Source organism: Paraplanobispora takensis, assembly GCF_016863195.1.
In the GTDB taxonomy this organism is placed as follows: Bacteria; Actinomycetota; Actinomycetes; order Streptosporangiales; family Streptosporangiaceae; genus Planobispora; species Planobispora takensis.
In genome coordinates, this window is sequence record NZ_BOOK01000071.1 from 1 (window position 1) to 42,103 (window position 42,103).

At 71.5% G+C, this 42,103-nt stretch carries 32 protein-coding genes and 2 pseudogenes; 13 read left to right on the top strand and 21 right to left on the bottom strand.

What is annotated here, in order from left to right; all coding sequences use genetic code 11:
• Positions 1–78 precede the first annotated feature (78 nt).
• The 6 genes and pseudogenes from Pta02_RS37380 to Pta02_RS37400 form a co-directional block, all read right to left on the bottom strand.
• Complete coding sequence (locus tag Pta02_RS37380; protein ID WP_203879757.1) at positions 79–336, bottom strand: dsRBD fold-containing protein; 258 nt, start codon at positions 334–336, stop codon at positions 79–81.
• A 45-nt stretch (positions 337–381) separates the two neighbouring features.
• The gene (locus tag Pta02_RS37385; RefSeq protein ID WP_203879758.1) at positions 382–1,236 is read right to left on the bottom strand and encodes an alpha/beta fold hydrolase; all 855 of its coding nucleotides are present in this window, start codon (positions 1,234–1,236) and stop codon (positions 382–384) included.
• Positions 1,233–1,817: a WS/DGAT domain-containing protein gene (locus tag Pta02_RS42110; RefSeq protein ID WP_275423651.1), complete on the bottom strand. Its 585-nt coding sequence runs from the start codon at positions 1,815–1,817 to the stop codon at positions 1,233–1,235. The genes Pta02_RS37385 and Pta02_RS42110 overlap by 4 nt, the downstream gene beginning before the upstream one ends.
• Positions 1,818–2,387: pseudogene (locus tag Pta02_RS42115) on the bottom strand (wax ester/triacylglycerol synthase domain-containing protein); the annotation flags it as partial.
• A 22-nt stretch (positions 2,388–2,409) separates the two neighbouring features.
• Positions 2,410–3,972, bottom strand: coding sequence for a serine hydrolase domain-containing protein (locus Pta02_RS37395; RefSeq protein WP_203879760.1), 1,563 nt, complete (start codon positions 3,970–3,972; stop codon positions 2,410–2,412).
• 227 nt (positions 3,973–4,199) lie between these two features.
• Positions 4,200–4,349, bottom strand: coding sequence for a magnesium transporter (locus tag Pta02_RS37400; protein WP_203879761.1), 150 nt, complete (start codon positions 4,347–4,349; stop codon positions 4,200–4,202).
• A 274-nt stretch (positions 4,350–4,623) separates the two neighbouring features.
• Between Pta02_RS37400 and Pta02_RS37405 the strand changes: the two genes are divergently transcribed.
• The 7 genes from Pta02_RS37405 to Pta02_RS37435 all read left to right on the top strand — a co-directional run bounded on the left by Pta02_RS37405 (position 4,624) and on the right by Pta02_RS37435 (position 23,123).
• Positions 4,624–6,273 carry an acyl-CoA dehydrogenase family protein gene (locus Pta02_RS37405; RefSeq protein WP_203879762.1) on the top strand — a complete coding sequence of 550 codons (1,650 nt, stop codon included), beginning with the start codon at positions 4,624–4,626 and terminating at the stop codon, positions 6,271–6,273.
• An 8-nt stretch (positions 6,274–6,281) separates the two neighbouring features.
• Positions 6,282–14,216: a type I polyketide synthase gene (locus Pta02_RS37410; protein ID WP_203879763.1), complete on the top strand. Its 7,935-nt coding sequence runs from the start codon at positions 6,282–6,284 to the stop codon at positions 14,214–14,216.
• A gap of 27 nt (positions 14,217–14,243) precedes the next feature.
• Positions 14,244–19,724, top strand: coding sequence for an ATP-binding protein (locus Pta02_RS37415; protein ID WP_203879764.1), 5,481 nt, complete (start codon positions 14,244–14,246; stop codon positions 19,722–19,724).
• Positions 19,725–19,738: 14 nt separating this feature from the next.
• Positions 19,739–20,476 carry a 4'-phosphopantetheinyl transferase family protein gene (locus tag Pta02_RS37420; protein WP_239131535.1) on the top strand — a complete coding sequence of 246 codons (738 nt, stop codon included), beginning with the start codon at positions 19,739–19,741 and terminating at the stop codon, positions 20,474–20,476.
• Positions 20,477–20,613: 137 nt separating this feature from the next.
• A complete protein-coding gene (locus tag Pta02_RS37425) occupies positions 20,614–21,111 on the top strand; it encodes a nitroreductase family deazaflavin-dependent oxidoreductase (RefSeq protein ID WP_203879766.1) in 498 nt (165 codons plus the stop codon).
• A gap of 22 nt (positions 21,112–21,133) precedes the next feature.
• Positions 21,134–21,865, top strand: coding sequence for a dienelactone hydrolase family protein (locus tag Pta02_RS37430; RefSeq protein ID WP_203879767.1), 732 nt, complete (start codon positions 21,134–21,136; stop codon positions 21,863–21,865).
• Positions 21,866–22,346: 481 nt separating this feature from the next.
• On the top strand, positions 22,347–23,123 hold the full coding sequence (locus tag Pta02_RS37435) for a CPBP family intramembrane glutamic endopeptidase (RefSeq protein WP_203879768.1): 777 nt from the start codon (positions 22,347–22,349) through the stop codon (positions 23,121–23,123).
• 361 nt (positions 23,124–23,484) lie between these two features.
• On the opposite strand, the gene Pta02_RS37440 is transcribed toward Pta02_RS37435, so the two are convergent.
• The 3 genes from Pta02_RS37440 to Pta02_RS37450 all read right to left on the bottom strand — a co-directional run bounded on the left by Pta02_RS37440 (position 23,485) and on the right by Pta02_RS37450 (position 26,923).
• Positions 23,485–24,678 carry a tetratricopeptide repeat protein gene (locus tag Pta02_RS37440; protein ID WP_203879769.1) on the bottom strand — a complete coding sequence of 398 codons (1,194 nt, stop codon included), beginning with the start codon at positions 24,676–24,678 and terminating at the stop codon, positions 23,485–23,487.
• Positions 24,675–26,009, bottom strand: a complete 1,335-nt coding sequence (locus Pta02_RS37445) for an ATP-binding protein (RefSeq protein ID WP_203879770.1) — start codon at positions 26,007–26,009, stop codon at positions 24,675–24,677. The genes Pta02_RS37440 and Pta02_RS37445 overlap by 4 nt, the downstream gene beginning before the upstream one ends.
• 176 nt (positions 26,010–26,185) lie before the next feature.
• Complete coding sequence (locus Pta02_RS37450) at positions 26,186–26,923, bottom strand: SDR family oxidoreductase (RefSeq protein WP_203879787.1); 738 nt, start codon at positions 26,921–26,923, stop codon at positions 26,186–26,188.
• Here Pta02_RS37450 and Pta02_RS37455 point away from each other — a divergent pair.
• The gene (locus Pta02_RS37455) at positions 26,849–27,160 is read left to right on the top strand and encodes a hypothetical protein (RefSeq protein ID WP_203879771.1); all 312 of its coding nucleotides are present in this window, start codon (positions 26,849–26,851) and stop codon (positions 27,158–27,160) included. The two genes, Pta02_RS37450 and Pta02_RS37455, sit on opposite strands and share 75 nt — an antisense overlap.
• An 80-nt stretch (positions 27,161–27,240) precedes the next feature.
• Here the strand turns inward: Pta02_RS37455 and Pta02_RS37460 are convergent, their stop codons facing one another.
• Positions 27,241–28,278 carry a zinc-binding dehydrogenase gene (locus tag Pta02_RS37460; protein WP_203879772.1) on the bottom strand — a complete coding sequence of 346 codons (1,038 nt, stop codon included), beginning with the start codon at positions 28,276–28,278 and terminating at the stop codon, positions 27,241–27,243.
• Between the two features lie 392 nt (positions 28,279–28,670).
• On the bottom strand, positions 28,671–29,558 hold the full coding sequence (locus Pta02_RS37465) for a helix-turn-helix transcriptional regulator (protein WP_203879788.1): 888 nt from the start codon (positions 29,556–29,558) through the stop codon (positions 28,671–28,673).
• Between the two features lie 139 nt (positions 29,559–29,697).
• On the opposite strand from Pta02_RS37465, the gene Pta02_RS37470 reads away from it, so the two are divergent.
• From Pta02_RS37470 to Pta02_RS42120, 3 genes are read left to right on the top strand one after another with little or no spacing between them, the layout of a single operon-like run.
• Entirely contained in the window at positions 29,698–31,167 is a 1,470-nt protein-coding gene (locus Pta02_RS37470) for an MFS transporter (protein ID WP_203879773.1), read from the top strand.
• The gene (locus tag Pta02_RS37475) at positions 31,164–31,877 is read left to right on the top strand and encodes a flavodoxin (RefSeq protein WP_203879774.1); all 714 of its coding nucleotides are present in this window, start codon (positions 31,164–31,166) and stop codon (positions 31,875–31,877) included. The genes Pta02_RS37470 and Pta02_RS37475 overlap by 4 nt, the downstream gene beginning before the upstream one ends.
• 48 nt (positions 31,878–31,925) lie before the next feature.
• Positions 31,926–32,450, top strand: coding sequence for an alcohol dehydrogenase catalytic domain-containing protein (locus tag Pta02_RS42120; protein ID WP_203879775.1), 525 nt, complete (start codon positions 31,926–31,928; stop codon positions 32,448–32,450).
• 251 nt (positions 32,451–32,701) lie between these two features.
• Here Pta02_RS42120 and Pta02_RS42225 read toward each other — a convergent pair.
• Positions 32,702–34,892, bottom strand: a pseudogene (locus Pta02_RS42225) (Tn3 family transposase); the annotation flags it as partial.
• Between the two features lie 7 nt (positions 34,893–34,899).
• Here Pta02_RS42225 and Pta02_RS37490 point away from each other — a divergent pair.
• Complete coding sequence (locus Pta02_RS37490; RefSeq protein ID WP_203879776.1) at positions 34,900–35,046, top strand: hypothetical protein; 147 nt, start codon at positions 34,900–34,902, stop codon at positions 35,044–35,046.
• 522 nt (positions 35,047–35,568) lie between these two features.
• Here Pta02_RS37490 and Pta02_RS37495 read toward each other — a convergent pair.
• The 4 genes from Pta02_RS37495 to Pta02_RS37510 are packed head-to-tail and all read right to left on the bottom strand — an operon-like array spanning position 35,569 to position 38,468.
• On the bottom strand, positions 35,569–35,907 hold the full coding sequence (locus Pta02_RS37495; protein WP_275423650.1) for an STAS domain-containing protein: 339 nt from the start codon (positions 35,905–35,907) through the stop codon (positions 35,569–35,571).
• Positions 35,870–37,252, bottom strand: coding sequence for an ATPase domain-containing protein (locus tag Pta02_RS37500; RefSeq protein WP_203879778.1), 1,383 nt, complete (start codon positions 37,250–37,252; stop codon positions 35,870–35,872). The genes Pta02_RS37495 and Pta02_RS37500 overlap by 38 nt, the downstream gene beginning before the upstream one ends.
• A complete protein-coding gene (locus Pta02_RS37505; RefSeq protein WP_203879779.1) occupies positions 37,245–38,039 on the bottom strand; it encodes an ATP-binding protein in 795 nt (264 codons plus the stop codon). The genes Pta02_RS37500 and Pta02_RS37505 overlap by 8 nt, the downstream gene beginning before the upstream one ends.
• 45 nt (positions 38,040–38,084) lie before the next feature.
• Positions 38,085–38,468, bottom strand: a complete 384-nt coding sequence (locus tag Pta02_RS37510; RefSeq protein WP_203879780.1) for a site-specific integrase — start codon at positions 38,466–38,468, stop codon at positions 38,085–38,087.
• Between the two features lie 38 nt (positions 38,469–38,506).
• Between Pta02_RS37510 and Pta02_RS37515 the strand changes: the two genes are divergently transcribed.
• Positions 38,507–38,695 (top strand): hypothetical protein, encoded by a 189-nt coding sequence (locus tag Pta02_RS37515; protein WP_203879781.1) that lies wholly within the window; start codon positions 38,507–38,509, stop codon positions 38,693–38,695.
• 85 nt (positions 38,696–38,780) lie between these two features.
• On the opposite strand, the gene Pta02_RS37520 is transcribed toward Pta02_RS37515, so the two are convergent.
• The 5 genes from Pta02_RS37520 to Pta02_RS37540 all read right to left on the bottom strand — a co-directional run bounded on the left by Pta02_RS37520 (position 38,781) and on the right by Pta02_RS37540 (position 41,983).
• Positions 38,781–39,536 (bottom strand): DinB family protein, encoded by a 756-nt coding sequence (locus Pta02_RS37520; protein ID WP_203879782.1) that lies wholly within the window; start codon positions 39,534–39,536, stop codon positions 38,781–38,783.
• Between the two features lie 207 nt (positions 39,537–39,743).
• Positions 39,744–40,184 (bottom strand): site-specific integrase, encoded by a 441-nt coding sequence (locus Pta02_RS37525; protein ID WP_203879783.1) that lies wholly within the window; start codon positions 40,182–40,184, stop codon positions 39,744–39,746.
• 208 nt (positions 40,185–40,392) lie between these two features.
• Complete coding sequence (locus tag Pta02_RS37530) at positions 40,393–40,701, bottom strand: TfoX/Sxy family protein (RefSeq protein ID WP_203879784.1); 309 nt, start codon at positions 40,699–40,701, stop codon at positions 40,393–40,395.
• A complete protein-coding gene (locus Pta02_RS37535) occupies positions 40,698–41,327 on the bottom strand; it encodes a TetR/AcrR family transcriptional regulator (RefSeq protein WP_203879785.1) in 630 nt (209 codons plus the stop codon). Before Pta02_RS37535 ends, Pta02_RS37530 begins: the two co-directional genes overlap by 4 nt.
• Complete coding sequence (locus Pta02_RS37540) at positions 41,324–41,983, bottom strand: type 1 glutamine amidotransferase domain-containing protein (RefSeq protein ID WP_203879786.1); 660 nt, start codon at positions 41,981–41,983, stop codon at positions 41,324–41,326. The genes Pta02_RS37535 and Pta02_RS37540 overlap by 4 nt, the downstream gene beginning before the upstream one ends.
• Positions 41,984–42,103 lie beyond the last annotated feature (120 nt).

Sequence of the window (42,103 nt, forward strand, 5' to 3'; positions counted from 1 at the left end):
GGCGCCACGGCCCCGGAAGCGGTGCCCCACCCCGCACCGGGGTGGGGCACCGGCATGCTCATGGTGTGGTGCAAAAAATCACGTTATGACGGATTCTGACCGAGAAGCGCGGCGGGGAAGAGCTCGACGAGGAAGACGAGGCGATTTTTCGGCGAGGTCGGCCAGCGCGCGGGTGACTGCCGGCTCATCACCGATCTCGGACACCGGGAAGCCGGCCGGATTGCGGCGGGCGCGCCCGGCCCCGGCCAGGTGCGTGCCGTCCCTGGTGGTCAGGACCGCCCGGGCGGGACCAACGCCCCATGCCGTCTTCGCAGGCCTGGGCCCGGCACCGTCCACCGGCCGAGGGGTGATCGCAGAACGGGCCGACGGCGTGCATACCGATCACGCATCCACGACCGCGACGTCCGTGGCGATGAACTCCCGGACCATCCGCATGACCTCGTCGGTCCGCTCGTCGTGCGGGTTGTGCCCGGCACGCTCGATGATCTCAAGCCGGGCTCCCGGGATCCCGGCTGCGAGCTGACCTTGATGCTCAGGTGGGAACACGAAGTCGTCCCGTCCGGCGATCACCAGGGTGGGCGTCCTGATCTCACCCAGCCGGTCCATGACCGTCCAGCCCTTCACCAGCCGGCTGAAGCCGAAGATCTCGGCCTGTGGCCGCGCCTTCGAATGACGTTGCGCGAACATCATCCGCATGGCCGCGACGAAGCCCGTGTGCGGGTTGTAGGCGGAGCCGAGCCTCAGGAGCGTCGGGTAGAACTCCCAGGGCGCGGTCTGGCCGTTGAACCAGCGCCGGGCGAGCTCCACTTTCCTGCCCGAGAATCCGCGCCTGGCCAGCAACCGCGGAGCGTTCTCCTGCCCCCAGCGGCTGTCGCCGCCGGTATCGAGCAGCACGAGGTGGGACAGTCTGTCCGGATACCGCAGCGCGTACTCCAGGGCCACGTTGCCGCCGAAGGAGTGGCCGAGCACGGCCCACTTTTCGAAACCCAGCCTCTCGCGCAGCGCGTCGGCGTCGGTGGTCAGGTTCTCCCAGGTCATCGATGTGACGGGAGCGCCGTCGGAGCGTCCGTTGCAGCGGTGGTCGTAGAAGATGAGGGTGAAGCGGTCTTGGAGCTGCCGGAACGGCAGCAGCGTCCAGTGGTCCGCTCCCGGGCCGCCGTGCATGAGCACCAGCGGGTGGCCGCGTCCGACGACCTCGACGAACAGGCGGATGTCACGTACCGGGATCGTTGTCATGGCACTACCTCCGTAAGAGGGGTCGGCACGCCGAGCCTGTCCAGCTCCTGGCACGCGCTGGCGATGAAGACGTCGAGATCCGGATAGGCGTCTCGGTCGGCGACGACGCCGATGGTGAGCGCTCCGGCGTAGGACAGCGCGCCCACGCCGAGGGGTTCGTTCGCGATCAGCGGCAGTACCGGGAACACCTCGAGCACCCGCGCGCCCGCCAGGAACAGCGGCATGGTCGGGCCGGGGATGCTGGCGGTCGCCACGTTGACGCGTTGGCGCATCACCGCGACCAGCATGATCTTTCTCGTGAGCCGGCCGCCGATCAGCGCTGCGAGGGATGTGCGGGCCCGCGATTTCCTCTTGGCGGTCTCGGCGGCGATGCGTCGGAGCTCGTCGCCCGCGCCGGACTCGCGCAGCGCCAGCGGGACGGCCATCTGCGCGATCAGGTTGCCCTGCTGCGGTCCGCTGATCCGCGGTCGCAACGAGACGGGGACGTAGACCCGTACGGTGGTGTCCTCGGTCGGTTCGCCACGGCCGCCCAGTACGGCACGCAGGCCGCTCACCGTGAGGGCGAGCAGGACGTCGTTCACGGTTGCGCCGTGGGCGTGCGCGGTAAGTCTGATCTCGTCAAGGCCGGTTCGGATCACGGCGAGGCTCCGTCCGGGACCTACCATCCGGTCCAGGCTCGTCCGGGTCGCCGGTTGCTCGGCGAGGAGCTCGCGGATCGCGGGCCAGGCCTCGCGGGCGTGCCGCAGCGTCCGGCTCGGCCGCAGGAGCATTGATCCCGCGCGCCCCAGCGGCCGAAGGCGCCTCCAGATGCTGTCGGCGAGGAGGTCACGGTCCGGGGGTGGAAGCGCGGGCGTCCAGGGCGGCGCCGGCGTGATCGGCGTATCCGGGCCGGGATCCAGGAAGGCCGCGAGCGTGGTCATCGCGGCCGTGCCGTCGGCGATCGCATGGTGCAGTTTGACGAACATGGCGACCCGTCCGCCGGGCAGCCCTGGCAGGAGCCACATCCGCCAGAGCGGGCGCGATGGGTCGAACCGTTCGCTTCGCAGTTCCTCGGTCACGGTCAGGAGACCTGCCTCGGCGGTCCCGGGGGGAAGCGCCCGGGTCACGATGTGCTCGCAGACGTCGAAGCGCGGGGCGTCCCCCCAAGCCCGGTGGGCGTTGCCAGGCCGCTCATCACCGCACCTCCTGAGATCGCCGGCGACGCCTCATGACGGATCGCACGGCGGCGGCCTTGCCGCCTTCCACGGGACGCCTGATGAGCGATATCGGCTGCCCTCCGAGATCCACGTGCATGGCCGCCGTGCCGCTCGGGGCGGTGCCGAACACGACGCGGAGGCTCGACGCCCCGGACTCCGGAAGACCCAGCCGGAACACGTAGGGATCGTCCTCCTCGTCGGGGCACAGCGGCAGGCCCCGATACAGGGACGGGATGGGTGTCAGCGCCCGGATCATCAAGCGCCCGCCGCGGACGAACACCTCGACGCCGCCGGGCATCGCCAGGCGCCCCCGCAGGTCCGAGATCCGCGCAGGCAGCCGGTAGCGGCCGCGCAGCTCCGCCCAGATTTCGGGGCGCTGCGGGATGTCGGTGCGGACCACCTCGTCGGGCACGTCGATCAGGCGGCGCAGCAGCCGCTTGAACTCCGTCTCCATCCACCCGAACGCGCCCGGCGAGCCGTTGGTGAGGGCGACGACGCCGACGCCGTCGTCCGGCGCGAGGAACACCGCCGAGTTGAAGCCGGGCAGGATCCCGTCGTGCCCGACCACCCGGTGTCGGCCTGCCCGGCCGCTGAAGAACCCGAGCCCCCACCCCGGAACGCGAGGATCCGGCCGGAAATGGGGCTCGTACATCGTGGCGATCGTGTCCGGCCGGAGGACGGAGCCGTTCTCGCCGGCGCCTTCGCCCAGGAGGGTCGCGGCGAAGCGGGCGATGTCCCGGGTGGTGGAGTAGATTCCACCGGCTCCTGCGCCGATCCAGTCCCGGTCGGGTGTGGCCTGCACGCCGCGGCGTCCCAGTGCGTAACCGGTTGCCAGGCGCGAGGAGACGGCTCCGGAGCGGACGAGGCCGGTGTCCTGCATGCCGAGGGGGTCGAAGATCCGCTCGCGGAAATAGCGCTCCAGGCTTCTCCCGCTCACATCCTCGACGATCTGGCCGAGCGTGGCATAGCCGTGATTGCAGTAGGCGAAGGCCGTACCGGGCTCGGCCACGATCGGCAGACCCCGGCAGTAGTACTCGGCCAGCGATGGCAACGGCCCCCCGGCCCGCACGCTGAGCTGGGGAGGGCGCCCCCCGAACGGCCCGGCCTCGAGATGGAGCAGGTCGCGCAAGTGCTGCACCTCTGCGATCCCGGCGGTGTGGGTCAGGAGATGACGTACCGTCGCCGGCCGGAACCCGGCCTGCGCCGGAACCAGTGCATAAGCGTGCAGATAGTCGCCGGCGGGTGCGTCGAGGTCGATGAGGCCCTGCTCGTGCAGCTGCATCACCGCGATCGCGGTGACGGGCTTGGTGAGAGACCCGATACGGAAGACGGTGTCCTGGGTGACCGGCGTGTTTGCGGCGATGTCCGCCAATCCGTGGCCGTGGAAGAAGCCGGGCGATCCGGTGCGGACCACACCGACGGCCAGGCCGACGCAGGGATGCCGGTTGAGCATCTCCATGACCCACGTGCGCAGCCGGAGAGTGTCGATCGTGGGGAGTCCGCCGGTCTCACGCTGGGGATATGTGGCTTGACGTGCCATTGCTCACCCCTCCTCCGGCGCCGGAAGGGCAACAGGTGACACGCCGCGGCCCTCGGCCGCCACTGCCATCGTCGCCGCCGAGCCCAGGTGCGACCAGGGCCGAAAGCCACCCCGACCAGGGACCTTCTACCACCAGCCTGTTTTTAATCTACAAAGTAAATCCGATTTCATTGTACAAAACAAAAGACCGAAACAAAGAAAAATCGACTAGGAGGACAGCCCTGATATCAGCCGACGATCAGCATCGCGGTGAGCAGATAGACGGTGATGGAGACCAAGTCCTGGATGACCGTGGCCAGCGGACCGGATCCAAAGGCGGGGTCGCGGCCGAGGCGGTTGAGCAGCCACGGCAGCACCATGGCCAGGACGGAGGCCACTGAGCAGCGGCGAACAGGGAGATGGCCGCGGTCGGCGCCACTCGCGCACCACGACGGCCTCGGTCTGGGTACCGACCTGCGTGACCTTCTACGTTAGGTCGACGATACCCGGATCGCGCCTGGCGGGGGGTTCGGGACGAAAGTCCCATCGGCCGGGGTCCTCCGGAGGCTGTTCGCCGGTCCGGGCCGGGCCTACGGTGCGGGGAGAGCTCACGCGGAGAACCGCGCAATCGCCGTCCCGATCCCCGATCGGCAGAGCCAAGGGAGGCGAGCCATGGGTAGTGGCCTCGACCTCGGAACACTCGATCTCATGCTGGAGGCGCTGGGCGACTTCGTCCACGCGGCGCTGCCTGAGGAGCGTCAGCTCGAACTGGACCGCACCGACATCTGCCCGGAGGACACCGTGCGGGCGATGTGCGGCGACGACCTCGGCGTGCAGCTGGCCTTCATCCCGGAGGAGTACGGCGGGCTGGGAGGCGGCGCGTTCGACTCCTACCGCATCTGCGAGCGTCTGGCCCGCCTCGACCTGGGGCTGGCCACCTCGGTGTTCGCCACCTTCCTGGGCGGCGATCCGATCCTGTTCGGCGGCACCTCCGGGCAGAAGGAGCGCTGGCTGGGGCGCATCGCCAAGGAGGGCCTGCTGTTCGCCTACGGCGCCACCGAGCCCGAGGCGGGCAGCGATCTGGGCGCGCTGCGCACCACGGCCAGGCCCGTCGAGGGCGGGTATCGGATCACCGGCCGCAAGCAGTGGATCAGCAACGGCTCCATCGCCGATGTGTGCTGCGTGCTGGCGCTGGCCCCCGGCGGACCCTCCTGGTTCGTGGTCGAGCGCGGCACCGAGGGCTTCTCCTCGGCCGTGCCGGAGGACAAGCACGGCATCCGGCTGTCGAACACCGCGGCGCTCTATCTCGACGAGGTGTTCGTCCCCGCCGAGCACCTGGTCGGCCTGACCGAGGGCAGGGGACTGACCCAGGCCCAGCACGTGTTCGGCTACACGCGGCTCATGGTGGCCGCCTTCGGGCTCGGCGCCGGCTGGGAGGCCGTCGACCGGGCGATCCGTTTCTCCGCCGACCGGGTGCAGGCCGGCACGCCGCTGGCGGCCAAGCAGGGCTACACCCACAAGCTGATCGTGCCGCACGCCGTACGGCTGGAGGCCGCGCGGGCCTTCATCGAGGAGACCGCCACCCGCATCGACGCGGGCGAGGGCGCGCAGGGCGTGCTCAACGCCGAGGGTGCGATCGCCAAGTATCTGGCCAGCGAGGCGGGCAACACGGCCGCCGAGGCCGCGATCCAGGCCCACGGCGGCTACGGCTACACCCGGCCCTACCTGGTGGAGAAGATCAAACGCGATGTGCGCATCACCACGATCTACGAGGGCACCTCGGAGATCCTGGAGATGACCGTCGCCAGGGACCGCTGGCAGCAGCACCTCAAGACGCGCGGCACCCACTACTCCGAAACCGCTCGCTCCGTGGCGGCCCTGCCCGCCGAGACCGGTGCGGGCACCGCCGCGCTCGCGCTCGACTGCCTGGGCGCCCTCATGGAGACCTGCCGCACCGAGCGCCTGACCCGCAGCCAGCATGTGCTGCTGCGCCTGGGCGAGCTGATCGCCTACGGCGAGGCGGCCGGCAGCCTCGCCCACCGGGCCGCAGACGCCCTGGGCGGTACGTCGCCCGAGAAGACCGATCGGCGTTTCAGCCCCGCGACCCTGTCCGCCGTCAGCCGGGTCTTCGCCCGCGAGGCCGCGATGAGGATCGCTGAGGAGGGGACGCGCCTGGTGCTCGGCGCGCTGTCTCCGGACGGGACCGCTGCGCGGACCGGTCTGGAGGGGCCGCGCCTGGATGCGGTCCGCGCGGCTCAGCGGGGGCTGCTGGCCGACATGGACCTCATCGCGGACGTGTTGTACGGCCGCGCGGATCTTTAGGACTCGTCATGGACACCATCAGACTCGAGCCCGTCGCCGTCGTGGGCGTCGGGGCGATCATGCCGGACGCGCCGGACGCGGCGGCCTTCTGGGCGAATGTGAAGGGCGGCCGGTACTCCATCTCCGACGTGCCCGCCGAGCGGTGGGACCCCGCCCTGTACTACGACCCCGACCCCAAGGCTCCGGACAAGACCTACTCGCGGATCGGCGGCTGGGTGCGCGAGTTCCCCTGGGACCCGCTGGGATGGCGTCTGGCCGTGCCGCCGACCGTCGCCGCGCAGCTCGACGACGGGCAGAAGTGGGCGATCAGCGCCTCCCGGGCGGCGCTGCTGGACGCGGGCTGGCCCGGCTGGCAGGTCGACCCGGAACGAGTGGCCGTGATCATCGGCAACGCCCTCGGCGGGGAGAAGCACTATCGCACCAACACGCGGATCGAGCTGCCCGAGTATCTGCGGCGGCTGCGCGAGGCCCCGTCGTTCGCCGCGCTGCCCGAGCAGGTGCGCCAAGCCGTCCTGCGTGAGACCGCCACCTCCTACCTGGCCGGGTATCCGCCGGTCACCGAGGACACCATGCCCGGCGAGCTGGCCAACATCATCGCCGGGCGGGTGGCCAACCTGTTCGACTTCCGCGGCCCCAACTTCACCACCGACGCCGCGTGCGCCTCGGGGCTGGCGGCCATGGCCTCGGCGGTGCGCGGCCTGCAGGCCCGCGACTTCGACGCCGTGGTCACCGGCGGCGTCGACAGGAACATGGGCGTGGCCGCGTTCGTCAAGTTCTGCAAGATCGGCGCGCTGTCGGCCACCGGCACCCGCCCCTTCGACGAGGGCGCCGACGGCTTCGTGATGGGTGAGGGCGCCGCGCTGTTCGTGCTCAAGCGACTGGATGACGCCGAGCGCGACGGTGACCGCGTCTACGCCGTCATCCTGGGCCTGGCCGGGTCCAGCGACGGCAGGGGCAAGGGGATCACCGCACCCAACCCGATCGGCCAGCGGCTGGCCATCGAGCGCGCCTGGGAGGGCGCCGGGGTCGATCCCGCCGCCGCCACGCTCCTCGAGGCCCACGGCACCTCCACCCGGGTGGGCGACGCCACCGAGCTGGGCGCGCTCAGCGAGGTCTTCACCAAGGCGGGCGCCCGGCCGGGCTCGATCGCCCTCGGCTCGGTGAAGTCCAACATCGGTCACCTCAAGGCCGCCGCGGGCGCGGCGGGGGTGTTCAAGACCGTGATGAGCCTGCACGAGGGCGTGCTCGCGCCCAGCCTGCACTTCGAGCGGCCCAACCCGAACGTCGAGTGGTCTGCCATCCCCTTCCGGGTCTGCACCGGACTGAGGGAGTGGCCGCGTCCGGCCGGCGGCGCCCGCCGCGCCGGTGTGAGCGCCTTCGGGTTCGGCGGGACCAATTTCCACCTGGTGCTGGAGGAGTACCTGCCCGGCCGGTACCGCACCGCGGACGCCCCCCGCAGTTTCGCCACCGCGGCACAGACGGCCACGGCACAGACGGCGACGGGCCGGGATCCGGCCGCGGCGGGTACGGCGGGCGCCACGCCCGCGGCACACCGGCCCGCCCCGGTCACGGCGGAGCCCCGGGCTCCGCTCAGGGGCGCCGCCGTGGTCGCCGGATCGGACGAGGCCGAGGTCGTCGACCGGCTCGGGCGGCTGACCGCCGCCCCCGAGCCCCGGCCGCCCGATCCCGCGGCGGCCGCCGCCCCGATCCGGGTGGCCATCGACTACGCCGACGCCGCGGACCTGGCCGACAAGGCGGACAAGGCGATCACCGCGCTGCGCCGGGACGAGCCGGCGGTGTGGCGGATGCTGCGCTCCCGGGGCGTCTTCCTCGGTCGCGGCCCGGCCCCGGAGGTCGCCTTCCTCTACACCGGCCAGGGCTCCCAGTACGTCAACATGCTGCGCGAGCTGCGCGAGCGGGAACCGGTCGTGGCCGCCGCCTTCGAGGAGGCCGACCGCGTCATGACGCCGCTGCTCGGCCGCCCGCTGACCTCCTACGTCTTCTCCGACGCCGGCGACCTCGAGTCGCTGGAGCGGCAGCTCCTGCAGACCGAGATCACCCAGCCCGCCGTGCTCACCGCCGACCTGGCGCTGACCAGGCTGCTGGAGGCCTACGGCGTGCGGCCCGACATGGTCATGGGTCACAGCCTCGGCGAGTACGGCGCGCTGGTCGCCGCCGGGGCGCTGACCTTCGAGGCCGCGCTGGAGGCGGTCAGCGCGCGCGGCCACGAGATGGCCTCACTCTCGCTGGCCGACAACGGGGCCATGGCCGCGGTCTTCGGCCCGCTGCCCGAGATCGAGCACATCGTCGCCGGGACCGGCGGCGACGTGGTCGTCGCCAACATCAACAGCACCCGGCAGGCCGTGGTCGGCGGCGCCACCGCCGCCGTCGAGGCCGTCGTGGAGACCTTCAGGAACGCGGGCATGACGGCCACGCGCATCCCCGTCAGCCACGCCTTCCACACCTCGATCGTCGCCCCGGCCGGCGAGCCCCTCAAGGATGCGCTGCGCCGCCTGGACATCCGGCCGCCCGCCATGCCGATCGTGGCCAACGTGACCGGCGAGTTCTACCCGGCCGACGCCGACGTCGACACGATGCTGGACATCCTCGGTCGCCAGGTGGCCTCTCCGGTGCGCTTCGTCACCGGCCTGCGCACCCTGTACGAGGCGGGCGCGCGCGTCTTCGTCGAGGTGGGACCCAAGAAGGCGCTGCACGGCTTCGCCGAGGACGTGCTCGGCTCCGTGCACGACGACGTGCTCGCGCTGTACACCAACCACCCCAAGAACGGCGACGTGGCCTCCTTCAACCAGGCGTTGTGCGGGCTGTATGCCGCCGGGCTCGGCTTCGGGAGCGCGCCCGCCGTACCGGGTGAGAGTGCGCTCCGGGTCACCGTACCCGGCGAGGGGACGACCCGGGAGGCCGCCCGCGCCGCCCACGTTTCCACCGGCCCTGTCACCCCAGCCCGCCCCGTCAGCGCTGCGAGGTCCCCCATGACCACCGAGAACTACACCGAGCTCGGCCGGCTGTTCGCGCGGACCCTGGAGCAGGGCCTGGCACTGTACGGCGGAGCGGCCGACGCCCCGCCGTCCGCGGAACCGGTCGTGGTGACCGGCGCCGCGCTCGGGCTGCCCGGCGTCGAGCGCGTCTTCGACGACGAGAACCTGGCCCGCATCCTGGCCGGCCAGCAGTTCATCGACACCATCCCGCACCGCTTCCGCCGCGCCATGGTGGACCGGCGCATCACCCGGCTGGTCAAGCGCGAGGCGGGTGATCCGACGTTCGAGACGATCGACAACGAGGCGGAGGTGATCAAGCTCGCCGCCCGGCACGCGCCGCTGGACGTCGTGGCCGAGTTCGGCGTGGACGCCGACCGGGACGCCGCGCTCGACGCGGTCACCCGGCTGGCGATCGGCGCCGGGTTCGACGCGCTGCGCGATGCGGGGATCCCGCTGGTCATGCGGTACAAGACCACGACCGTGGGCACCAGGCTGCCCGACCGGTGGGGCCTGCCCGAGGCGCTGCGCGACGACACCGGTGTGGTGTTCGCCTCCGCCTTCCCCGGCTACGACGCCTTCGCCGACGAACTGGAGCGCTACTTCACCGACCGGGGCCGCAGGGATCAGCTTCTGGCGCTGGAGGCGGTCCGGGCCAGGATGCGCGGGCAGGAGGCCGCGACCGCCGAGGTCGAGCGGCGCATCGGCGAGCTGCGTCACCTGCTCACCGCCGAGCGCTACGTCTTCGACCGGCGCTTCCTGTTCCGCTGCCTGTCCATGGGGCACTCGCAGTTCGCCGAGATCATCGGCGCCCGGGGGCCCAACACCCAGGTCAACGCCGCCTGCGCGAGCACCACGCAGGCGATGTGCGTGGCCGAGGACTGGATCCGCACCGGACGCTGCCGCCGCGTGGTGATCGTCTCCGCCGACGACGTCACCTCCGACACGCTGCTGCCCTGGGTCGGCTCCGGCTTCCTGGCCTCGGGCGCCGCGGCCACCGACGACGTCGTGGAGGAGGCCGCCACCCCGTTCGACCGGCGCCGCCACGGGATGATCGTCGGCGCGGGGGCGGCGGCCATCGTGATCGAGTCGGCCGAGGCCGCCCGCGAGCGCGGGCTGCAGCCGATCTGCGAGATGCTGGGCGCCGTCACCGCCAACAGCGCCTTCCACGGCACCCGCCTGGACGTCGAGCACATCGGCCGGATCATGGAGCAGGTGATGCGGCAGGCGGAGAGCCGCGGAGCCGACCGCCACGAGCTGGCCCCCGAGACGGTGTTCGTCTCCCATGAGACCTATACCCCGGCGCGCGGGGGGAGTGCGGCGGCCGAGATCCACGCGCTGCGGCAGACCTTCGGCGCCTCGGCCGACTCCGTCATCATCACCAACACCAAGGGCTTCACCGGGCACGCGATGGGCGCCGGAGTCGAGGACGTCGTCGCGATCAAGTCCATGGAGACGGGCATCGTGCCGCCCGTGCCGAACTTCAAGGAGCCCGACCCGGAACTGGGCGCGCTCAACCTGTCCACCGGCGGGGCCCACCCGGTGCGGTACGCGCTGCGGCTGGCCGCCGGATTCGGCTCGCAGATCGCCATGACGCTGCTGCGCTGGACGCCGATGCCGGACGGGCGGCACCGTTCGCCCAGGGAGCTGGGGTACGGCTACCGCATCGTCGACCACGCCGCCTGGGACAGGTGGCTGGCCACGGTGACGGGTGGACCCGGGGCACGCCTGGAGGTGGTCCAGCGCCGGCTGCGCGTCGCCGACGGCGGCGCCCCGGGCGGTACGGCCGAGCAGGTGGCGAGGACAGGTGCGGCGGGCCGTACGGCGCAGGCAGCCGCAGCGGGCGGCCCGGCGGCCGGATCCATGCTCACGCATGAGCCTCCCTCACCCGCCCACGCCCCACCTGCGGCGCCGACCTTCACCGGGGAAGTGACCCCGGGACCGGTTTCCCCCCAGCCGCCGCCCGCCGTACCTGCGACGGCCCCCGCCGAGCAGGCCGTCCCGCCCGTCGTGGGTGGGGACCCGGTGGCTGCGGCCGTGGTGGAGATCGTGTCGGAGATGACCGGGTATCCGCCGGAGTTGCTGGAGCCGGATCTGGATCTGGAGGCGGATCTGGGCGTGGACACGGTCAAGCAGGCCGAGATCTTCGCCGCCGTGCGGGAGCGCTTCGGCCTGGAGCGCGATCCCAAGCTGCGCCTGCGTGACTTCCCGACGCTCAACCACGTCGTGGGCTGGATCCGCGACCGCCTCGCCGCCGCGCACCCGGCCGCCGTACCGGCCGGTACCGGTGAGAGCGCAGAACCGGCGGGAGCCGCCGGGAGCGCGACACGGGAGGAGGCCGGACCCGCGGCGCAGGCGGGCGAGGAGGAGACCGGCCGATACCCGCGGCGCGTACCGGTCCCCGTACTCAGGCCCGCCACGCAACGCTGCAAGGAGACCGGCGTACGGCTGGGCCACGGGACGCGGGTCGTCGTCGGGATGGACACCGGCGGCGTCGGCAAGGCGCTGGCCGGGCGGCTGGCGAAGCTCGGCTGCGAGGTGCTGGCCCTCGACGTCGCCTGCAGTGAGGAGGAGGTGAACGCGCGCGCCGATGCCTGGCTGGCCGACGGCGCGGTGCACGGCGTCTACTGGCTGCCCGCCCTCGACGAGGAGGAGGCGCCGGAGGGGATGGACCCGGCGGGCTGGCGGGAGGCGCTGCGCCACAGGGTGAGGAATCTTTACGCCCTCACCCGCCGCCTGTACGGCCGGGAGCCGTTCCTCGTCGCCGCCACCAGGCTCGGCGGATACCACGGCTACGACGAGGCCGGGGCGCTGAACCGGCTGGGCGGCGCCGTGACTGGCTTCACCAAGGCCTACGCCCGCGAGCTTCCCGGCACCCTGGTGAAGGCGGTCGACTTCCCCGCCGGTCGCAGGACGGCGGCCCTCGCCGACGCTCTGATCGAGGAGACGCTCCGTGACCCCGGGTGCGTCGAGGTCGGCCACGCCGACGGCCTGCGCTGGACGGTCGGCCTGGCCGAGCGCCCGTTCGGCGCGGGAACGGAAGGCACGGGGACGGATGCGCCGGGGACGGGCGGGCTCGTGCTCGGGCCCGGCACCGTCTTCCTGGTGACCGGGGCGGCCGGAGGCATCGTCTCGGCCATCGTCGCCGACCTGGCCGAGGCCTCCGGCGGGGTGTTCCACCTGCTCGACCTGACCCACGAGCCGGACCCGGCCGATCCGGAGCTGCGGCGCTACGCCACCGACCGCGAAGGGCTCAAGGCCGACCTGGTGGTGCAGATCAAGCAGCGCGGCGAGCGCCCCACCCCGGTGCTCGTCGAACGCGAACTGGCCCACTACGAGCGGTTGCACGCCGCGCTGGAGGCCGTCGAGGCCGTACGGCGTGCGGGCGGCACGCCGTACTACCACCAGGTGGATCTCACCGACTCCGACGCGGTCGGCCGCGTCATGGACGAGGTGCGCAAGAACAGCGGGCACGTGGACGTGCTGCTGCACGCGGCGGGCCTGGAGATCAGCCACTCTCTCGCCGACAAGCGGCCCGAGGAGTTCGGCCTGGTCTTCGACGTCAAGAGCGACGGCTGGTTCAATGTGCTGCACGCCGCCGGGGACATGCCGATCGGCGCGGCCGTGCTGTTCAGCTCGGTGGCCGGCCGGTTCGGCAACGCCGGGCAGAGCGACTACAGCGCGGCCAACGACCTATTGTGCAAGATGGCCGGCGGCATGCGCCGCACCCGGCCGGGCACCCGGGCCCTGGCGATCGACTGGACCGCCTGGGGCGGCGTCGGGATGGCCACCCGCGGCTCGATCCCCAAGATCATGGAGATGGCCGGGATCGAGACGCTGGCGCCGGAGGTGGGCGTACCCTGGATCCGGCGTGAGCTGACCGTCTCCGGCCACAGCGGCGAGGTCGTCGTCGCCGGGGCGCTGGGCGTGCTCGGCGCGGAACGGGACGAGAGCGGCGGTCTCGACCTCACGCCCGGGAAGACGGCCGAGCCCGGCCTGGAAACCGGACCCGGGACCGCGGCGGGTCCCATGGCGGACACCGTCGAGTCCTATGGGGTGTACACGGGGCTGACCGTGCGCACCACGCTCGACCCCGCCCGGCAGCCGTTCCTGAACGACCACCGCATCGACGGCGTCGCGGTGCTGCCCGGCGTCATGGGTGTGGAGGCCTTCACCGAGGCGGCCCGGCTGGCCGCCCCGGGGTGGCGGATCGTCGCGGTGGAGGACGTCGACTTCCTGGCCCCGGTGAAGTTCTACCGCGACGAGCCGCGCACGCTGAGCGTGCGGGCCGTGGTCGGCCGGGACGGGGACGACCTGCTGGCCCGGTGCGCGCTGGAGGCCGAGCGGCTGCTGCCCGGCTCGGCCGAGCCGCAGCGCACCGTCCACTTCACCGGCGCGGTACGGCTGACGCGGTCCGCACCGGAGCAGTCCGCGCCGCAACAGCGACGGCCCAGGCCGCAGGAGCCCGCCACCGTGATGGCCGCCGCCGAGGTGTACCGGCTGTTCTTCCACGGCCCGGCCTACCGGGTGGTCGCCTCGGCCTGGAGTCACGACACGGGCGCGGCGGCCCGGATGGCCCCGGACCTGCCCCCCGCCCTGAAGCCGCCCGGCGTGTCCACCCTCACCCCGCCGCGCCTGGTCGAGCTGTGCCTGCAGACCGCGGCCCTGGCGGAGGCGGCCGATCGCGGGCACCTGGCCCTGCCGGCGCACGTGGACCGGATCACGCTGCACGGCGGAGAGGGCGAGAACGCCGACGACGGCAAGGACGACCGGATGGCGCAGGCGCTCCCCGCCGGCGGCGACCGGTACGACTGCGCAGTCCTGGACGCCGACGGCCGCGTACTGGTCGAGGTCGAGGGCTACCGCGGCACCCCGCTGCCCGGCGGCCTGCCCGCCGGCGTCCTGGAGTCGCTGGCCCCGCTGAGCGCCCCCGGCGGCGGAACCCGCTGACCGTCCCTCAGGAAGGGGAAGGCAGACATGCCGGACATCAGACGGCTCGCCGTGGTCAACCGCGGCGAGCCCGCGAACCGGGTGCTCGACGCCGTCGCGGAGCTCAACCGCGAGGGCGTCATGCCCCGCATGACCACCGTCGTCCTGCACACCGATCCGGACGCCGGAGCCTGGTTCAGCCGGATGGCCGACGAGGCCGTCTCCATGGGCCCGGCCACCTACCTCGACCCGCGCGACGGCCGCCGCAAGTCCGCCTACCTCGACGAGGAACGCGTCATGGCGGCCGTCCTGCGGGCCCGTGCCGACGCCGTCTGGGTCGGCTGGGGCTTCCTGGCCGAGCACGCCTCTTTCGCCCGTCGCTGCGAGGAGGCGGGCATCACGTTCGTGGGCCCCGGCAGCGCGACGATCAGCCTGCTCGGTGACAAGATCGCGGCCAAGCTGCTGGCGGAGAAGGCCGCCGTGCCCGTGGTGCCGTGGAGCGGCGGCCCCGTGGCCGACACGGCCGATGCGCTCAAGCACGCCGAGCAGCTCGGCTACCCGGTCCTCATCAAGGCGGCGGCCGGCGGCGGCGGGCGCGGCATCAGGATCGTGCGCCGCCCGGAGGAACTGGGCCCCGCGCTGGCCTCGGCCCGCGCCGAGGCCGAGGCGGCCTTCGGCGATGCGGCCGTCTTCGCCGAGCAGTTCGTCCCGCGCGCCCGGCACGTCGAGGTGCAGGTCATCGCCGACGCCCACGGCACCGTCTGGGCGGTGGGCGTGCGCGATTGCAGCATCCAGCGCCGCAACCAGAAGGTGATCGAGGAGTCCGCCTCGACCGCGTTGACGCCGGACACCGAACAGCAGATCCGGGAGGCGGCCGTCCGGCTGGCCCGCGCCGCCGGATACCGCAACGCCGGCACCGTGGAGTTCCTGGTGGACCCCGACACCGGCCGCTACCTGTTCATGGAGGTCAACACCCGGCTGCAGGTCGAGCACCCGGTCACCGAGGAGAGCGCGGGCCTGGACCTGGTCAAGCTCCAGCTCCACGTGGCCGGGGGTGGCCGCCTGGCGGGGGAGCCCCCGCCCGTGCGGGGACACGCCGTCGAGGCCAGGCTGTGTGCGGAGGATCCCGAGCAGGGCTTCACACCCGCCCCCGGGCGGATCGCGCTCTGGCGGCCCCCGGCCGGGCCCGGCATCCGGGTGGACGCGGGCGTGGCCGAGGGCGACACCGTGGCGCCCGAGTTCGACTCCATGATCGCCAAGGTGGTGGCCTGGGGCAGGGACCGTGCCGAGGCCCTGGCCAGGCTCCGGCGCGCCCTGGCCTCCACCCGCGTGATCATCGAGGGCGGCGCGACCAACCGCACGTTCCTGCTGTCGCTGCTGGCCGCCGAGGAGGTCCGGCTCGGCACCGCGGACAACACCTGGCTGGACCGGCTGACGGCCGAGGCGGGGCACCTGCCGGGACCCGACCCCGTGGCACTGCTGCAGGCCGCCGCCGAGGCCTATGAGGCCGACCACCAGAGCGAACGCGCGGCCTTCCACGCCGCCGCGGGCCGGGGCCGCCCCGAGGTTCCGCAGCGGAGGGGGCACCGGGTCAGACTGCGCTGTCGCGGCCTGCCGTACGAGCTGACGGTGTTGCGCACCGGGCCCGAGGAGTACCGGGTGGAGACGGCCGACGGGCCGGCGGCGATCCGCGTGGAGCGGCTGGGCCGCTACGAGCGGCGGCTGACCTGCGACGGCGTGCGCCACCGGGTGCAGGTGGCCGCCCAGGGCCCGTCCTACCTGGTGGAGGTGGAACGGGACGGCGAGTGGGCCGCCCACCGGGTGCACCGCGACGACGGCGGCATCGTCCGCGCCGCCGCCCCGGCCTTCGTCGTCGCGGTGCACGCCGTCCCGGGCGGGCGGGTCGCCGAGGGGGACCCGCTGGTCGTGATGGAGAGCATGAAGATGGAGTCGACGCTGACCGCCCCGTTCGCCGGCGAGGTGGCCGGCGTGGACGTGGCGATCAACACCCAGGTCGTGGAAGGCCAGCCGCTGCTGCGCATCCGCGAGCTGCCGGCGGCGGCAGGGCCGGTGGCGCGGGCGCCCGTGCGCTTCACCGGCGTGCACCGAGCCGGGCACGGGGCACCGGGATGCGGCCCCGTCTACGCGGCGCTGCGCGGCTGCCTGCTGGGCTTCGACCTGGACCCGGGAGAGATCGACCAGCGCGCCGTCGAGGCCGCGCTGGAGCCGGACGATGAGCAGCTGCTGGCCTGCGAGGAGGCGTTCCTGGACCTGTTCGCCGACGTCTGCGGCCTGTATCGGCCGCTGCCTGATCCCGATGAGCCGGAGGCCGCCAGCGCCCAGGAGTACGTGCTGTCCTACCTGCAGTGGCTCGACCCCGATCGGGCGGGCCTGCCGCCGGGCTTCCGCGTCCGGCTCCAGCGGGTCCTGGCCCGCTACGGCGTGCCGGATCTGCGGCGCACGCCGCAGCTGGAGGAGGCCGTGGTGTGGATGTTCCGCGCCTTCCAGCGGGCGGGCGACCTGGTGCCCGCCGTCGCGGTCGTGCTGGAACGGCGGCTGCGCCACCGCGACCTGCTGGCCCCCGCGGCCGGGCCGGAACTGCGCGGCCTGCTGGACCGGCTGGCGACCGCCGCCCAGGTCCGCCATCCCGTCCTCGCCGACCTGGCCAGGGACGTGCGCTTCCGCTACTTCGACGAGCCCCAGCACGACGAGGCGCTGGCCGCCGTCTACGCCGAGATGGAGGCCCACCTCGACGACCTGGCCGCCGATCCCGGCCGGCCCGACCGTGAGGACCTGATCGACCGGCTCGTGTGGTGCCCCCAGCCGATGCGCGGGCCGCTGCTGGCCCGCTGGCGGGGCGCGGGCCCGGCGTTCAGGAGTGTCGTCACCGAGATCTACATCCGCCGCTTCTACCGCACCCGCCCGCTGGAGCGGATCGGCGCCGACGGTGATCTCGGCACGGCCGACTTCGAGCACGACGGCCTGGCCTGTCACCTGGTGGTCGCCTACACCCCGCTGCGCCAGGTGCCCGCGGCGTGCGCAGCCATCGCCACGCACCTGGCGGGCGTCGATCCGGCACGGCGGGTGATCGTCGAGCTGATGACCTGGCGGCCGGGGGAGCGGCCCGCCGCCGAGCAGATGCAGGAGCAGGTGGCGCGGCTGCTGGCCGGATGCCACCTCGGCCGGGACGTGGAGCGGGTGTGCGTCACCGTCACCAGCGAGCACGGCGCGGGCGCCGAGCACCGACGCACCCAGCATTTCGCCTACCGGCAGAGGCCGGACGGCTTCACCGAGGAACCGCTCTACCGCAACCTGCACCCGATGATCGCCGAGCGCGCGGAGCTGTGGCGTTTGTCGAACTTCGAGCTGGAGCGGCTGCGTTCGGCCGAGGACGTCTACCTGTTCCGCGGCACCGCCGGGGACAACCCCGCCGACGTGCGGTTGTTCGCCATGGCCGAGGTACGCGACCTGACCCCGGTACGCGACTCCGCGGACCGCATCGTGTCGCTGCCCCGGCTGGAGCGGATGGGACTGCAAGCGCTGGCGGCGATGCGCGAGGCCCTGGCCGCCATGCCGCCCGAGCAGCGCCCCCGCTCCAACCGCATCGTCTTGTACGTGCGCCCGCCCTTCGATGTGCCGCGAGAGCGCTGGCCGGAGCTGGTGCGGCCCTTCGTCACCCTCGCGATCGGCGTCGGCCTGGAGAAGGTGCTGCTGCAGGTGCGCATCCCCGGCCCGGACGGCGGCACGCGCCCGGCGGTGCTGCACCTGGAGGGGCTGGATGAGGACCGCATCACCGTGCGCGAGGAACCGTACGGCCAGGCGCCGATCAGGCCGCTGAGCGAGTACCGGCGCAGGGTGCTGCGGGCCCGGCGCTTCGGCGCCCCCTACCCGTATGAGATCGTCAGGATGCTCGCCCCGCCGCGCGGGACGCCCGGCGACTTCCCGCCCGGCCGCTTCATCGAGTACGACCTGGACGGCGACGGCGCCCTCGTACCGGTCGAGCGGCCGCAGGGGCGCAACACCGCCAACCTCGTCGTCGGCGTCATGTCCAACGACACCGCCGAGGTGCCCGAGGGCATGGCCAGGATCGCCATCCTGGGCGATCCCACCCGCAGCCTCGGCTCGCTGGCCGAGCCCGAGTGCCGCCGCGTGATCGCCGCCCTCGATCTGGCCGAGCGGATGCGGGTGCCGGTGGAGTGGTTCGCCCTGTCGTCGGGGGCGCGCATCGCGATGGACAGCGGCACCGAGAACATGGACTGGATCGCCGCCGTGCTGCGCCGCCTGGTCGAGTTCACCCAGGCGGGGGGCGAGGTCAACGTGGTGGTGACCGGCATCAACGTGGGCGCCCAGCCGTACTGGAACGCCGAGGCCACGATGCTCATGCACACGCGCGGCATCCTGGTCATGGTCGCCGGCGCCGCGATGGTGCTCACCGGCAAGCAGGCGCTGGACTTCTCCGGTGGGGTGTCGGCCGAGGACAACACCGGCATCGGCGGCTTCGAGCGGATCATGGGACCGAACGGCCAGGCCCAGTACGGCGCGGCCACGCTCGCCGAGGCGTGCCGGATCCTGCTGCACCACTACGAGCACACCTACGTCGTGCCCGGCGAACGCTACCCGCGGCGCCGGCCGAGCACCGATCCCGCGGAGCGCGACGTGCGGGCCGAGCCGCATCCGGGCCCGGAGTTCACCGCCGTCGGCGAGGTCTTCTCGGCCGGGCGCAACGCCGAACGTAAGAGACCCTTCGACATCCGGTCGGTGATGCGCGCGGTCTGCGACCGGGACTGCGGGCCGCTGGAACGCTGGGCCCGCTGGCGTGACGCCGAGATCGCCGTGGTGTGGGACGGCCACATCGGCGGCATCCCCGTGTGCCTGATCGGCCTGGCGTCTGCGCCGCTGCCCCGGCACGGGTTCGTGCCCGCCGACGGGCCGCCGGCCTGGAGCGCGGGCACCCTGTTCCCGCAGTCGTCGCGCAAGGTGGCCAGGGCGATCAACGCCGCCAGCGGCAACCGGCCGGTCGTCGTGCTGGCCAACCTGTCGGGCTTCGACGGGTCGCCGGAGTCGATGCGGCGCTGGCAGCTGGAGTATGGGGCCGAGATCGGGCGGGCCGTGGTCAACTTCGACGGGCCGATCGTGTTCGTGGTGATCTCCCGTTACCACGGTGGCGCGTTCGTGGTGTTCTCCAAGCGGCTCAACCCGCGCCTGGAGATCGCCGCCGTCGAGGGCTCCTTCGCCTCGGTCATCGGCGGGGCGCCCGCCGCGGCTGTGGTGTTCGTGCGGGAGGTCGGCGCGCGCACCGAGCAGGATCCGAGGGTGGTGGCCGCCCGCCAGGCGGGGCCGCGCTCGCAGCTGCACCAGGTCACCGAGGAGGTGCGCGCAGAGAAGCTGCGTGAGGTGGCTGCGGAGTTCGATCGCGTGCACAGCATCCAGCGGGCGCTGGCGGTCGGTTCGGTGGACCACGTCATCCCGGCCGCCGGGCTGCGGCCCCACATCGTGCAGGCGCTCGAACGCGGGATGGCCGCGCAGTGAGGGGTGTGACGGAGATGCGGTGGCTGGCGCGCGGGGAGGCGGACCTGCCGGCCGGTGACCGGTGGCTGGCGCGGGCGGAGGCCGGGCGGGCGGCTTCGATGCGCTTCACCAAGCGGCGCACCGAGTTCCTGCTGGCCCGGTGGACGGCCAAGGAGGCGATGCGGCTGCTTTTCGGGCCCGACGGCCCCGCCGAGCCGCGGGACCTGGAGGTCCGTCACCACTCCTCCGGCGCGCCGGAGGCCTACCGGGACGGACAGCCGCTGCCGGTCGGGATCTCGTTGAGCGATCGGGCCGGGTGGGCGGTGTGCCTGCTCGGTCTGGAGCCCGGCGCCGTCGGCTGCGATCTGGAACTGGTCGAGCCGCGCGGCGCCGCCTTCGTCGCCGACTACTTCACCCCCTCCGAGCGGCGGGTCATCGGCTCCGACCCGCTTTTAGCCAACCTGCTGTGGTCGGCCAAGGAGAGTGCGCTGAAGGTACTGCGGGCCGGCCTGCGCCGGGATACCCGATCGGTCGAGGTGCTCCTGAGCGATGAGGAGGACGGCTGGAGCAGGTTGGCGGTGCGCGTCCTGCGGGAGGCCGGGCAGGGACCCGTGGGCGGGCGGATGTTGCACGGGTGGTGGCGCAGGTTCGGTGATTTCCTGCTGACGGTGGCGGCGGATCGCCCGGTGCCCGCGCCGCTGCCGCTGCAGGAGCCCGCCGCCCTGGCCTCGGCCACCCCGTCGCACACCTGGCTGGCCCGTCCTCTGGGCTGACCGGCCGATGCCCCGGTGTCCGGCTTGTTCGGCTTCGCCGGAGGTCGGAAGTCCCTGGTATCGGAGCCTTTCGGCCCCGGCGGTGGACCCCGTGCAGGGGTCGGATGGAGGCAGAGACACAGGCAGGGGAGGGTGGCATGACGAGATCCATCGCGGCCGGCAAGGCCCGGCCGCTTCCCGCGAGGGAGCGGCTCAGAATGCGGATCGAGCACGAAGTGGACACCCGCTCCGCCGGCTTCGGTGTATGGCTGCTGCGCCTGACCCGGGGCAGAGCCGCGCGTCTGTGGCACCGACAGGCCCTGATCCTCACCACCCGGGGCCGCCGGACGGGCCGGGAACGCACAGTGCCGCTGCAGTTCTTCCCGGACGGCGACGACCTGATCGTGGTGGCGGCCGACAGCGGGCTCGCCTCCCCTCCCGGCTGGTACTTCAACCTCATGGCCGCCCCGCAGGCACGTGTCGAGGTGTTTGGCCGCACCTATCAGGTGAATGCGCGGGAGCTGCCTGAGCGGGAGGCGGACGCCTTCTGGCGGCGCGTGCTGGGCGTCGCTCCGGACTATGCCCGCTACTCCAGGCGCCTGGGCCGCAGGCCCGCGTTGATCCGCCTCGCCCCGGGGGAGAGGGGGAGGCTGTGAAACCGTTCGCGAGGAGGATGTGATGAGCGAGGTGACGATCCGCACGCCGTACGGGCAGATGCCGGCCTATGTGACGCTGCCGTCCGGGCCGGGGCCCTGGCCCGGGGTGGTGGTGATCCACGACTTCACCGGAATGAGCCATGACCTGCGCCACCAGGCCGACTGGCTGGCGGGGGAGGGCTATGTGGCGCTGGCGCCCGACCTGTACTACTGGGGCGGCAGGCTGTCGTGCCTGCGCACCATCATGCGTGATCTGGGTGAGCGCCGGGGCCGGACCTTCGACGACATCGAGGCCGCACGCGCCTGGCTGGCCGGGCGGCCCGACTGCACCGGCGACATCGGCGTGATCGGTTTCTGCATGGGCGGCGGGTATGCGCTGCTGCTTGCCCCGGGACGCGGATTCGCGGCCGCGAGTGTGAACTACGGCGGCTGCCCGCAGGACGCGGTGCGCATCCTGGCCGGCGCCTGCCCGATCGTCGGCAGCTTCGGCGGCCGGGACCGCTCACCGATGGGCCGTCCGGCGGCGCTCCGGCTGGCAGGCGCCCTGGCGGAGCTGGGCGTGGACCACGACGTGAAGGTCTATCCGCAGGCGGGGCACGGGTTCATGAACGACCACGACCCGGCCGACATGACCCTGCTGCTGGTGATGCTGTCGAAGGTGTCAGGCACCCGCTACCACGAGCCGTCGGCTCTGGACGCCCGCGCCCGCATCGTCGCCTTCTTCGACCGCCACCTCAAGAAATCTACAATGTAAAGGCAATCGTTATTGTCAACACAAATTTCCCAACCGCAAGACACCACCACCCAGACCCTCAACAGCGAAAACGGCCGGATTCCCGCGGAGAGTGTGCTGATGGCAGACAAATCCAAGCATCGCAAAGCGCTCGTCATCGGCCGGCTGTATGCGCTGAAGCGGCGGATGTGTCGCGGTGACCGGCCCGGCCGGATGTCGTGCTGTTCTCAAGCGGACTGCTCCCGGCCGGGCGGTCGTCCTTGAGGTGCGTGGCCGTTCCAGCGGCAAGGTGATCACGGTGCCGGCGGTGGTGGCCGACGTCTTTCGGGTCATGCCAGTCCATCGGGTCGAAGGTCGCGTTCGGGTGCGGTAGTTGGCGGCCGATGGAAAGGGCGGACAAGTGATCAGGGCCCGGTGCTCCCGAAGCTTTGCCGAGCCACGCGAAAGCCGCTGTTCCGAGGTGACAGGCGCCTCGCGGGGAGACATTGAACCGGAGGGCGGTGTGATCGAGGAGGCCAATACCGCGCAGCTCAGATCACCGGCGCGATTCATCGTGCTGGTCTTTGCGTTGTCGGTGCCGTTCTGGCTGGCCGGCGCCGCAGCGGGGCGATTGTGGCAGCAGTTGCCCGTCAGCGCGTTGATGGCCTGCTGTCCGGTGCTGGCGGCGGTGATTCTCACCCGCCGCGAAGGACCCGCGGCGGTTGGGCGCCTGCTGGGGCGAGCCGGGGACTGGCGCGTGATCCCGAATCTACGGTGGTATGCGCCCATTGTCATGCCGGCGCCGGCCGTCATGGCTGCCTCCTACCTCGCGCTGGTGGGGCTGGGTCGGCCGCTGCCGGGGCTGCGGATCTCGGCGCTGGAGGTGGCGGTGCTGGCGGCGGTGTTCGTCCTCGGCGCCGCGGCCGAGGAGCTGGGCTGGACGGCGTATGCCACCGATCCGCTGTACAGGCGCTGGGGCCTGGCGGCCGCCGGAGTCGCGTTGGGACTGGTGTGGGGGCTCTGGCACCTCATCCCTTATCTGCAGGCCGGGCACGGCCCGGTCTGGATCGCAGGGCAGTGTGTGCTCACCGTGGCGCTGCGGGTGATCATCGTGTGGCTGTATGTCAGCACGGGCAGCGTGTTCGCCGCGATCGTCTGTCACGCCTGTGCCAACCTCGCCTGGACGCTGTTTCCCGATCACGGCTCGCACTACGACCCGCTCATCACCGGCGCCATCGCTTCTGCCGTAGCCGCTGTGATGCTGGTCGGCCGGGCCGTCGGGGCGCGGCGCAGGCGGTGATGCGCAGGATCTCTCCGGGACGATCCCCGGCTTGGCCATCGGCCGGATGTTGTCCTGGGTCTTTGGGGTTCGGGAGATCTTCCGAGGGCGATCGTCGGGCTCGGCGGCGAGGAGAAGAGCCTGCTGCAGGCCTGGTCCCTGCGCGGCTCGCCCTACTTCTTCCCGACCGCTGACGTCTTGGTCTTCGCTACCGGCGTCCTGCCGGCCACCGAGGCCGCGCGCCTCCATCTGATCGGGGGCGTCGGGCCCGCGCTGGACGGCCTCGGCATGGGCCTGGACGAGACCGTCGACCTCATCGCCGCCGGTCGCCTTTCGCGTACTGATCAGCTGCTGAGCGTCCGTTCAGATGGTGAGCGTCCGTTCAGATGGTGACCGTCCGTCCGAAGAGGCGTCGTACCCCCGCCGCGATCCAGATCGTGGCCAGCCCGGTGTAGGTGCTCAGCATCACGCCGGACATCGAGGCCAGGGCCGCCGACACGGCGATGACGAGTGCCAGCAGGCCCGCCCAGCCGTACAGCACGACCCGTCCGAGCGGTGAGCCGGTGTGCACTGTCTCCTGGACGGGGGTGATCAGCGCCATGGCCGCCGCGCCCGTCGCGCCGACCACCTCCTGGGAGGACGTCACGCCCAGCGCGATCAGCGTCGCGCCCGCGGTCAGGAGGAGGCAGCACAGGCGGGCCGCGCGGACCTCCGCGCGTTCGAAGAGCAGCCGGGTGTCCTTGGCGCGGGCCAGGCGCAGGGTGGTGAACGCCTCGACGGTCCAGGCCACCCAGTGCAACAGCGCGACGAGCAGGAGGACGATGATGAGCATCGGCGCCGCGGGCAGCAGCAGTACCACCCACCATCTGCCGAAGAATCTGCCGCGCAACCGGTCCAGCGCCCGGTAGAGGGGGTTGCGCCGCTTCAGCGCCGTCAGCAGGAGGTCTCGCGCCGCGCCGAAGCCGGGATCGAGGCGGAGCACCTCGCGGAAGGCGCGGGCGGCGTGGCCGGGGTCGCCGAAGTCCAGTGCCACCCGCCCGTACGCCAGGTGGGCCAGTGCGTTCTCCGGGTCCAGCCGTACGGCCTGCGCGGCGGCAGCCTGAGCCTGGGCGGCCTCGCCGAGTGCGGTGAGGGCGAGCGCCAGCAGACCGGCCGGCTCGGCGTCCTGCGGGTCGAGGGCCAGGCCACGGCGGGATGCGTCCGCCGCCTCGGCCCACTGCCGCGCCCGCAGGTGTGCCCGGGACAGGAAACTCCAGATCGGCGCATAGTCGGGTTTGATGGCCAGGGCGGCGTGGAGGGCGGCGATCGCGTCGCCGGGCCGTCCCGCCATCAGGTGGATCTGACCGGCCACGTAGTGCGGGAACCACTGGTCCGGCGCGAGCCGTACCGCTTCGCGCGCCTCGGCGACCGCCTCGGACGACCTGCGCTGCTCGGCCAGGGCGATGCCCAGCAGGGCGTGCACCTCGGCGTGCTCCGGGTCCCGGGTGAGCACCCCGCGCAGTTCCCGCTCGGCCTCCGCGGGGCGGCGCAACCTCAGCAGCGTCCGTGCCCGCTCGATCAGGGTGTCGGTGGTCACCGGATGTCCTTGATCCAGGGCGTCAGTTCGTCCCAGGCCCCGGAGTCGTTGGCGTGCAGCACGTAGTTGCGCGCGGTGGCCAGCCATTCCCGTACGGCGCTCGGCCTGGCGTTGCGGGCCGCGGCCAGCAGATCCTGCGTCGTCAGGGGGACGAGGCGGCCCGCGCTGATCGACTGCTGGAGCTTGGCCTCCACCGCCCGGTCGACCACGCCTTTCAGATCCGCGCCGGCGAACTGGTCGGTGGCCCGCGCGACCGCGTCGAAGTCCATCTCGGTCAGGGGTTTGTCGCGGCAGAGGATGCGCAGGATGGCGGCCCGTGCCGCGACGTCGGGCGGGGGCACGAACACCAGCTGGTCGAACCGGCCGGGGCGGCGGAAGGCCGCGTCGACGTACCAGGGGGCGTTGGTGGCCGCCAGCACCAGCACCCCTTCGTTGGCGCGTTCGTCCACGCCGTCGAGTTCGGCCAGGAACTGGTTGACCAGCTGGCGGTTGTGCGCCTGGCGCATGTCGGCGCGGCGGGCGGCCAGTGCGTCGACCTCGTCGAAGAACAACACGCACGGCCGGTTACGGCGGGCCAGGTTGAACGTGGCCCGCAGGTTGCGCTCGCTCGAACCGATGTACATGTCCAGGATGTCGGCCAGGCCGACGTCGATGAACGACGCGCCGAGCTCGCCGGCGGCGGCCCTGGCCAGATGGGTCTTGCCCGCTCCCGGCGGGCCGTACATCATCACCCCGCCACCGGCTCGCTTGCCGAACGCGGCGAACAGCTCCGGCTGCTGTACGGGGAGCAGGAGCTTGATCCGCAGCGCTTCCTTGACCGCGTCCATCCCCGCCACGTCGGCGAAGGTGACGCGGGAGCGCACCGCTTCCACGCCGGTCTGGCCGGACGACACCGGTGCGGCGTAGGCCGGGACGTCCGCGACGGGCTGCGGCGGTTCCAGCCGTACGGCCAGATCGGGGTCGGACACCGCCGGGTCGCGGGAGACCGCGTCCCGGTAGCGCCGGGCCGCGCCGACCGCGTCACCCTCGCCGAGCAGCGCCCTGGCTGCGATCACTCCCAGCCGCGGGGGGTAGCCGGGCACGGCCAGGAACGGTTCGAGCGCCGACAGCGCGGCGCCGTGGGAGCTCTGCCGTACGAAAGCCTCCGCCAGTCCGGCCACGATGTCCGGATCACCGGGGGCCAGCCGGAGCGCGGCGCGGTATTCGGTCTCGGCCTCGGAGAGGTATCCCCCGGCCAGGAGCTGCTCGGCGAGATGCCGCCGGAGGGGGAGGTTCTCCGGGGAGAGGCGCGCCGCTTCGCGAAGCGCCCGGAGCCCAGCGTCGTCGAGCACGTACCCGGTCCCTTCTCCCGAAGGACGGTCGATCCCAGACCGCCGATCCCAGACCAGTAAGGCTATCTAAATCACCACATCGTGGGATCAGTAGCTCCGTGCGCGACCCCGGTCCCCGGCCGTCGGGGCGGTCGTGCTCGGGGTGATCTCGCGGTCAGGTCTTGTCCTGGTCGGAGTCAGCGGAGAAGACGATGGCGCCCACGTAGCCCTCGCCCTCCTCGGTGACCTTCATGAGCATGCTCGGCTGGTGGATGTTGTCGCCGTCCCCGTGACCTGGGCGCCACGGAGATAGCGCTTGTCGTCGACCGGGGTGAGGTCGCCCATGTCGCCCATGTCGCCGGGTCGAGCATGGCCAGGAAGGCGTGGGCCGGGTTGCCGTCGTAGGCGGGCATGAGGTCGGCGACCTGGGCGCTGCCGTAGCGGAACTCGGTGCGCGCGCCTCCCGGCTCCACGATCGTGACGCCGATGCCGAACGGGGCCACCTCTTGGGCGACCGCCTCGGCGAACCCCTCGATTCCCCACTTGGTGGCGTGGTAGAGCGAGTTGCCGGGGAAGGCGACCTGGCCGCCGTAGGAGGAGATCTGGATGATCCGGCCGCCGCCCTGCGCGCGCAGGTGCGGCAGCGCGGCGCGGATCAGCTGGATCGAGCCGGTCAGGTTGGTGGCGATGATGTGGTCGACCTGGGCATCCGACAGCTCCTCGGCGGCGCCGAACAGGCCGTAACCGGCGTTGCTGACGACCACGTCGATCCGTCCCGATGCGGTGAACGCGCGCTCGACGACCGCGCGGACGGCGGCGGTGTCGGTGACGTCCAGCACTTCGGAGCGGAAGGCGTCCGGGTGTTGATCGGCCAGGTCGGCGACCTTGCCGGTGTCGCGGACGGTGCCCACGACGCGCTCGCCCCGCCGGAGCAGCTGCTCGGTGAGCTCGCGGCCGAAACCGCTGCTGACGCCAGCGACTCGACCCGGTCGGCGCCGATGATCTGCTTCTGCACCGCCAGCCCTCGCTCGTGGCGGGTCTCGGGGCTGGTGGTGGACTGGCCGGGCAGCGGCAGCTGGACGCCGCGCCCGGTCAGGACGTCGTTGGTGACGTGCAGGAAGTCGAAGACCTCGACCAGCTCGGGGTCGGTGCGCGCGAGCGTCGAGACGTGATCGCCGAACAGCTCGTCGTGGTGGCGGCGTGCCGCGTCACTGACGGCCATGTCTGCTCCTGTCGCTTGTCGGGATCGCGGTCATGGCCGGATGAGCACCTTGACCGAGGTCCGCTCGTTCATCGCCCGGTAACCGCCGGGCGTCTGCTCCAGGCCGATCGTCTGGTCGAACACCCGGCCCGGCTCCACCGCGCCCTCCAGCACGCCGGGCAGCAGGTCGTCGATGTAGGCGCGAACCGGGGCGGGGCCGCCGGTCAGCGTGATGTTCGGGCCGAACAGGCTGCCGAATCCGATCGGCGCCTCCTCGTACTGGGGTACCCCGACCCGGCTGATCACGCCGCCGGGGCGGACGATGCCGAACGCGGTGTCATAGGCGTCGCGGTAACCGACCGCCTCCAGCACCGCGTGCACCCCCTGCCCGCCGGTCAGCTCCCGAACCTTCTCCACGCCCTCGGCGCCACGCTCGGGCACCACGTCGGTGGCGCCGTAGTCGACGCCGAGCTTGGTCCGGTCGTCGTGGCGGCCCATCAGGATGATCCGCTCAGCACCCAATTGGCGGGCCGACAACACCGCCATCAGCCCGACCGCACCGTCCCCGATCACCGCGACCGTCGTGCGCGAGGTGAGGCGGGCCTGCTTGGCGGCGTGGTAGCCGGTGCCGTACACGTCCGCCAGGGTCAGCAGCGACGGCAGCAGCTCGGACTCCTCGCCGACGGGCAGCTTGACCAGGGTGCCGGCCGCCTGTGGGACGCGGATCGCCTCGGCCTGGGCCCCGCCGACGTCGCCGGCGGCCCAGAAGCCGCCGTTGCGGCAGGAGGTGTGCAGGCCCTCGCGGCACAGGTCGCAGGTGTTGTCGGAGTAGGCGAACGGCGCCACCACCAGGTCACCGCGCCGCAGCCCGGACACCTCCGCGCCAAGATCTTCGATGACGCCGAGGAACTCGTGTCCCATCGGCGTGCCCTGCTGCGAGGCCGGCAGGTTGTGGTACGGGTGCAGGTCGCTGCCGCAGATGCACGAGCGCACGATGCGGACGATCGCGTCGGTGGGCCGTTGCAGGACCGGGTCCGGCACCGTCTCCACGCGTACGTCACCGGCGCCGTACAGGAAAGTAGCTCGCATCGAAAAATGTCCGTTCTTGTCTTCGTCGTCGGGCCTACCCGGGGCCGGTCGATCGGCCGGCCTGGGCCAGGTCCGTTACCGGTAAATCCGTGTGGCACCGCAGCGGTCGTGCGGCTGTCGCGGCAGGTGGTCACCCGCCCCGAGGCGAGCGGCACCGCGGCCGCCAGGATTGCGGCCGGGCATGGGCGGCGCTGGCCGCGTCGCCGGGTTGGGCCGGTTCGCCGCATGCGCCCATCCCTGCCCCGATGCCACGTTGTCCCTGGTCAAGCCCTATTCAACCGGCTCGTGCCGGCCTGCGGCAGGGTCTGCTGTTACAGGTAATGGCAGGGCCTCCCAACGAGGTTTACCGGCCATCATGCGGCCGGAGCCGGCCAGTGCCGCGGGGGGCCTGGTCAGCTCTGGTCCGGGGCCGCCTGCTGGACCTCGGCGAGGTCCTGGGTGGCCGCCCAGCTGGCGAGCATCTTCAGGCCGTCGGCGGTGGGGGTGCCAGGGGCGGCGGTGTAGACGTTGAGGGTCAGGCCGGGCTCGGAGGGCAGCTCCATCGACTCGAAGTTCAGGTCGAGCTGGCCGATCACCGGGTGGCGCAGCCGTTTCCTGCCGCTGCGGTGGTACTGCACGTCGTGGGAGGCCCAGCGTTGCCGGAAGAGCTCGCTGCGCGTGGACAGCTCGCCGATCAGCTCGATCAGCGCCCGGTCGTGCGGGTTGCGGCCGGCCTCCAGGCGGAGCATGGCGGCGGCGTCGTTGGCGATCCGGTCCCAGTCGACGAAGAAGTCGCGCGCGGCCTCATTGAGGTAGAGGAAGCGGGTGGTGTTGGCCGGGCGGCGCGGATCGGCCAGCACGGGCGCGTACAGGGCGCGGGCCAGGCGGTTCATCGCGACGATGTCGTGGCGGCCGTTGCGCACCCAGGCCGGGGCGTCGGTGATGGCGTCCAGCACCTGCTGGATCACCGGCCGCACCGTGGTCGGCGTCGCGCGGCGGCGGCGCGGGCCCTGGCCCGGGCCGGCGGCCCGGGCCAGGGCGAACAGGTGCTCGCGCTCGGCCTCGTCCAGTTGCAGGGCGCGGGCCAGGGCGTCCAGCACGCTGTCGGAGGCGCCGGACAGGTTTCCACGCTCCATCCGGACGTAGTAGTCGATGGAGACGCCGGCGAGCATCGCGACCTCTTCACGCCGTAGTCCCTTGACCCGGCGGTTGCCGCCGTAGGCGGGCAGCCCCGCCTGCTCCGGAGTGATGCGGGCCCGGCGTGAGCTGAGGAACTCGCGGACCTGGGCACGGTGGTCGATCTGGCTCATAACCCCAGGGTAGGCAGGGTGGCGGCGGTGAAGGAGGTAAGGCCAGTACCCCGAACGAGCGTCCCTCCCTCATCCGGCCGGAGTGACATTGACTGGGAGCATTCCATCCGCCCCTTTCAGGGAAAGCAGCATGCGAACCAACCCCGCCGGCGCCGCGAAACAGGCTGCGGCACGCCCGAACGCGATCCTGGCGATCATTCTGATCAGCTATTTCATGATCCTGCTCGACAACTCGGTCATCTTCACCGCCCTGCCGAGCATCCGCGCCGATCTGGAGCTGAGCCCGGGCGTGTTGTCCTGGGTGCAGGACGCCTACACGCTCGTCTTCGGTGGTCTGCTTCTGCTCGGCGCCCGCGCCGGTGACCTCCTGGGCCGGCGGCGGCTGTTCGCCGCCGGTCTGGCGATCTTTGGCGTCGCCTCGCTGCTGATCGGGCTCGCGCCGACCGGCTGGTGGATCGTGGCCGCTCGTGCTCTGCAGGGCATCGGGGCCGCCATTGTCGCGCCGACCTCGCTGGCTCTGATCACCGCGCACTTTCGAGGTCGTGAACGCGCCCGCGCCGTCGCCTGGTACGGCGCCACCGCCGGTATCGGGGCCAGCCTCGGCCTGCTGGTCGGCGGCGCCCTGGCCGCCTGGATCTCCTGGCGGGCCGCCTTCCTGGTCAACGTGCCGATCGCCGTCGCGATGATCGTGGCCGCCCGGCGCGTCCTGGCCGAGACTGGGCGCGGCCGGGGCCGGTTCGACGCCCTGGGCGCCGTGTACGCGACGCTCGGCATGGGCGCCGTCGTCTTCGGGATCGTCTCCGCCGCCGAGTACGGGTGGACGGCCCCGGCGGCCCTGGCCGGGCTCGCCACCGGCGTGCTGCTGCTGGCCGCGCTGGTCCGCCACGAAGCGCGGGCCGAGCAGCCGATCATGCCGCTGAGGCTGTTTAGGGACCGTGAACGCAGCGGCGCCTATGCCGCACGGATGCTCTACATGGGCGCGATGCTCGGGTTTTTCTACTTCACCACCCAGTACCTGCAGGATGCGCTCGGCTTCGATCCGCTGCAGGCCGGTCTGGGCTTCCTGCCGATGACCGTGGTCAACTTCGCCGTCGCGATGGCCGTCCCGCGGCTGTCCGACCGGCTGCCCCATGCGGCGCTGCTGACGGCAGGAGTCGCGGTCACCACCGCCGGGATGGCCTGGCTGAGCCAGGTGGGTGCCGGCGGCGGCTATCTGACGGCGGTCGCGCTGCCGATGCTGCTCATCGGTGTCGGCCAGGGCCTCGCGTTCGCCCCCCTGACCAGCGCCGGGATCGCCCGCGTGGAGTCCGCCGACGCCGGCGCCGCCTCCGGTCTGGTCAACACCGCGCACCAGCTGGGCATGGCCCTCGGGCTGGGGATCCTCATCGCCGCCGCAGCCTCCGCCGCACCCCCCGGTGGTACTGCGAGTGGGGCGGCCGCCGTCGCCGCGCACGTCAGCGCCGCGCTCACCGGCTCCACCGTCCTGCTCGTCCTGGCACTGCTTGTCGTCCTGCTCGTCGTCGTCCCCGCCAGGCGGACCCCGGCGGCCGTGCCCGTCACCTCGATCAACGACAGCGAACGCGAGGAGGTGACCGCATGAACACCGCTGGCGCACCCCGCCGTCCCGGCGCTGCGATGGCCGCCCGCCCGAACCGGCGCGGTTTCCTGCGCGTGACCGCGCTGGCGGTCGCCGCCGGCGCCGCCTTGACAGGCTGCAGCGCCCCGCCCTCCCAGGGCAACGCGGGCACGCGCCCCGCCCCGGCCCAGCCTCCCGCCGGGACCGGGCCGCGACCGCGTGTCCTGCTGGCCTACTTCTCCCGCGCCGGCGAGAACTACCACTACGGCGGCCGCAAGCACCTGCAGGTCGGCAACACCGAGGTGCTGGCCGGCCTGATCAGCGCGCGCATCGCCTGCGACGTGCACCGCATCCAGGCCGCCGACCCCTACCCCGACGACTACGACGACACCAGAGCACGCAACGTGCGCGAGCAGGACAGCGACGCCCGCCCCGCCCTCGCCGGCCCCGTCCCGGCCATCGACGGCTACGACGTCATCCTGCTGGGCAGCGGCATCTGGAACGTGCGCCCACCCATGATCATGCGCACCTTCGCCGACAGCCTCGACTTCACCGGCAAGACCGTCCTGCCCGTCGTCACCTACGCCGTCAGCGGGATGGGCGCCGCGCCCGAGGAGTACGCGGCCGCCTGCCCCGGTGCCACGATCGGCGACGGGCTCGCCGTCCGCGGTGAACAGGTCCGGCAGGCGAGCGCCGCCGTCCAGTCCTGGCTACGGCGCGTCGGCCTGCGCTGACCACCCGACCCATCGCCCCGCACCGCCAGCACCACAAGGAGCATCCTGATGAACGCCACCGTCCACGCCTACGGAGTCACCGAAGCCGGCCAGCCGCTGCGGCCGGTCGCCATCGAGCGCCGCGATGTCGGCCCGCACGACATCAAGCTCGACATCCAGTACTGCGGCATCTGCCACTCCGACATCCACTTCGCCCGCGGCGACTTCGGCCCGCTGCCCGTCAGCCCGCTCGTGCCGGGTCACGAGATCATCGGCACCGTCACCGAGGTCGGCAGCGAGGTGACCAAGCACCAGGTCGGCGACCGCGTCGGCATCGGCTGCATGGTCAACTCCTGCCGCGAATGCGCCAACTGCCGGCAAGGCGAAGAACAGTACTGCCTGCTCACAGCTCCTGGAGCAGGCGCGGCGCCGGGAAACAGCACGCAGCCCGGAGCCGGTGGCATCACAAAGCGCGCCCGTGGTCAGCGGGTGCCGGGGTGCCATGATGTGGCCGGTGTGTCGGCTTGTCACTCAGCCCTCCCTGACGGCCACCGGTACCTGGGACAAGCCCCAGCCGTGCTTGACCGCAAGTGACACCAGCACGGCAGGCAACCGGTTGACGCGGGCGGCGGCACCGGGCCCGCCGATGCCGATCGTGATGCTCACCTCAGTGCTCTGGCAAGCGGCGTGGCGGCGCTCGGCCGCAATGTGGACAGCAGGGTGGATCCGGCCGCGCAGACGCGTCGCTTCGGCCGGGCCGGCCACGCGGCCACGCGGTGCAGGCCGCTGATCGTGAGGAAACATCGGCCGGGATCAGAACCCCGGCCCACAAGATGGAAGCAGCGTCAGGATGCCAGGTCGACCTCGGTGAAGTCGACCTCCTTCAGCAGGGGGTCGAACGGATCCGGCCGATGACGTAGCTCGTCGGTGGCGTACGTGCCGAAGCGGCGGATGTGAGCCCGCAGGTACGGCGAGATCGCTCCGAGCTCGTCGGCGGTGATGGGCCAGCCCTCAGCGATGAGGGTGCGCACCACGTCCATCAGGTCCAGGGCGTTATGGAAGATCACCAGGTTCGCCAGCAGGGTGTTCATCTTGATGAGCTTTTCCTGCTCGTCGGGGTCGTTGTCGGCGATCACCCCGTTGTTGCCGAAGGAGAGCCACTGGGAGAACGCGTTGTAGGACTCGACCTTGTTGGTCGCCGCTGTCACCCGCGAGCGCAGCGCCGGATCGGCGAGGTAGCGCAGCAGCGCCACCGTGCGCACGCTGCGGCCGACCTCCCGGAACGCCTTGTAGATGCGGTTCTTGCGGGAGTTGGAGCGCAGCCGCCGCATCAAGGTTGCCGAGCTCAGCCGGTTTTCGCTGGTCGAACCCGAAGAGCGTGGCCAGGGCGAACACCGGGAACGACTGGCCTTGCGTATCCGCATGCACCACCGAGGGCTGGACGTCGGACTCGTTGGCCAAAAGGCCCTCGATCGGGTGAACGGCCTCCCATACCCCGCACGGGATGAACCGGGAGAACAAGGCCACGTAGGTGTCGGCGACGTAGTGGTAGGCGATGCCGCCCACCCCGCCGTAGCGGATCGAGGTCTCCGCCAGCAGGTTGTCGATGTAGGTCTCCACGTGCGTGCCGTCGGCGGCCACCGCGGTCCCGTCACCCCACGCCTTGACCACGTCGAGTTCGGCGAAGGCGTTGACCGCCGAGGCGATGGCGGCGTTCAGCTTGGTGATGGTGGTGTGCCGGTTGCGGACCATCGACAGCTCCCGCGCCGAGATTCCGGACAGGTGCTTGGCCGCCTCATACGGGCCCAGGTTGATGCCGCCGGTGAAGATCGCCAATGCGTACCGGAACAACGGGTCGGAGATCTTCGGGTCCGGTCCCGAGGCCGGCCCGAAGTGGTGGTGCCAGCCCAGCCAGTGCGCGGTGCGCGCCACGATTCCCAGCAGCGAGCGCTCGGGCATGCGCCGCTCGATCGCCGCGGCCAGGTTCTCGGCGGCCTTCAGCGTCTCCTGGCCGCGCCGCCGCTTGACGGTCGGGGTGCCGTCCTCGGCGATGACCAGATCGGTGTTGTCGGCATACCCGGCGTCCAGCCGCGCGGCCGCGGCCAGGTGCGCCCCGCGCAGCTGAGCGACGAACCCGGCCGCCGTATCCGGCAGGCCCACCTGCGCGCAAAAACCCTCCAGCAGCGGCTCGCATTCGGACCAGGGCAGCAGGTTGGCGCTCCAGTCGGCGTACTCGCCCGCGCCGGCCACCGCGATGTCGCCGGTGCGCAGGTCCTCAGCCAGGTAGGCAAAGACCATCGCCTCGAAATGCCGGCGCGCCACCATGCCCGGGCGGCGCCGGTCGGTGATGGCGCGCCGCCAGCTGCCGGAGGCGAACATGATCCCCGACTCCGGATCGCCGGCCGCATCGACCGGTGGCGGCAACGGGATGAAGTCGCGCCGCAAGCCCTCATGAGCGCACGCGTGCTCCAGCACCACCAGCACCGAGTCGTCTTGCGAGGTGGCCTTGAGCTCCAGCTTCGCGACCAGGTCGAACATCACGGACCGGTCCTTGGCGAAGAACCGGTGCGCCAGCACCTCGTAGTTGTCGCCGTGGAAGGCCGCCACCGCCTCGATGTCGGCCAGCTGCGCGCCGAAGCCGCCGGCCTGCTGGACCGCGGCCACCGCCCGCTCCACCCCTCCGGCGGCCTCGGGGCCGTCGGGGTCCAGGTGCTCCAGCACGGTGCGGTAGGTGCCGACCAGTTTCTCGCTGACCGTGCGCTGGCGCTCGCGGATGTCCTCCAGCGCAGCCCGGGCCCGCTTCAGGTTGCCCGCCACCCGCTCGCACAGCATCTCCGCCAGGTCGTCGCGGGCCCGCATCCGCGCGGTGTGCGTCAAGCACGCCAGCAGCGCCAGAGCCTTGACCGGATCGTAACGCGACAGGGTGTCGGCGTCCTGGGCGTCGGCCTCCCCGGCGAAATCAGCGATCTTCGACGGCGCGATGCCCTCCAGCCAGGCCCCGGTGTCCCCGAGGGCGTCGATCTCGTCCAGATAGTCGGCCTGCTTGCGAAAGCGTGTCCAGCTCGCCCTCCAGGCACCGCCCGCGGTCGTCGCCCGGATGCTCGGCCATCACCACGTCCACATCACCGCACTGGCCGCGGAAGCTGGAAGCCCGTGGTCCCACTACGCCCCTACCGACCACGGAAAGTAACCGCAGGCGTTGTGTCAGGGAGAATACCGACTACTCGATTAGCGGCCTCCACCAGATCTGCCCCCCATAGTCAGGATGCCCAGGGCCGACACGTCACGGCCGGGCCGCTCAAAGCGCCCGGCAACGGAGGAGGACGTCACACGGCTCATCCCACCAGGATCGGCGAACACCTTATGTGCTCAATACATCACTCTTCGTATTTACCCCAGCCCTGCTGGATCTGCCGCTGCGCGTCGGCACCCCGGACGGCACGACGACGCACGATCCCCGCTGACCGCGAGGGAGGCGGTTCCCGAGGGGCCCTTCACCCCGGATGGGGATTGCTGCACCTCCTGCGCCGTCCTTGCGCGTACGCGAGGCTCCTCCCCGACCGGCTGGCTTCCCGGAGGGGGCGATCGCTTACCAAGTACGCCGGAACGGGCTAATAACGCTGGTCACAGGCTCGGAAGGCTGCTGGACCGCCGGGTGCCCAGCAGCGCCCTCGTGGACCGTTCGGTCGAACACCTGGTGCTGGCGACGGACCTACGTGCTGTCGTGGCGGAGGTTGGGCACCGTGGCGGGAAGGTCGAGCAGATCGATGATTTCGGCCAGGGCGGCGTGCATGTTCGTGAGCCGGAGCTGCCCGTGGCCGATCATCCGTGCGGCGCGCACCAGGCCGGCGATTCCGGCCGCGTCGATGAAGTCCAGGCGGGTGCAGTCGATGACGAGGTCGCGGTCCGGGCGGGCCGCCTGGCTGAGGGCGGTCACCAGGAGATCGCAGGTGGTCAGGTCCAGCTCGCCGATGAGGTGCACGGTGTGCGGGTGCTCGTGATCCCGGCGCGCCTCAAACGGCGTTGAGGGGCGCGGTGATGTCGATGCCATCGTGGGTGATGTCGAATTGGTGGGACTGCGGGATGTGACGGCTGGCCCGGGTCTTCAAGACCGTCAGCGCCCGCCCGACGTGGGTCTCGTTGCGCAGGTACTGCAGCAAGATCACATTGTCGGACAGGTGGGAGACGCCGCGCTCCGACAGCCGGGTGTGGCCGTACAGCTCGGCCGATTCGTAGGTGAGCAGGACACTGATGCCCGCCCGGGAGCAATGGTTGAGCAGCGCGTAGATGAACTCCCGAAACCGCTTCTCATCAGGGCAGGCGGCCGCCAGATCGCCGAGGCTGTCGATCACCAGCCGATAGGCGCCGGCCGATTGGATGGTCTCCAGCAGGTCGTAGTACCACTGGTCGATGTAGACGTCGTTGGGTGAGTCGCAGCGCAGCACGGCGGCCCGCTCCTTGACGTCCCAGCCGAATCCGCTGATCATCCGCTCAAGCTGAACGCGGTTTTCCTGCAGCGAGGCGAAGACGCCGGGCTCGCCCAGGCGCGCCCCGCCGTAGATGAACTGCAGTCCCATCACCGTCTTGCCCGAGCCCGAGGGGCCGATCACCAAGGTGGCCGAGCCGGGCCAGTAGCCGTCGCCGACCAGCTCATCCAACGCGGCGATGCCCGAGGTCGCCCGCCGTTGGCTCAGCTCATACGGTCCCGCGTCGATGTCGCTGAGCCGCGGGAAGACCTTGATGCCGGTAGCTTCGATGCGATAGGCGTGCGCGCCGGAGCGAAAGTCGCTGCCGCGCAGCTTCAGCACCCGCAGGGCACGGCTGTCGCGCTGGCCGGCGTCTTCGGTGGCCAGCAGCACGGCGGCGTCGGCGATGGCGAACTCCGGGCAGCCCTCCAGCTCATCGCGCCGGTATTCGCCCAGCCACAGCGCCATCGTGCCGGTGGCGGCCAAGTGACCGGCCAACTGGTGGATGAAGCCTTCGAACTCCCGCTCGCCGACCGCCCGGTGGCGCAGCGCCCGGAAGCTGTCGATGATCAGAAGCGAGCACGGCTGCCGCTCGACCCGGCTGCCGATGTGGCTGAGCACGCCATTCAGGCCGTGGTCGTCGAGCTGGCCGCCGAGGTCTTCGAACAACACCGAGTGGCCGACGCGGTCGGGGTCGAAAAACGACAGGGCTTCGCCGAAGTACAAGATCTTGCTCAGGGGTTCGGCGACGGTGCTGAGGTAGATGGCGGGCCGTTGCTCGGTGCCGTTGGTGAAGGCGTACTGCTGGGCCAGGACGGTCTTGCCGCTGCCCGGCAGGCCCGCGATGAGGGCGATGGACGGGTTGATCAGACCGCCGTTGAGGATCGCATCGAGTGGGGCCTGCCCGCTTGTCAGTCGTCGCTCAGGCATGAGGCGCACCTGAGGCGGCGCCGGTGGCGGACGGTTCGGTCAGCAGCCGCACCGCGGCCAGCACCTCCAGCGGATGCACCGGTTTGCGCAGGAACCGGCTGGCTTGCAGGTTCTCCGGCGGTGCAAGGATCGACATGGCCAGGACCGGAACTCCGGCTCGGGTGAGGTCCTCGCACAGCTGGAGGGTCAGCCCGTGGGAGGTCATCAGGTCGACGATGGCCAGCCGCGGGGGGCTCACCGAGGCGGCGTGGCCGGCTTGGGCCGATCCCGCCACCAGCGTTGGGTAGCCTTCGGCCTCCAGGAAGGAGGACAACGATCGGCCGGCGAACCGGTCGCCGTCAACGAGCAGGAGCGCAGGCGGGGCTGCAGCACCCGCTGCCGGGCGTGCGCGCACGGGCATCCGCAGATGGACCATCGTGCCCTTCTCCTCGCGCCGGCCCGGCCGGATGGTGACCTCATCGGCCAGGGCCAAGACGATCCGCAGGCCAATCCCGCGCGCGTCGATCCCGCCGACTTCGAAAACGCCCTGATCGCACACGGTGATCCACACACCTTGGTCGGTGTCCTCCCACCGCACGTAGATCGCATCGGTGGCGCTGTGCTCCAGCGCGTTGGCCGACAACTCGTGGGTGACCAGCACGATCCGCTGCCGTTCCCGGTCGGCGGCTCCCGCCTCCTCGGCCAGGCGGGTGACGAAGGCCCGGATGTCGGCCAATACCTCAGGACTCACCGGAAACAAGTACTCGACCGGCTCACTGGACCCCGAGCCAGGCAGTAAAGCCATCATTGGGCCTCCCTTCGGCCCCCGCTCTCACGATAGCCCCGAGTGCCATCACCACACCAGAGCGTTACCAAGGGGGAGGGGAAGGGGTTCCTGCGGCCTGCTGCCGAACGGTCCGCGAGGCCGAATCGGCGAGGAAACCCGTGGGGAGGCGTCGATCTGGGAGGACGCCGCCGGATGACCCGGCAGGTCTTTGCGTGGCCGTCGTGAGCAGATCACCGCCAGCACCTTGGCCACGTCGGCGGCCGCGGCCGGGCGGGGCAGGGCTTTCGGGACCTTGACGGTGTCGATGCGGTCCATCGGGTTGGCGGCCAGGAGGTCGTGCCGGACGGCCCACTTGGTGAAGGAGGCGATCGCGGCGCGCTTGCGCTTGCGGCCGGCCGGCGACAGCTCGGCGAGCCCGGCCAGGTAGGCGCGGACCGGCGCGGCGGTCACGGGGTTGGGGAGCCTACGGACAGCCGTTGGCGGTACCCATGAGTAACTTAGCTGGACGGTCCGGCAGGGCCCTCGGTCGGGATGAGTACGCGCGGACCTGGCCGGCCGGGAAGGAGTCCAGTCAGCGCGGTTCGGATGGCGGCTCGGCCCACTCCATGCGTGCGAGCGAGAGCCGCGCCGCCGTGCGCACCGCGCTCGCCGACCTGCTGCCCGACCAGCCTGCCTGAGCACACCGATCACCCCAGTGGCAGCTCACCGTAGCTATACCCACTGATCAACTGAAGGTCATTTCCGGCCGGGGTCAGCCTCAGTTCAGGCACCGGCCTCGAGCACGGCCAGGTCGCGTACCGCATAACGGTGATGCTCGGCCTCTTCCTTCAGCACCACCTTGAGGCAGCGGCGCACGACGTATTCCTGGTCGGGATACGGGTCTGCCGGCTTGCGAGCGCATACCCGATCGAGCTTGGCCTCGGTGAGCCCGTCGACGACACGCCGCATGGCGGCCATGCGGGCGAGCCGCGGCGCGAGCACCTCCTCGAGCGTCGGGGCGGCTTCGAGGGCGAGACCAAGCTTCGCCATCGCCTCGGGCGACATCCAGGCGCCGCACAGGCCCAACGGATGGTACGGCGCTTCCTCCTCCAGCACGGCATTGCCGAGCCAGGCATCACCGGCGAACAGCAGGTGCCGTTGGGTCTGGACCAACGACCACTCGCCGTTGACCTGCTCATGCAGCTTGGCCTCGGGCAACAGCCTGGCGCGGTCGAGCGTCGCCGCCCACAGCGTCTCGATGGCATCCCAAGCAGCCCGGTAGTCGTCGGGGGAGGCGGCCTCCCGCGCCAGCACCCGCGTGGGGTGCTGGCGGTCGAGCTCGGCCTCGACGTAGGCGGTCACGTCGACGTCGTTGACGACGAGACGCTCGAAGCTGCCACCGAGGTAGACGTCGCTGCCATAGCAGTCGACGATCTTCAGGTCACTGACCTCGCAATCGCGGATCTCCAGACCGGCAAGGTCGCACAGGTGGATGCGGGCACCACGGAACTGGTCACTTTGGGCGTACTCAGCAGCCATTGAGGCAGTATCGCGCACCCGTCCCTCCCGTGCCACGTTTGGCAACCAAAGGTAACGAAAGTGATCATCAAGCCGTCAAATGCGATCCTTACCCCTGGCCAGAGGCTACTTCGTTGGAAATTTCTTCATTGCTACCGGGACCCCTGGAAAGCCCAGTGTTCAGGTGAACTGAAGGTTCCTCAGGATGAACCGAAGGGTCTTCAGGCTCTATATGGGTCGTGGACCCTTGGGTTCGTCCCGACCGGTGGAGTCTTGCTCCTCGACCATGGTGACGAGGAGAGCGCGGGCGTTCTCGGCGTAGCAGATGGCGGTCTTGGGATCGAGGCCGAAGACCGCAGCGAGGTGGAGCGGGTCAGGGCCGCTGACGAGGGCTTCTTCGAGTTGCCGGTCGACGCGGAGGCGTTCGAGGGTCGCGGCCTGGACGGCGGCGAGCATGAGGACCAGGCGGGCGGCCGGGGTGGTGGCGGCCTCGGTCGCCTGGTCGACGTCGTCTTGGTCGAGTCGCTGGGCGAGCCGGTAGGGGTGCTGGCCGACGCGGATGCCCCGGGTGGGGTCGCGGAAGACTTTCCCGGTCTTCTTGGCGAAGGCGAACAGGGAGCGCAGCGAGACCAGCAGGTTGGCGCGGCGGGAGCCGGTGAGGGCGTCCAAGGCGGCCAAGACATCATCACCGGTGACTTCCCGGAGATGGTCATAGCGCTGTGACCAGGTGTCGGCGTACGACTTCAAGTGCAGAGCCAGGTACAAGTAAACGTGCAGAGATGCGCGAGCGTGTCGACGCGGTGATGGGCTGAGCAGCCGGAAGCGGGGTTCGGAGTGAATCGGAACGCGGTCCGTTACCGCCGGATCCCGTTCCGATTCACTCCGAACCCCGCATCGAGGAGTCGTGCTCTGGTCCGAGGAGAAGGTCGCGGAGCAGGTCCGGGTCGTCGAGGGCGTCGGCCGGGAGGCTCCGGTACGCCTCGGCGGTGATCGTGCGGCCGCGGGCGGTGTATCGGAACGGGGTCGCGCCGCTGGCGTGCCAGGTGTCGCGATGGGCGAGGTCGACCTTGGCGTAGGCGGTGTCCATGACGATGCCGATCTGTTGCCCGTCGCGGCGTAGTGACCAGCCGCCGAAGAAGGGGGCGAGGTCGAGGATGTGTTCGGCGACGGTGCGCGAGCCGGTCACCTGGCGGCTGTCGTGGTGTAGCGGTCGAGGTGGGTGCGGTATGCGTCGCACAGTTCGTCGAGCCGGTCGGCGCCCAGGGCCAGCGGTACGCCGTAGAAGCCGGCGAGCAGGCCGGTCACGGCCGCCTCGCGGTCGGGCGAGGGCGGCAGATGGCGGCGGAACAGGTCGGCCTGCGGGGTCAGTGCGACCTCGAGGGCACGCAGGTCGTCGAAGACGAGCAGCCGTTCGGCGGCGCTGATGTCCAGCACGGCGCAGATACCGCCGCCGCGGGCGACCTCGGCGGTGATCTCGAACCACATGCGGGGGCCGGAGATGATGGAGCGGGCTGTCTCGTCGAAGAACTGGCGGATGAAGTCGACGCCGTCCGCCGCCTCGTCGATGGCCAAGACGGTGCCGATGCGCCACATGCAGATGTGGTAGGCCAGCAGCTCGGTCTTGGATGCGTAGTGCGCGAAGAACGTCGGCTCCGACACCTCGGCTGCCGCCGCCAGTTCCCGTACCGGGATGTCGGCGAAGGGGGTGTGTTCGACGCGTTCGCGCAGAGCCTGCCAGATCCCTACGCGCAGGCGGGCCCGTTTGCGCTCCCGCAGGGGCAGGGCTGCGAACCGGTCGGCGGGTGTGCTCACGGCAGCGGCAGAGCGTCGATGACAGCGGCGGCGAGGCCGGCCGATGAGGCCGGGTTCTGTCCGGTGAGCAGGCGGCCGTCGCGGCGCACCGTCGGAGTGAACGGCTCACCGACCTCGACCACGGCGCCGAGTGTCTTGAGCCGCTGCTCCAGCGAGAAGGGCAGCGCGGCGCTCGCGCCGGCCAGCACCTCCTCGGCGTCGCTGAACCCGGTCACGGTCCGCCCCGCCACCAGGGGGTCCCCGGTCGGGGTGGTCGCGCCGAGCAGTCCGGCAACGCCGTGGCAGACGGCGGCCACGACGCCGGTAGGGCCGATGGTGCTGACGATCCGGGCAAGGGACTCATCAGTGGGGAAGTCCCACATGGTGCCGTGTCCGCCGACCAGGAACACCGCGTCGTAGTCGGCCGGATCAACCGATGTCAGCGGCGCGCTGCTGGTGAGCAGAGCCTCGAGGGCGGGGTCGATGGCGGGGTCGGTGGTGCTGGCCGGATCGACCGGCGGCCGCCCGCCGCGCACCGAGGCGAGGTCGACTGCCAGCCCCGCCTCCCGGAAGGCGCGCAAGGGAACTGCCAGTTCCTCCAGCCAGAACCCGGTAGGCCGGCCGGTGGTACCGAACGTGTCGTGAGAGGTGAGGACCATGAGAACCGATTGCGTCATGGATTGAGTATGCACAAAAAATTTATTAGACACAAGTTTCATGGTTGACCTTATGGAGGGCTCTGGCGGGCCAGCGCTCCGGCGAGGTGGCGTTGACGGCCTGGCCGTTCGATTGCCGCG

Bases quoted from the DNA above. Each gene is read 5' to 3' on its own strand.
- Pta02_RS37385 (WP_203879758.1), bottom strand. From the start codon at position 1,236: ATGACAACGATCCCGGTACGTGACATCCGCCTGTTCGTCGAGGTCGTC.
- Pta02_RS37395 (WP_203879760.1), bottom strand. From the start codon at position 3,972: ATGGCACGTCAAGCCACATATCCCCAGCGTGAGACCGGCGGACTCCCC.
- Pta02_RS37405 (WP_203879762.1), top strand. From the start codon at position 4,624: ATGGGTAGTGGCCTCGACCTCGGAACACTCGATCTCATGCTGGAGGCG.
- Pta02_RS37410 (WP_203879763.1), top strand. From the start codon at position 6,282: ATGGACACCATCAGACTCGAGCCCGTCGCCGTCGTGGGCGTCGGGGCG.
- Pta02_RS37415 (WP_203879764.1), top strand. From the start codon at position 14,244: ATGCCGGACATCAGACGGCTCGCCGTGGTCAACCGCGGCGAGCCCGCG.
- Pta02_RS37420 (WP_239131535.1), top strand. From the start codon at position 19,739: ATGCGGTGGCTGGCGCGCGGGGAGGCGGACCTGCCGGCCGGTGACCGG.
- Pta02_RS37425 (WP_203879766.1), top strand. From the start codon at position 20,614: ATGACGAGATCCATCGCGGCCGGCAAGGCCCGGCCGCTTCCCGCGAGG.
- Pta02_RS37430 (WP_203879767.1), top strand. From the start codon at position 21,134: ATGAGCGAGGTGACGATCCGCACGCCGTACGGGCAGATGCCGGCCTAT.
- Pta02_RS37460 (WP_203879772.1), bottom strand. From the start codon at position 28,278: ATGCGAGCTACTTTCCTGTACGGCGCCGGTGACGTACGCGTGGAGACG.
- Pta02_RS37470 (WP_203879773.1), top strand. From the start codon at position 29,698: ATGCGAACCAACCCCGCCGGCGCCGCGAAACAGGCTGCGGCACGCCCG.
- Pta02_RS37475 (WP_203879774.1), top strand. From the start codon at position 31,164: ATGAACACCGCTGGCGCACCCCGCCGTCCCGGCGCTGCGATGGCCGCC.
- Pta02_RS42120 (WP_203879775.1), top strand. From the start codon at position 31,926: ATGAACGCCACCGTCCACGCCTACGGAGTCACCGAAGCCGGCCAGCCG.
- Pta02_RS37495 (WP_275423650.1), bottom strand. From the start codon at position 35,907: ATGGCATCGACATCACCGCGCCCCTCAACGCCGTTTGAGGCGCGCCGG.
- Pta02_RS37500 (WP_203879778.1), bottom strand. From the start codon at position 37,252: ATGCCTGAGCGACGACTGACAAGCGGGCAGGCCCCACTCGATGCGATC.
- Pta02_RS37505 (WP_203879779.1), bottom strand. From the start codon at position 38,039: ATGATGGCTTTACTGCCTGGCTCGGGGTCCAGTGAGCCGGTCGAGTAC.
- Pta02_RS37515 (WP_203879781.1), top strand. From the start codon at position 38,507: ATGAGTAACTTAGCTGGACGGTCCGGCAGGGCCCTCGGTCGGGATGAG.
- Pta02_RS37520 (WP_203879782.1), bottom strand. From the start codon at position 39,536: ATGGCTGCTGAGTACGCCCAAAGTGACCAGTTCCGTGGTGCCCGCATC.
- Pta02_RS37540 (WP_203879786.1), bottom strand. From the start codon at position 41,983: ATGACGCAATCGGTTCTCATGGTCCTCACCTCTCACGACACGTTCGGT.